Raw genomic sequence first — 47,401 nt, forward strand, 5'->3', positions numbered from 1 at the left:
GAGGTCGTAAACTTAAATCTATCAACCAGTATTGGAACAAACGCAAAACCAGACTCCAAAGCATTGCCGCCAAGCAGGGCCAGAAGACGACGAACCAGCTCTGTCAGTTAGCGAAGAAACGCAATTTCCGGATGCAGGACATCCTTCGCAAGACAGCCCGCTATATCCTCGATTTTTGCATCCGTCATCAGATAGGGATCCTTGTCTGCGGCTATAATCGCGATTTCAAACGAGGACTAAAGCTGGGCAAAGTGACGAATCAGCATTTCACTCAAATCAGCCTGAGCTATATGCGTAGTACCTTGAAACAGCTGTGTGAACGCTATGGGATAACCTATCTGGAACAGGAAGAATCCTATACCTCTCAGGCCAGCTGCCTGGATTTGGACGACATTCCCGTATACCAGCCGGATACCCCCTATACAGGAAGGTTCAGTGGACAACGAGTCCGGCGCGGCTTGTACCGCTTTGCCGATGGAAGGACGGCCAATGCCGATATCAACGGAGCCGCCAATATACTCCGTAAAAGTAAGCAGAACTTCGATTTCGAGGGACTGTGTAAAGGGCTTTTGGACAGCCCTTTGAGAATAAGGCTATCCTGATTTCAGGAGGAAACTTAAACAGCAACCTTCTCAAGAATCTCCCGATTCTATAAGCGGGAGAGGTTCAAAAAAAGAAAGTCGCCGTAGTCATGTAGGGGCTTTGCCTCCCCTGCGAAGACCCTTTTTGGCACAGCAGGAATCGACCGTAGGGAGATGCAAGCTGGTTGCCAAAACGGAGAGCTGTGTTGGAGATATTCGATAAAATTTTTTTCGATGGATAGAAGGGAAGCCGCATACTATCAGAAAAATCACTATATAAGAAGGGGAAAAATTATGTGGAAACGGTAAAAATATACGGAGCGATTCGGATGTGATACAATAGAGAAAACAATGCAGAAAAGGGGAATTTTGATGAAACATTTAGAAGTGGTAGCCGCGATTTTGGAGTATGATGGGAAAATTCTTTGTATGGAACGGGGCCAGGGAAAATTTGACTATGTCAGTTTCAAATACGAGTTTCCCGGTGGCAAGATTGAACCGGGCGAAGCCAAGCATACGGCCATTGAACGGGAACTGCGGGAAGAAATGGATGTCCATGTATCTGTCAAAGAATCAGATTTGTACATGACGGTCCATCATGATTATCCTGATTTTTCCATGACCATGTACGCCTTTTACTGCCATTTGGACAAGCCCGATTTTGTCCGCAAAGAACACGTCGATGCGAAATGGATGGCTCCTGAAGACATGCCGACGCTGGACTGGGCACCGGCAGATGTGCCTATCATGAAAAAGCTTTCTGGAAAGTAGGCGATAGCCATGGGGGAATATGGGGCTTTGGAGCAGTGTTTGCGCGAAGGTTTCATTGATTATACGGTGGAAGCGGACCAACGGTATGTTCCGAAAATTCTGACCAACAATAGGGATAAAAAGCGCAAGGTCCTCGATACGATTTTGTCACAGTTGTACGTTTGTGATTCCTTCTTGTTTTCCGTTGCCTTTTTGACGAAAAGCGGGATTGCCTGTCTGAAGGATGCGCTCATTCAGAACCGGACGGCGACGGGGAAGATTTTAGCCTCTCAGTATTTGAACTTTACGGAACCCGGTGCATTGCGGGAATTGTTGAAGTTTCCCAATGTCGAATTGCGCATGGTAACGGAAGAACGGGCTTTTCACGCCAAAGGCTATCTCTTTCATCGTTCCCAGGCAGGGCCGGAAAATTATACCATGGTCATTGGCAGCAGTAACATGACGGCCAATGCCTTGACGCACAATCAGGAATGGAATGTGTTCTTTACATCGGCAGAAAACGGCTCGCTCATCAGGCAGACCAAGGAAGAATTTGATGCCTTGTGGGATACGGCGGAAGTCGTCGATGAAGCGTGGATTCAGGCTTATGAGTCTGTGTACACGCACAATAAACCGAAACGGCAGTCCGTGTATGTTCCTTTTCATAAAATCCAGCCGAACGCCATGCAAAAAGCGGCTTTAGCGGGGATTCAAAAGTTGCGCGACGATGGTCAGGACCGGGGGCTGCTCATTTCAGCGACTGGGACGGGGAAAACCTATTTGTCGGCCTTTGATGTCTTAAAAACGCATCCCCGGCGGTTTCTCTTTGTCGTCCATCGGGAGCTCATCGTCAAAAGTGCACGGGACAGTTACGTCCGGATTGGCATTAATCCAGCCGATACGGGGCTGCTGACAGGGCACGATAAAGAAATGGATAAGCCCTATATTTTTGCGACCATTCAGACCTTGGCCCAGGATGAAATACTCCATACCTTTGCGCCCGATGCTTTTGACTATATTGTCATCGACGAAGTGCATCATGGCGGAGCCGCGACGTACCAAAAGGTCATTGGCTATTTTCGGCCCAAATTTCTGTTAGGTATGACGGCGACACCGGAACGGTCCGATGATTTCGATATTTATGCTTTGTTCCATCATCATATTGCTTATGAAATCCGCTTGCACGACGCCTTGGAAGAAAATATGCTCGTTCCTTTTCACTACCACGGCATCAGCGAGATTACCGTCAATGGCAACGTGTTGGACGATAAAAGCGATTTTGCTCTCTTGACTTGCGAAGAACGTATAAAACATATATTATATTATGCCGATTTGTATGGCAGTGATGCCGACCGCATCAAAGGCCTCGTCTTTTGCCGCAATGTAGAAGAAGCGCAGGCCTTGGCTGAAGCGTTTCGCCAGCATGGGAAACGGGCAATCGCCTTGACGGGCGCGTCGCGCGAAAGCGAACGGAGTGAAGCGATTCGTCATTTAGAGGCGAAAGCTGCCGAAGACCCGCAGTATCTCGATTACATTTTCACTTGTGATATTTTCAATGAAGGCGTCGACATTCCCCAGGTCAATCAGGTCATCATGCTGCGACCGACAACGTCGGCTATCGTCTTTGTGCAGCAGTTAGGCCGGGGGCTTCGCAAATATCCGCATAAGCGCTATTTAGAAGTGCTCGATTTCATTGGCAACTATGAAAATAACTTTTTACTTCCCATCGCCCTGTTTGGCGACCGGACGTATGATAAGGATTTTGTCCGCCGCCTCATGCAGGTCAATTTTCTGCCGGGACCGACGTCGGTTCATTTTGACGATATCGCCAAAGAACGAATTTACGCGGCTATTGATGCCAAAAGTGCTTTGGCAGACCTGCGGGATTTGAAAGAATCATATCGTAATATGGCCTATCGCCTGGGCCGCCAGCCCATGATGATGGATTTTGTCCGCTTTGGCGACAAGGATCCGGCGCTGTTCGTCGCTAAGAAAGAGTCTTTTTTTGAATTTGTTCAATACATGGAGCCTTATAACTCGACGCTGAACGCATCGCATCGGGCTGTGCTGAAGATGATGAGCCTGGAACTGGCCAATGGCAAACGGATAGAAGAATTGCTGGTCTTGCGCCATTTGCTGACAGAAGATTCCTGGTCTACGGCGGCCCTGGCTAAGGAAATGAACGAAACATACCATTTCCTGCCGTCTGCGGAAACGATGGAAAGCGTGGCCCGCCTGCTGGATTTGCAATTTTTTACTAAAACGGCCAGAAAAAAATACGGCGGACAGCCGCTCATTTCCTTTGAAAATCATGCTTATACAGCGACTCCTTATTGGAACGATTTGAAAGAAAATAAAGAATTTCAGTGCTATGTTCAAGATATCCTCGACTATGGGACCTATCGTTTTGAAAGCCTCTACGTCCACGACGAACCGGAAATCATTAAAGGCTTTGTCCGCTACGGCCGCTATTCCCGTAAAGACGTATCGCGTATTCTCAATTATGAGACGAATCGCGAAGGCACGCTCAATGGCTATCAGATTGTCGGGGCTACGTGTCCTATTTTCGTCACCTATGAGAAACGTGACGACATTTCGGCCAATACGAAGTACGAAGACCAGTTCGTCTCGCCACAGCAGTTCAGCTGGATGACGCGGGCTCGGATTCACCTGACGTCGTCGCAGATTCCGGCGATTTGCAATGAGCACACGCGGAAACTGCTGTTTGTAAAAAAGAGCGATGCCGAAGGCTCCGACTTCTATTACATGGGAGATTTGACGGTATTAGGCGATCCTGTCGAAACGACGATTGCCGATGGCAAAGGGCAGCAGCTGCCTATCGTCAATTTCCAGTTCCTTTTGGACAAGCCTGTTGAGGATAAGCTCTATCGGTATCTGTGTGAGTGAGTCATTATTTAGTAAATCGTAAATTAGTAAATCGTAACTTACTAATTTATGATTTACTAGTGCAAGGTGTTATAAACAGGCCTACACAAAAACTTTACACGCCACCTGTGGTACATTGACGGGAAATGTGGTAAACTAGTATAGTTATAGAAGTATATACAAAGGGGAGGTGTTTTTTTACTCTATGGAAGATAAATATGAATCGAATCATGATGGGCCGAAATCGAAGAAGTTCAATGGCCGCAATGTGGCCGATAACATCATAAAAGGTGTCATCGTCCTGATTATGGCCGTCATCTTCGTCATGATTGCCGACCAGGTGATTACGACGCCCTTCATCAGTGCCGAAATCGAAGGGGAATTTTTCCACGGCAGTATTTTCGGTACGACTATCATCACCATCGTAGCCTATATCGTCGGCATCATCGTCGGGGCCTGGTGGGCTATGGGATTTCGCCGTTCGTGCTGCGCCTCATCTGGGCAGCGATTCACCGCATCGAATCGGGCCTGAATGATTTCGAGAGCCAGGACATCATCGTCGGGACGCTGGGGTTGCTTTTTGGACTTATCATTGCGAATTTAATTGGCCTAGCGTTCGCACGCCTGCCGATCATCGGGGCCTACGGGCCTATCGTCTTCAGCATCGTCTTCGGCTACGCCGGCATGAGCATCGCCATCCGCAAGAAGAGCGAAATCATCGCCCTGGCAGGCAATCTGCGCCTGGGCAAGTCCGGCAAGGATCACGGCAGCAAGCATAAGGACATGGAATTTTCCGGCAAGCTCCTCGATACGAGTGCCATCATCGACGGCCGCATCGCCGAGATTTGCAGTACCGGCTTCCTGGAAGGGCCGCTGCTGGTGCCGGTCTTCGTCCTGGAAGAATTGCAGCTCATCGCTGATTCGTCGGACCTGTTGAAGCGCAATAAGGGCCGCCGCGGCCTGGATATCCTGAAACAGATGCAGGAAGATAATTACGTCGAAGTCCGCATCATCAACGACGATTTCGACGACGTCCAGGGCGTCGATTCCAAGCTCGTCCGCCTGGGCCGCAAGATCAATGCCAAAGTCGTCACTAACGACTATAACCTGAATAAAGTCGCCGCCCTCCAGGGCGTGGCCGTCCTCAACATCAACGACCTGGCCAATGCCCTGAAACCGGCCCGCATCCCTGGGGAACACATGAACGTCCTCATCGTCAAGGCCGGCAAGGAAGAGAACCAGGGCGTCGCCTATCTCGATGACGGCACGATGATCGTCGTCGAAGATGGCCAGAAATACATCGGTTCTACTGTGCCCGTTACGGTGACGTCTGTCCTGCAGACGTCGGCTGGGCGCATGATATTCGTTAAGATTGCAAATGAGTAGGTGAAATGTGTGAAAGTATCTGTCATCGTCGTAGCGGCCGGCACAGGGAGCCGCTTCAGCTACGAGCGGAACAAGCTCTTCTATCCCTTGTGCGGCGAGCCTGTCCTGACCCATACGCTGCGCCACATTTTCGCGGCCCGGTCGGTCAGTGAAGTGGTCATCGTCCATTCCCGCGTCGATGAGAAGGAAATCCGCCGCCTCGTCGATGACCTCCATCCTATCCAGCCCGTACGCTACGCCCTGGGCGGCGCCGAACGGGAAGATTCGGTCTACAACGGCCTCATGGCCGTCAGCCGCGACGTGGATGTGGTCATGGTCCACGACGGCGCCCGGCCTTTTGCCGGCCCGGACTGGTATGACCAGGGCGCGGCCATGATGGAAACGGCCCGAGCTGCCATTTACGGCATCCCTCTCAAGGATACGGTCAAGGTCCGCGGCGACGACGGCCGGCTCCATACGCTGAACCGCAGCCGCCTGGTCGCCGCCCAGACGCCGCAGATCTTTCACCGCGACCTGCTCATGGAAGCCCATGAGCACGCCCGGACCGAGGACATCCAGGCGACAGATGACGCATCCCTCGTCGAAGCCCTGGGTATACCCGTGGTCATCCTCGAAGGGAGCGAGAAGAACCGCAAGGTGACGACGCGCGACGACATTCCCATCCTGTCCCTGTACATGAAGGGGAGGGAAGTCCAGCGCATCGGTACGGGCTATGACGTCCACCGCCTGAAAGAAGGGCGGCGCCTGGTCCTGGGCGGCGTCGAGATTCCCTTTGAACGGGGCCTCGATGGCCATTCCGATGCCGACGTCGTCATCCACGCCATCATGGACGCCCTGCTGGGAGCCGCCGGGCTCCGCGATATCGGGACGTATTTTCCCGATACGGACCAGGCCTTCAAGGATATTTCCAGCCTGGTCCTCTTGGAAAAGGTCCGCCATCTGCTGCGGGAGAAATGCTGCCGCATCGTCAACCTCGACGTGACCTTATTGGCACAACGGCCTAAAATCAAGCCCTATGTGCCGCAGATGATCGCTAATATTGCCGAGGCCCTGCGTATCCCCAAGACTGCTGTCTCCGTCAAGGCGACGACGACAGAGAAACTGGGGTTCGTCGGCCGGGAAGAAGGCATGGCCGCCCAGGCGGCAGCCATGGTCCTTAGCTATCAATAATACATATATATAGTCTTTAGGAGGAATTTTTTATGTCACAGGAAGTACGCGTTCGTTTTGCTCCGAGCCCGACAGGCCCGTTCCACATCGGCGGTGCCCGTTCGGCACTGTTCAACTACCTCGTTGCCAAGCACAACCACGGTAAGTTCGTCGTCCGCATCGAAGATACGGACCGCAAGCGTTCGACGTCGGAATCGGAAGAAAACATCAAGGAAGCCCTGAAATGGCTGGGCATCACCTGGGATGAAGGCATCGACGTCGGCGGTCCCGATGGCCCGTACCGCCAGACTGAACGCCTGGGCATTTATCAGAAATATACGGAAAAGCTCTTGGCCGAAGGCAAGGCCTACTACTGCTTCTGCACGCCGGAAGAACTGGAAGCGGAAAAACAGGCTCAGCTGGCCAAAGGGGAAACGCCGGTCTACTCCGGCAAATGCGCTGACCTGCCCAAAGAAACGGTCGAACAGTACCTCAAGGAAGGCCGTCCCCACGTCATCCGCATCAAGACGCCGAAGAACGAAACGATTGAACTGGACGACCTCGTCCGCGGTCACGTATCCTTCGATTCCAACAACGTCGGCGACTTCGTCATCGTCAAATCCGACGGCATCCCGGTCTATAACTACTGCGTCGTCCTCGACGATGCCCTCATGCACATCACCCACGTCATCCGTGCGGAAGAACACTTGTCCAACACGCCGCGCCAGCTGGTCATCTACAAGGCATTGGGCTTTGAAGCCCCGCAGTTCGCTCACGTATCGCTCATCCTCCGGCGCCGACAAGAAGAAGATGAGCAAGCGCCATGGCGCTACATCGGTCCAGCAGTACCGCGATATGGGCTACCTGCCCGACGCACTGGTCAACTTCCTGGCCCTCCTCGGCTGGACGCCGGAAGGCGATCAGGAAATCTTCAGCCGCGATGAACTCATCGAACAGTTCACCCTCGACCGCGTCGCCAAGAACCCGGCCGTCTTCGACATCGAAAAGCTCAACTGGATCAACTTCCATTACATGAAGCAGCTCGATGAAGACCAGCTCTATGCCGTCTGCCTGCCGCACCTGCAGAAGGCAGGTTATGCCAGCGAAAATCCGGACGAAAAGGAAGCTGCCTGGTTGAAAGCCATCTGCGCCGCCATGCGCGAACACGTCCAGTACGGCGCTCAGATCGTCGACGCTGCCAAGGTCTTCTTCACCGACGACTATGCGCCGGAAAATGAAGAAACCGCAGCAGTCCTCAAAGAAGAAACGGCTCCGTCCGTCCTCAAGATGTTCCGGGATGAACTGGCTGCCCTCGACGACGTCACGCCCGACACGGTACAGCCCCTGTTCAAGAAAATCCAGAAGGGCCTCAAGGTCAAGGGCAAGTTCGTCTACATGCCTATCCGCGTCGCCGTCACCGGCGTCATGCACGGCCCGGACCTAAACGTCATCGTCGCCCTCATGGGCCGCGACAAAGTCCTGGCCCGTCTGGACGAAACGTTGGCATAAAGGGCTTGACATGAGCCCGATTATTGGGTACTATATACATGCGTATTAACTAATAATATGTATCAAATAAGAATCTGCGATGATCAAAATGAGTTGCAGTGGCATCCGACAGAGAAGAAGGGTCATGGCTGAGAGCCTTTCCAGGTCATAAAACTGCAATGCTGCCTTTGTGAGCAGGCCGGGTGAAAGGAGTAATCCGGTCCGGGGGCGCCCGTTACTGCGCAGTAAAGATTACGGCACTGCCGTAAAAACAGAGTGGAACCACGGGCCACCGTCTCTGTCATAGGGGATGGTGGCCTTTTTGTTCAAATTTCAGGGAGGTTACCGTATGAGAGAACTGAAAGTATATAATACATTGACCCGTAAAAAAGAAATCTTCGTGCCCGTTACGCCGGGCCAGGTCAAGATGTATGTCTGCGGCATTACGCCGTACAACCATTCCCACATGGGCAATGCCCGTCCTTTCGTCACGTGGGACGTCATCAAGCGCTATCTGGAACACTTGGGCTATGAAGTCACGCACATCCAGAACTTCACCGACGTCGACGATAAGATCATCAACGCTGCCAACGGCGAAGGCGTCACGTGGGATACCATTTCCAACCGCTATATCGCATCGTACTTCGACGTCATGGACAAGCTCCACATCCGCCGGGCCGACAAGTATCCCCGCGTATCGGAACACATGGATGAAATCATCAACATGGTCCAGAACCTCATCGACAAAGGCTATGCCTACGTCATCGACCACAACGTCTATTACAGCGTCGAAAAGTTCGCCGACTACGGCGAATTGAGCGGTCGCAGCCTCGACGACATGATGGCCGGCGCCCGTATCGAAGTCGACGACCGCAAGCACAATCCCATGGACTTCGCCCTCTGGAAAGGTGCTAAGCCCGGCGAACCGTCGTGGGACAGCCCCTGGGGCAAAGGCCGTCCGGGCTGGCACATCGAATGCTCGGCTATGAGCAATAAGTACCTTGGCGATACCTTCGACTTCCACGGCGGCGGCAGCGACCTCATCTTCCCGCACCATGAAAACGAAATCGCCCAGTCCGAAGCCTTTACGGGCAAGAAACCGATGGTCAAATACTGGCTCCACAACGGCTTCATCACCATCAACTCGGAAAAGATGAGCAAGTCCCTGAATAACTTCTTCCTGGTCAAGGACGTCCTGGAACACTACAGCCCCGATGCCCTGCGCTTCTTCCTCATTTCCAACCACTACCGCAGCCCCTTGGACTTCAGCGACGAACGGCTGGAAGAAATGACGCGCAGCCTCGAACGCCTGGGCACGGCCATCGACAACGTCCTGGAACTCCTGGCTATGCCGGCCGGTGCTAAATCGCCGGAAGCCCAGCAGCTCCTGGAAACGGCCCACAAGGACGAAGAAGACTTTGAAAATGCTATGTGCGACGACTTCAATACGGCCCTGGCCAGCGCGGCCATGTTCGATTTGGCCAAGAACGTCAACATCTTCAAGAATGCCGTCGTCAACAACGGCGTCCCCGTCGATTCGGCAGCCATGTCGGAAGTCAAGCGCGTCTTCAAGACCTTCACGGATATCCTCGGCATCCTCGAAGACCGCTGGACCGGCAAGAAGGAAGACGCCAGCAGCAAGGACTACGACGACCTCATGCAGGCCATCCTCGACATCCGTCAGGAATGCCGCGCCCAGAAACAGTACGCCCTGGCCGACGCCATCCGCGATAAACTGGCCGCTCTTGGCATCACTATCGAAGATTCGCCGCAGGGAGCGCGCTGGAAAAAGTGAAATTCAAACAACTGCAAGCACTGAAGAAACGGGCCTACCAGGCCTTTGCCGACGGCAAGCGCCTGGACGTGCCCGACCAGGATGCGGCCCATCTCGACTCGATCAACCTGGCCTTCGTCGGTGACGCCTATTACGCCCTGACCCTGCGCCGGCGCCTGGTGGAAACGGGCATCCCCCACGTCCAGGTCCTGCACACGCTGGCGGCAGAATTCGTATCCGCCAAGGCCCAGGCCTATGTCTACCGCCGCATCCACGACGGCCTGACGGACGACGAAAAGGCCGTCTGCCAGCGGGCCCGCAATGCCTATACCCTGGCGCCGAAGAGCGCCACCGTCGCCGAGTACCACGACAGCACGGCCCTGGAAGCCCTGGTGGGCTACCTGGTCATGGCTGGCCGGACGGAACGCCTGGACGCCGTCATGGCCCAGGTCTATGAAGAAACGAAAGCCTATTGTAACGAAAAACATGGAGGAATGGAATGAGTGAGGCAAATATCATCATCGGCCGCAACAGCGTCACCGAAGCCCTGAAGGCCGGCCGGTCCATCACCAAGCTGTACGTCGCTGCCGGCAATGAGTCGCAGCCGCTGCAGCGCATCCGCGACCTGGCAGGCCGGAAGGAAATCCTCGTCGAAGACGTGCCCCTGAAGGTCCTCAACCACCTGGCACCGGGGAACCGCCACCAGGGCGTCATCGCCTTTGCCAAGCCCGTGGAATACGCCGATTTGACAGACGTTCTCATCGCTGCTGATGAAAAGGGGAAGGTACCGTTCCTGGTCCTCCTCGACGGCATCGAAGACGTCCACAACATGGGGGCCATCATCCGCACGGCGGAATGTGCCGGCGTCGACGCCGTCCTCCTGCCCAAGCGGCGGACGGCGCTCATCAATGAGACTGTCGGCAAGACGTCGGCCGGCGCCGTCGAATACATGCCCCTCGTGCAGATCGGCAACATCGCCCAGACCCTGAAGCAGCTCAAGAAGCGCGGTTTCTGGGTCATCGGCGCCGATATGGACGGCGAGACGGACTATTTCCACAGCTCCCTGACGGACCCGGTCGTCCTGGTCATCGGCAGTGAAGGCCGGGGCATCTCGCACCTGGTCAAGGAGACGTGCGACGTCCTGGTCCAGATTCCCATGTTCGGCCACGTCAACTCCCTCAACGCCTCCGTCGCAGCGGCCCTGCTCATGTATGAAGTCGTGCGGCAGCGGCAGGCAGGCGAATAATTTAAAATAAGCGAGGTAACGATTATGCAGGCAGCGTCCAATGCAGAAGAAAAACATGACCGCTTTGCAGGCATGACAGATGAAGAAATCGTACGCATCGCCCAGGAAGAGCACGATGGCAAAGCGGCCGATTATATCGTCAACAAGTATCGCAACTTCGTCAAATCCAAAGCCCGCGCCTACTTCCTGGTCGGCGCCGACCGGGATGACATCATCCAGGAAGGCATGATCGGCCTCTACAAGGCGACGCGGGATTTCCGCGGCGACAAGCTGTCGTCGTTCCGGGCCTTTGCCGAGTTATGCATTACCCGGCAGATCATCACGGCCATCAAGACGGCGACGCGGCAGAAACACATACCCCTTAACTCGTATGTGTCTCTCAACAAGCCCGTCTATGAAGACGAATCGGACCGGACGCTGCAGGACATCCTGTCCGGCATCCGCGTCAGCGATCCCGAAGAGCTGGTCATCAGCCGCGAAGAATTCAATGATATCGAACTGAAGATGAATGAGATCCTCAGCGATCTGGAATGGCAGGTCCTGACAGCCTATCTCGACGGCAAATCCTACAACGAGATGTCCCGTCAGCTGCACCGGCACGTCAAGTCCATCGACAATGCCCTGCAGCGGGTCAAACGCAAGCTGGAACATTATCTGGAAACGCGCAATGCCGAAAAAGAAACGGAACCCGATGAGAAAGCCAAAGAACCTATTGATAGAAAAGCTAAATGAGTGTACAATAGTACTGTTAGCGTCATTGTGTGAGGAGGATTAACGTGATCACAGCATTAGAAATCATCGTTGTCATTTTGGCACTGCTCATCATCGGTGTCGTCGTGGCACAGAAGAGCAAGACCCAGGGCATGGGCGCCGGTTTCGGCGGCGGTGCCGAAGACTTGTTCGGGAGCCGGGCCCGCGGCATGGATGCCCTGCTTTCCAAACTGACTATCGTCCTGTCGATAGCATTTGCCATTTGTACATTGCTGTTAGGCAGACTGATGCATACTTTTTAATGAATTCTTAGGGGCTGTCGCATATGCGGCGGCTCCTTTTTTATCCTTTGCAGAACGGCGATTTGAGGAGGGGAACTATGGATTTACAGCTGGCTCATGATATAATAAGTATATGTAATGAAGACAGCGGCGGCGCAACGGTCGAAGACTGTGCCGAACAGCTCGGCATCACCGGCGCCCGGCTGGCTGACGTATTTGACACATTTGAAGAATTAGTGAGGAGTGAAAAGCTCATGAGAATCGCAGGAGACCGGTATATCTCGGCCAAACAGCCCCAGGAAATCACCGGTATTTATAAAGGTTATACGCCGACCTTCGGGTTCGTCCTCAGCCAGGACCTGACGGAGGACGTATACATTGCCGAACAGAACCGCCATACGGCCATGAATAACGATAAGGTCACGGTCCGCATCCTGCACAGCGGCGATGGCCGTCATAAACAGGAAGGGGAAATCGTATCCATCGTCGAACGGGTCAACAAGACCCTGGTCGGTACGTTCCAGCTGGAAAAACACAGCGCCTTCGTCACGCCGGACGACGAACGCATCCGCGAAGACGTCTACGTGCCCCTCGACAAGACCGGCGGCGCCCGCAGCAGTGCCCGCGTCCTGGTCAAGATCACCAAGTGGCCCGAAGAAGGGCGCAAAGCCGAAGGGGAAGTGACGGAAGTCCTCGGCTATGACGGCGACAAGGACCTGGATATCAAGGTCATCATGGCCCGCCACGGCCTGCCTTTCGACTTCCCGGACGACGTCAAGAAGGAAGCCGCCAAGATCGACACGACGGTCACCTTGGAAGAAGGGCGCCGCGATTACCGCGACTGCCAGCTCATCACCATCGACAGTGAAGATGCCAAGGACCTGGACGATGCCATCGACGTCGTCCGCCTGCCCAACGGCCATTTCCGACTGGGCGTCTACATCGCCGACGTCAGCTACTACGTCCGCCCGGGATCGGCCATCGACCAGGAAGCATATAACCGCGGCACCAGCGTCTACCTTGTCGACCGGGTCATCCCCATGCTGCCGACGGTCCTGTCCAACGGCATCTGCAGCCTCAACGCCAATGAAGACCGTTACTCCATGACCTGCGTCATGGAAATCGACGAAGAAGGCAAGGTCCTCAAGGCCGACATCGGCCCGGCCGTCATCCGCGTCAAACGGCGCTGCAACTACGTCGAAATCCGCAAGGCCCTCCTGGAAGGCATCGTGCCTGACGACTTGCAGCCCTTCATGCCCATGCTCCACGAACTGCGGGCCTTGTCGACGATCCTCAAGAACATGCGCCTCCGCCGCGGGGCCATCGACTTCGATTTCCCTGAATACAAAGTCATCCTTGATCCGGACGGCGTACCGCTGCGTCTGGAAAAACGGGAACGGACCATTGCCGAACAGATCGTCGAAGAAAGCATGCTCATTGCCAATGAAACCGTAGCCTGCTATCTCCGGGACAGCGAAAACCCGTCGGTCTACCGTATCCACGAACTGCCCGAACCGGAACGGCTGGATATGATGCGCACCGTCCTGTCGAGTTTCAACCTGCCCATGCCCGATACGGAATCGGTCAAGCCGGCAGACTTCCAGAAGCTCCTGGAAATGACCAAGGGCACCGATGAAGCCGCCGTCGTCCAGACCATCGCTCTGCGCTCTATGCAGCAGGCCCGCTATTCGACGACTAATGCCGGCCACTTCGGCCTGGCTTCGGAATGTTATACTCATTTCACGTCGCCTATCCGCCGCTACCCGGACCTCATGGTCCACCGTCTGATCCGCCAGTACCAGCGCCGGGGCAAGCTGACCGAGGAAGAATCGCAGCAGTCCCTGTCGTACCATACCATCGCCGCCGACCAGGCCAGCTCGCGCGAACGCATTGCCGTCGAAGCCGAACGGGAAACAGACGACCTCAAGAAGTGCCAGTACATGCTGCCCTTCATCGGTCAGCCTTTTGAAGCGCACATTACGGGCATTACGTCTTTCGGCCTCTTCGTGGGCCTGGAAAACGGCATCGAAGGCCTGGTCCACATTTCCCTGCTCACTGACGACGACTACGAATTCGACGAAGCGTCGTACACCCTGCGCGGCCAGCACGGCGGCAAGGTCTACCGCTTAGGCGATGCCATGGAAGTCACCCTGGCTCAGGTCAATGTGGAAAAATGCGAAATCGACTTCGTCCCGGGCCGCTACGAATCGCTGGAAGACGTGCAGCAGCTCATGGCGGCCAGTGCCGAACGGCGCCATAAACGGAAACACAGCGATAAGAAGGACACCGACACCAAGCACAACTGGTTCGCCGGAGCCATCGGCAAGAAGGGCAAGAAAGACAAGAAGGATAAGAAAGGCTGCAAGGACAAGAAATCCGGCCGCAAAGCCGCGTGCAAGGGCAAGGGCAGCAAGAGCCGCCGCGGCAAAAAGAAGAAGAAATAGGAGGAATTCGTTTTGGCAACGTCACCGACAAAGGGTGTGAAATATATTTCGGACAACCGCAAGGCCCGTCACGATTATTTTATCCATGAAACGTATGAAGCCGGCATTGCCCTGACGGGGACGGAAGTCAAGTCCCTGCGCCAGGGCAAGGTCAATCTGAAGGACAGCTTCTGCCGCATCGAGAACGGCGAAGTCTTCCTCCTGGGCATGCACATCAGTCCCTATGATCAGGGCAACCGCTTCAACCACGATCCCCTGCGGACGCGCAAGCTCTTGCTCCATAAATATGAAATCATCAAGCTCCTGGGCAAGATCCAGGAAAAAGGCTATACCCTCATCCCGCTCAACCTCTATTTCAAGAAGGGGAAGGTCAAAGTGACCGTCGCCCTGGTAACAGGGAAGAAGCTCTACGACAAGCGGCAGGCCCTGGCCGAAAAAGAAGCCAAGCGCGACATCGAACGCCGCATGAAGAGCCGTAACTACTAATCAGGAGGAGAAGTATCTATGAATTCAGAAGACCCAAAAATCCTTTCGGATCACGAACGGGATAGTTTCCGCGGCCAGACCATCGATGAAGATGGGACGGTCCAAGACCAGAAGTCCCTCTATGAAGAACGGCTGCGTCAGCAACAGGAAGCGCATCATGGCATCCACATCGTCACGTCCGGCCTTTCGTGGCGTGTCAAACTGGCCCTGGGCTTCATCGTCTTCTGCATCGTCGCCGTCATCATCGGCGCCCTGGGCTTTATCATCATGGCCATGCCCTATCTCTTGGGCATCTTCGTCATCTACTGTATCTACAGCATCGTCAGCTCCCTGTTGCATCGGTGAGTGGGCGTAGGGAGGTTCTATGAAAGAAAATATCGTCATCATCGACGGCAGCAGTCTGCTCTATCGGGCATTTTATGCCATCCCGCATCTCACCGATGCCCAGGGGCACCCGACGAATGCCGTCTATGGTTTTTTGAATATGTTATTGAAATTGTACGGAGAACTGGACCCGCAGTACGTTGCCGTCGCCTTCGACAAGAGCAAGCACACCTTCCGCAACGACTTGTTCGACGGCTACAAGGCTACGCGCAAGCCCACACCGGATGACCTGCGGCCCCAGTTCGCCCTGATCCGCGAAGTCCTGGCCTGCCTGGGCATCTGCGTCCTCGAACAGGAAGGCTACGAAGGGGACGACATCATCGGCACCCTGGCCCGCCGCACGGCAGCCGATGGCTATGCCGTCGCTGTCGTCACCGGTGACCGCGACGCCCTGCAGCTGGTCACGGACGACGTGACGGTCTATCTGACCAAGAAGGGCATCACCAACATGCTGGCCGTTACGCCGGCCGTCATGGAAGCCGAATACGGTTATACGCCGGCCCAGGTCATCGACATGAAGGCCCTCATGGGCGATACGGCCGATAATATCCCCGGCGTCCCCGGCGTCGGCGAAAAGACGGCGCTCAAGCTCATCAGCCAGTTCGGCAGCGTCCACGGCGTCTACGAACACCTGGACGAAGTGAAGGGCAAGAAGCAGCAGGAAAAACTGGCCGACAACAAGGACAAGGCCGTCTTGTCCAAGGACCTGGCCACTATCCGCTGTGACGTGCCCCTCGATTACACCATGGACATGTTCCAGCCCCAGCCGCGCCAGGAAGACGTGGCCCAGCTCTTCCGCAGCCTGGGCTTCCGCAATCTTCTGGAACGCTTTGCCGCCTTCGACCGCTTCTCTCATCTGGCAGACGCCGCGGCACCGGCAGCGGCCGTCCAGGTCATGGACGCACCGGGCGCGGCCAGCCTGAAAGGGAAGACCGTCGCCGTCGCCGCCCGCTATGACGGCAGCCAGCCCATCCCGGCTGTGACGGCCCTGGCCATGGCCGTCGATGATGGCGCCTTCGTCGTTCCCGAAAGCGATTACGACGCCTATCTCGCCGTCCTGACCGAAGCGGCAGCCGTCGTCACCGATGACGGCAAGGACCTGACCAAGGTCGTATCCCGCGTCGCTCCGGGCCGCCTGCCCTTGAAGGACATCATCCTGGCAGCCTATCTCCTCGACCCGACGCGGACGTCCTATGGCCTGACGTATATTTCCGAAACCTTCGACGTCAGCCTGGACGAAGGCACAGAAGACGACGGACAGAAGCTGGCCTGCGATGCCGCTTTTGCCCTCCAGGTCTGGCCCAAAGCGGCAGCTGAATTGGATAAGGCATCCCTGACACAGCTCTACGATACCATCGAAGAACCGCTCATCCATACGCTGGCCGTCATGGAAATGAACGGCTTCACTGTCGATACGGACCGCCTCATGACCATGAAGAGCGAATTGTCCCGCCAGGCTGATGCCCTGGAAGAAGCCATTTACGACGACGCCGGCGAGACCTTCAACATCAATTCGCCGAAACAGCTCGGCGTCATCCTCTTCGAGAAGTTGCAGCTGCCGGTCATCAAGAAGACCAAGACGGGCTATTCGACGGACAGTTCCGTCCTCGACGCCCTGCGCGACAAGCATCCCATGATCGACAAGATTCTGCACTTCCGGGCCTTGAAGAAACTCATTTCCACTTATCTCGATGGCCTGGAACCGCTCATCGTGCCGGAAACGGGGCGCATCTATACCCATTTCAACCAGATGGTCACGTCGACGGGACGTCTGAGCAGTTCCGACCCGAATCTGCAGAATATCCCCATCCGGACCGAACAGGGCCGCAAGATACGCTCCCTCTTCGTGCCCGGCGAAGGCTATGACTACATCGTCTCTGGCGACTATTCGCAGATCGAATTGCGCCTCCTGGCTCACTTGTCCCAGGACCCGACTATGATCGACGGCTTCAAGAAGGGCCAGGACATCCACCGCCGGACGGCGTCGGAAGTCTTCGGCATCCCCCTGGACGAGGTCACGCCGGAAGAACGGTCCCATGCCAAGGCCGTCAACTTCGGCATCATCTATGGCATCAGCGACTTCGGCCTGGCCCGGAATATCTCCATTTCCCGCCAAAAAGCCAAGGAATACATCGATTCGTATTTTGCCCGCTACAACACGGTCCACGACTACATGAACGGCCTCATCGCCTCGGCCAAGGAATCGGGCATGGCCGTCACCATGTTCGGCCGCCGCCGGGCGTTGCCGGAAATCAACAGCAAGAACTTCACGCGCCGGTCCTTTGCCGAACGGACGGCCATGAACACGCCTATCCAGGGCAGCGCCGCCGATATCATCAAGCTGGCCATGAACGCTGTCCAGGACGAATTGGAAAAACGCCATCTGAAGAGCCAGCTCCTGGTCCAGGTCCATGACGAACTGGTCCTGGAAGTCCCGGCCGGGGAAAAGGACGAAGTGGAACAGCTCCTCAAGGATACAATGGAACACATTGTCGATTTATCCGTGCCCCTCGTCGTCGACATCCACAGCGGCGTCAACTGGGAAGAAGCGAAGTAGGTGAGACCATGCCAGAATTACCGGAAGTAGAAACGATACGGGCCTTCCTCGACGAGCGTGTCCGGGGAAAGGCCATTACGGCCGTTGAAATAGGCCTGCCCAGGCTCATCAAGAATACGACGGCAGACCGTTTTGCAGCCGCCTTGACCGGCCAGACCCTGGAAGGCGTGGAACGCCGCGGCAAGTACCTCTTTGTCCGCTGCCGCGGTCCCTGGTCCTTTCTGGTCCATCTGCGCATGACAGGCAGCCTGCTCTATGAAGAAAAGCCCGGCCAGTATGCTGGCCGGGCCATTCATCTTATTTTTACGCTCAGCGAAGGGCGCCTCCTCTACCGCGATATCCGCACCCTGGGCTGCCTGTGGCTCGTGCCGTCAGAGGGGGCGACAGGCGTCAAAGGTTACGACAACCTGGGACCGGACGCCATCAGTCCGGACTTCACGACGGAGCGGCTCTATGACCTCCTCAAGGGCTGCCACCGGCCGGTGAAGATGCTCCTCCTGGACCAGACCAAAGTGGCCGGTTTGGGCAACATCTACGTCGACGAAGCCCTGTTCCGGGCGGGCATCCGGCCCATGCGCCACAGCGATACAGTGACCCAAAAAGAAGCGGCCCGCCTTCATGAAGCCATCGTCGCCGTCCTCCAGGAAGGCCTGGAACACGGCGGCACGACAATCCGCAACTTCATCAGCAGCAACGGCAAAGAAGGGCAGAACCAGGAAAACCTCCGCGTCTACGGCCGCGAAGGCACGCCCTGCACCGTCTGCGGCACGACCATCGAATACACCAAACTGAACGGCCGCGGCACCCACTACTGCCCGAAGTGCCAATCGTAGGGGCCGCCTAAAAGGCGGCCCGCAGGTCGCAGGTCGCCGGCCGCCCGCCAATCATAGGGGCGCCCAAGCCTCCCTTCATAGGGGAGGTGGCCCGCAGGGCCGGAGAGGTTAAGCAGGAGCCGTCCCAAAGGAGGAGTACTATGTACGGATTGAGTGTCAGACAGTGGCGGCAGATCTTTGCTATTTTGTCCCGCTATGGCAACCGGATCGATTGGGTGAAACTCTTCGGGTCGCGGGCTCGTGGCGATTATAAGCCTGTTTCCGATGTGGATTTGGCCATTGCCAGTACGGAAAATCTGGTGACGCCGCTGCAGCTCGATTTCGACCAGAGCCAGCTGCCCTTTACTTTTGATCTCATTGATTACCGGCGTCAGCCGAATCAGAAATTGAAAGATGCCATCGACAGGGAAGGGAAACTGCTCTGGGCTGTCGACGGCAAAGGAGAATGGATGATGACGAAAGAACAATTACGGCTGAAGTGGGAAGACTACCACAAAGCCCTGAACCGCCTGGAAATTGCCCTGACCAAGACTTTGGACGAAGACGACCTCTATCTCGATGCAACCATCCAGCGTTTTGAATTTACCTTTGAACTGGCCTGGAAACTGATGAAGGCCGTCCTGGACTATGAAGGCATCGAAGCGACCAGCCCACGCAGCAGTATCCGCGAAGCCTGGAAACAACATCTCATCGGCGATGCGGAAAAATGGCTGGACATGCAGGTCAAACGCAACCTTTCTTTTCATACCTATAATGAAGAAACGGCACAGGACATCTACCGCCACATCAAAGAAGACTACATCGGCCTGCTGCAGGTGCTGGATCAGGAAGTACGTTCGAGACTTGATATTTGACCTTACTAACAACGTAAAAGGGCTTATTGCACGGAGAATCGTGCATAAGCCCTTTTGCTGTATGCAAAAATATCATAGCTTTATGGTCATATTCTTTAAATTTATGGTAAAAGACGATAATTATGGGGAACTGAGATGTGGAAAATGTCAGACAGGAGATGGGCAGCTTCTTCTTTTCCAGAAATGGGAAGACGCTTTTCTACTTTGCCATTTCGATACACTTTCATTTCATCTTTTACGATAGTCAAATCGGCATCCTGGGTAAACAGGCTGATTTTCATGTATTTATTGAACCGGGAATCGGGATGTTGGTCACAATAGAAAGAGGGCATGATAAAATCGTCATCGATCTGCGGTTCATCGGTAAAACCATAGATCGGTTTCCATGATTTCCCCAGTTCTTTTTGCATGAGTACATGGCCGTAGAAAGAGTCTTCATCCATACAATAGGAAGAAATACCATCATTTTGTATTTCTCCGGTCTTGATGCGGATTGGTTGTCTGGGGGATTCACTATTGACGCCAACATCAGTGAGCCAGGGGATACTGTCTATGGTAACTATCAGGACCCGGTGACGCCGCATCTGGACAATACCGGGCTCGTCCATAAAACGGCCTGCCCGCTGTTCAACGTGATAGCCAAGTGTCGTGAGCAGTAGAAGAAACAGCCCTTGCAGTTCAAAGCAATATCCGCCCCGTCGATGAAGAATCATTTTTTTATAGAGGTCTTCTGAATCCATGGATGTTGAAATGCCATTCATAGGGTCCAGATTTTCATAAGGAATGGATAAAAGATGATGGATTTGGAGTTCCTTCAAGCCGTCTATATCGGTTACCTTCGGTGGAGATACCAGATGGATCCGTTGGAGATAGTTTGCGAGTTCTTGCGAGGATAATTTGTGATGAGTGACATCCATGACAGGTTCCTCCCTTTTTTGATTCATGGGATATGAATTTTATCCTGGATCTTCAAACATGACTTTTGTCTAAAAAATAGTATACCATACTCTGGGAAATGTGCCAATGCAATAACAATCCATACAATGTCGCCAGGTTGCATTATGGTATTTGTAGCAAGATACAAAAGATATGTAAAAAAAGTTTTGCCGAACTGGATTTTGATGCTGCAAAAAGAGATGTCGCTCCTTTTTTGGCAAACACATAGCTCTTTGAAGTACTGAGTTTTTTCAAGCGATTACAGAAAAGTTAAAGATAGATTCATCTGCTATCAAGTCAGAGTAAATTAAATAAATAACAAAACGACCCCCTAATCGTTAGAGTTTTGGTCTAACAATTGGGGGTCGGTATACTTTTCAGCTGCTTAAAGCAGTTTTGATTTTACCATTGAATCCCGTTGCCATAGTATTCGCTGGGAGCATTGCTGGTCTGGACATTCAGAATGACAGGCATGTTTACCTGACCTTTGATCCAATCATGCAGACGCAGCGCGTCATCGGCACTAAGGGGAGTTCTGACGGTAACTTCGGCCATGAAACGGTCGTAGCCAAATGTACCGTCTTTCGTATCGTTATCTCGATGCAAGGCTGTTAGCGTGCCACCCCGGACAGACTGGATTTCCGGGAATAATAAAGGAGCCTGGCTGTTTAGAATCTGGATGACCTGCTGGTCTGCTGCAGCACGTTCGTAAGCTGGGTAATATTTACTGGTCAGCATCTTGTACGAAGCTTCTTTTTCGGCTTTGCCTTGTTTTTCTATACGTGAATTGATTAATCGCTGCACTTCCTCAGTGTTCAGATTCCTGTTTCCCTGGATAATAGAAAGAGATATGCCTTGAAGACGTGGATAGTTATTTATGTTCGATTTAAGCTGGTCTATTTGTTCTTCCGTCAGGACAGCCCCGACAAGATCAATTGTCAAGGTCTTATCTTTTAGTGTGTAAGAAACGACACTAGTTTTTTCAAAATTCATGTTTGTTTCTATAAAAGATTTGACCTGGACTTCCTGGAGCGCATCTTTTACCGTTAGATGAGCCATATAGATGCTTGGAATCGTAATTAATAGGCCGAGGATAACTAAAATGAGACGCTGTTTGCGAAAATGAGCTTCAGCGACATTGCCGTGAGGCGGGACTTTCAGAATCTTAAATACCAAGAACGAAGACAAGGCAATGAAAAAGGCATTGATGAAGAACAGGTACAAGGCACCCAGGAAAAACGTGTGGTTCCCGGAGGCCAGCCCATAGCCGGCCGTACAGAGGGGCGGCATCAGTGCCGTGGCGATGGCGACGCCGGGGATGACATTGCTCTTTTCTTTCCGCGTGTTCCCGACCGCACCGGCAATCCCGCCGCATAAGGCGACGAGGACATCCCAGATTGTCGGGGTAGTCCGGGCCAGGATTTCATCTGTCGGCGAGGTAAACGGCGAAAGGAGAAAATAAATCGAAGCTGTCAGCACGGCCAGGCCGACCTGGAAGGATAATTTGATGAGGGATTTGCGGATAAAAGGGACGTCATATGCGGCCATTCCGTAGCCCGTCGCTACGATACCGCCCATCAGCGGGGAAATGAGCATGGCGCCGATGATGACGGCGACGCTGTTCAAGTTCAGGCCGATGCAGGCGATCATGATGGCCATGACTAAGACGATCAAGTTCGTGCCTTCGATGGTGGCGTCGGATAAGATGCGCTGATTGATGACTTCCATCGGGGCCGAGTCGCCTTTCAAATCGATTAAGTTATTCCAGCGGTTCATGATTTTCCTCCTTGTCCGGGATGTACTTTATCTGTCAGGTATAAGTCGTGTTTGCCGGCTGCCAGCATCTTGACATATCGTTCATATTGACGGAGGACGTCGGTGATCAATTCATCTTTCTGCATATATTTGATGCTGTATCCGCGTCGGCCGTCGGCAAAATAACAAATGGGTTCATAATTTTCCTCTTCCGTAATGGTCGGGAAGGACAGGGAGCCGACGACAGTATCGGATACGTCATTGGCCCGGTAGCGGATGCCATAAATGAAATTGCGGAGGCTCCCGCTTTCGACAATCAATTCCCGGCAGGCCGTCTGACTATCATCACTGCCCTGGATGTGGACGGAAATTCCATTCCGCAGAAATTCCTGGCGCAGTTCCTGGAAAGCCGGGTCGACGGTCTGTTTGAGGAACTGCTGGAAATCGTCCAAGGTCCCGACGGATACGATTTTTTTCAGCCGGTCCTGCCAATGGGAGCCATCCCAGTAGACGGTACTTTCTGACAATTTTCTGCTGAAATAGGCGTTATCGATCGTCAAGCCCCGGAGCAGGCAGAACACCATCAGGATCATGATGACGGCAAAGGGCAGGGCGATGATGACGGTCATCGTCTGCAGGGCTTGGAGGCCGCCGGAATAGAGCAGGGCGATGGACAGCAGGGCAAGCAGGGTTCCCCATAAGACAGTCTGCCACTTGGGAAACGTATTCTTCCCTTGCGAGGCGATGCTGTTGATGACGAAAATCCCCGAGTCAGCCGAAGTGATAAAGAAAATGACGATGACCAGCAGGGCAATCAGTGAGGTGACCAGGGCCAGGGGGAATTGGTCCAGGAACAGGAATAAGAGCTTTTCCGTTTCCGCGGCGGCCTGGGTCAGGATGCCACCGGTCTGGCCGTCGACCCAGATGGCCCCGTTGCCGAACACGGTCATCCAGAAGATATTGAACAGGGTAGGGACCAGGAGGACGCAGACGACAAATTCGCGTATCGTGCGGCCTTTGGAAATCTTAGCGATGAAGAGACCGACGAAGGGCGCCCAGGAAATCCACCAGGCCCAATAGGTGATGGTCCAGTTCGTGAACCATTCTTCTTTGGTGCTTTCGTAGGCGAAAGTGCGGAAAGACAGTTCGATGATGTGTGTCAGATAGTAGCCTACGTTTTCTGTGAAGGCCGACAAGAGATATACCGTCGGGCCGGCGAAGAGGATGAACAGGAGCAGGGCGATGGCCAGGATCAGATTTCCCTGGCTCATGTAACGGATCCCCTTACTTACGCCGGAAATGGCCGACAAGATGGCCAGGCCGACGGTGATGACAATCAAGAGGACGATGTGGGAAAAAGAGGCTGTCGAAAAAATGCCGACAGCACTCAGGCCGGCGTTGAGCTGCATGGCTCCGAAGCCCAGCGTCGTCGTCAGACCGAAAATCGTCGCACAGAGGGCGACGATATCGATCAGGTTGCCCCAGAAACCGTTCAGTCTATGCTTCAGGAGGGGATAAAAACCGGAACGCAGGGTTACGGGAAGCTGATAGCGGAATCCGAAATAGGCCAGGGCCAGGCCGATGATACCGTAAATCGCCCAGGCATGGATTCCCCAATGGAACAGGGTGTTCAGCATGGCTTCCTTCGTTTGGACCAGTGATGAAGCCGACCCGTGCAAGGGGGCCGATAAGTGGGAAATCGGTTCGGCTACACCAAAGAACATCAGGCCAATGCCCATACCGGCTGAAAACAGCATGCACAGCCAGGAAAAAAAGGAAAATTCTGGTTTTTCATCTTCGTTTCCCAAGCGGATGTCACCGAGTTTTCCCAGGCATAAGATGACCAGGAAGAGGAAAAAGAAGGCGACACAAAGAATGTATACCCAGCTGAATGAACTGAATATATATTCTTTTACAATACTTAAAATTGTATCTGTCCGGTCGGGAAAGAAGATACAGCTTATGATGACGATCCCAATGAATAAGATACTGGGCAGGACAATACTTGCCTGCAAGTTGTTTTTTGGAATTTTCAAAGAAAAACCACCTTTCCAAAATAAAAATGAAAGATATGAACAAATTAATTGTATTATATAAATTGTATCATATCGAAAAGTACGTGACAAATGGAAGGAATCATTGACTTTTTCCATGGCTTATGTCATTCTTAGTAAGTCAGACTATGTATTGATTGGGGGAAAACTATGATTTTGAATGGATTGATGGCGGTCTCCGATGCTTTGTGGGGGACGCCGATGATTGTCGTGCTGGTCAGTATGGGCTTGTATTTGAGTATCCGTTTTCATTTTTACTATAATTTCCGGCACATCGGGTTTCATTTCCGCAATACTTTTGGCAAGATGTTCCAGCACCATGGCAGCGGCCAGGGGTCGGTATCGGGGTTCGCCGCAGCTTGTACGGCCATGGCCAATACGATAGGCGTCGGCAATATCGGCGGCGTGGCGACGGCCATCGTTTCCGGCGGCCCCGGCGCCGTCTTCTGGATGTGGGTCTCGGGCTGTCTCGGCATGTCGACGAAGGCCTGCGAAATCATTTTGGGCCAGCGCTTCCGCGTCAAGTATTCTGAATCCATGGATGAATACATGTGCGACCGGTCCTTTGTCATGCGCAACGCCCTGGGCTGGCGGAAAGGGGCTTTCCTGTTGGCCATTGCCTGTTTTACCCTGGGTCCCTGGACGTGCAGCGTCCAGACGGAATCCGTCGTAGGCGCCCTGCGGGAAGCCTTCGGCATCGACCCGCTCTGGTCAGCCGCTTTTCTGGGCCTCACCTGTTTCGTCACCATCTTCGGCGGCTTGCGGCGCATTTCGGCCGTCATGGAACGGGTCGTGCCCATCATGGCCCTGCTCTACATCCTCGCGGCCTGGCCATCCTCGTCCAGCATCTGCCGCAGGTACCGGAGACGCTGGAATTGATCGTCCGCAGCGCCTTTACACCCATGGCTGGTGTCGGCGGTTTCGCCGGGGCCACCGTCAAGGACGCCATGCGCTATGGCATTGCCCGCGGCCTCTATTCCAATGACGCCGGTACGGGCTATGGCATCATCGCCCATGCGACGGCCCGGACGGACCATCCTGTCCGCCAGGCTTCCTGGGGCTGGGGCGAAGTGTTCCTCGATACGATCGTCGTCTGCTCAGTCACGGCCTTGTCGCTGCTCCTGACAAATTCCTACATCGATTATCCCGGTGTCGACAGTGCCAGTTTGACGACGGTCGCCTTCCGCATTTCCTTTGGTGACTGGGGCGCCTGGTTCATGGCCATCGCCATTACGGTCTTTGCCTGGACGACGATCATCGGCATGTATTACAGCTGCGAAAAATCGGTCAACTACGCTTTCGGTGATACCCGGCGCAACCGCAGGGCGACCAAGGTCTATATGATCTATTACATGATTCCCTGTGTCGTCCTCTACAATGCCAAAGCCGATGCCCTGTGGGCCATGACCGATATTTTGTCGGCTATTTACGTCATGATCACGATTTTATTCATCGTCACGCAGCGGAAAGAAATTTTCCGCTTGTTCAATGATTTCTGGTTCCGTTTCCTGCCGGCGCAGGAACGAGGGGAAAATCCGCCTGTCGTCGCTTATGGGACGGTGCCTGTGAAAGGGGAAAGAAAATGAAAAGTACATTGAAACAGATTTTGGACCGCGAGGGCATCCTGGTCCTCGACGGCTCCATGGGGACAGCTTTGGAAAATCTCGGGGCCGATTTGAACAACAAACTGTGGACGGCCCGCGTCCTGGCCGACCGGCCGGAACTGGTCAAGGAAGTCCACATCCAGTATTTTCGGGCCGGTGCCGATGCGGGCATTACCTGCAGTTACCAGGCCTCTTTGCCGGGCCTGATGGAAACGGGGTACAGCCGCGAACAGGCAGAAGCCTCATCACCCGGGCAGTCCAGGTCTTTTTGGACGCCCGCCAGGAATGGTGGGACGCCGAAGGGAAGCAGGCCGGCCGGTCCTGGCCGCTCTGTCTGGCCAGTGCCGGCCCGTACGGGGCTTATTTGGCCGATGGGTCCGAATATAAGGGCCATTACGGCGTCAGTGCCGATACGCTGCGGGACTTCCATCGCCGCCGGGCGGAACTCCTGTGGCAGGCCGGTGCCGACGTCCTGCTCTTTGAAACGGAACCGTCCCTGATGGAAGCGGAAGTCGAAGCGCAGATCGCCGAAGAACTGGGCGCCCCCTATTGGATCAGCTTTTCCTGCTGCGACGGCCGCCACAACTGCGAAGGCCAGCTCCTGGCCGATTGTGCCCGCCAGCTGGCCCGTAACTATCCGCACCTGCAGGCCATCGGTGTCAACTGCACGAAGCCGGAATACATTGCCAGCCTCATCGGCGAATTGAAAAGGGCATCGGACCTTCCGATCATCGTCTACCCGAACAGTGGCGAAGAATACGACCCGCAGACCAAGACCTGGCACGGCGTCGGGACGGACCGCCGTTTCGGCGATTATGCCCTGGATTACATGAAAGCAGGTGCCGTCGCCGTCGGCGGCTGCTGTACGACCGTAGCCGACCACATCCGCCAAGTCGTCGCTGCTCGCAAGACGTATACGGGAAAATGATGGTTTATCGTACAGTGTTTGTAGTTTTCAGCAGATAGTACATACTCTTTGGAAAGGGATTGTCGCACGAGGGCAGACGCCTTCATGTGGCAGTCCTTCTTTTTGAACCTATCATATTGACAATCATCTATATCACTTGTATAATCTATGACATAGACAAAAATCTATGTGATGGAGGCGGAGGATATGTGGCTTTTTATCCAGAACCAGGTTTTAGGGATGCAGTGGCTGAATGAGGTCGTTGCGGCAATTTTACAATATGCCGGTGTCGATGTACAGAGCCGGGTCGGCGGCAGTTTGCAGTTTTTCTTTTATGATGTCGTGAAGATTACCGTACTGTTATGCGTATTGATCTTTCTTATTTCTTATATCCAGAGTTACTTCCCACCGGAACGGAGCCGGAAAATCATGGGACGGTTCCGCGGTATCTGGGCGAATATCATGGGGGCTTTGCTGGGGACGGTGACGCCGTTCTGCTCTTGTTCGTCCATTCCGCTGTTCATGGGATTTACCAGTGCCGGCCTCCCCCTGGGCGTTACTTTTTCTTTTTTGATTTCGTCACCTATGGTCGATTTAGGCAGCCTGGTATTGCTCATCAGTATCTTTGGCTATCGCATTGCCGTGGCCTATGTGGTTTTTGGCCTGATCATCGCCGTTATCGGCGGTTCCGTCATAGAACGCCTGCACATGGAGGCGGAAATTGAAGATTTCATCCGTCAGGCTCCGGCTGTCAGTGAAGCGGAGATTCCACAATTGACAAGGCGCGACCGTTTGGACTATGCGAAAGAACAGATGACCAGTACGTTCCGCAAGGTCTTTCCCTATATCCTGATTGGCGTTGGAATCGGTGCGTTGATCCATAATTGGATTCCTGAGCAGTGGGTCGAAGACGTTCTGGGGCGCCAGAATCCGCTTGGCGTAATCCTGGCCACCCTGGTAGGGGCACCGATGTATGCCGATATCTTTGGCTCTATCCCCATTGCCGAAGCCTTGCTGGGGAAGGGGGCGCAGTTAGGCGCCGTATTGAGCTTCATGATGGCCGTGACGACGCTGAGTCTGCCTTCGCTTATCTTGCTGCGAAAAGCCATCAAGCCGAAATTGTTAGGCGTCTTTATCCTGACTTGCGTCATCGGAATCATCTTGGTCGGCTACAGTTTCAACGCCCTTCAGGGATTTCTATTGTGAGGTGATTCAATGAATGCCGTAGATGTATCCTTATTATGTAAAGCCTTGGGGGATGCGAACCGCCTGCAGATTGTCCAATTGTTGACGCAGGGGGAAATGTGTGCCTGCAAGCTGCTGGAGTATTTTCAAATCACCCAGCCTACCTTATCTCATCATATGAAGGTGTTGACTGAATGCGGTCTGGTGACTAGCCGGAAAGAATGGAAGAATACCTATTACTCCCTGAATTGCCAGACCTTGACGGCTTTCCGCACCTTTATAGATACTTTAAAGTGTACGCACACTGGCTGCGTACCGGGCAAAGCCTGCCAGCCATCAGCGCAGGCCGACAAAGAATAGGAGTTGATCATATGGTAATCAAAGTATTAGGCAGTGGCTGTAGCAAATGTGAATCCCTCCTGGCTGCTGCGAAAGAAGCCGTACAGCATTTGGGGATTGACGCCGAAGTCCAATATGTCACGGACTTTGCCCAGATCGCCCGCTATGGCATCATGAGTACGCCGGCACTGGTCGTCGATGATAAAGTCGTTTCGACAGGCCGGGCCCTCAAAGCGGACCAGGTCGAAGCATACCTGAAGTAAGGGGATTATACTGCAAAAAAAGGCGCTGTCTTCATGCGACAGCACCTTTTTCTGCACTTCCTAGAACCACGTGCGCACGATGAACCAGGACAGGGCCAGGATGACGAAGGAGCAGGTGATGGCGCTGACCATGGGGCGGACGCCTTCTTTGGCGATGACTGAGAAGTTGACGTTCAGGCCCAGGGCGGCCATGGCCATGCCCAGGATGAGGTAAGCTATCTTGACCAGCATGGGGACGGCCAATCCGATGGCGGGGATATAGGAGCCGATGGCACTGGCTGCGATGAAGCCGCCCATGAACCAGGGGATGGGGACTTTGAATTTCTGATCCCTATCCTGGGACTGACGGCGCTGGCGCCAGGCTTCGACGATGCCCAGGATGATGGCAACCGGAGCCAGGAGCAGGACGCGGGATAATTTGGCGATGATGGCGCTGTCTGTCCCGACCGGGCCGGCACTGCCGCCGGCGGCGACGGCGTGGGCGATTTCATGGAGACTCAGGCCGGCCATGACGCCGAACTGGCTGTCCGTAAAGCCCAGGATGGGCTGGGCGAAGACTTCGATGAGTGTAAAGACCGTGCCCAGGATGGCTACGATGGCGACGGCCAGGACGGACTGGTCGGCCTTGGCCTTGAGGGCGCCGGACACGCCCATGACGGCGGCGGCGCCGCAGATGCTGCAGCCACAGGCCGTGAGCAGGGCCAGGGTGTGATCGACGCGCAGGAAACGGGCGGCGGCGTAATTGAGGGGAATCATGATGGCGACGACAAAGACTGCCGCTTCCAGACTTTGCAGACCGGCGCTGACCAGGACGATGAGATTCAGCTTGAACCCCAGGAAGATGATGCCGGCCCGGAGGAATTTGTTGGCAATGAAGCCCGTACTTTCCCGGGCTGCCAGGGTGACGGGACGGCAGACCTGGATGACCATGCCCAATAGCAGGGCCAGGACGAGATGGCCGATGAGGGAAAAGCCCGGCAGGGCTGCCAGGGATTGGCCGGCCAGGGAACAGGCCAGGGTCAGGACGACACCGAGCAGGGCGTGGCGCCAGTCGATCATAGTGGATAAATGCATGATGAAGTCACTCCTATACTGATATTTGAGATGACTCCAGTATAATCTGTCTCTTTCAATAAGTAAAATACTAGGATATAATATAAATCATAAGTATTTACCTATGAAATGAGGAGGAGAAGTCCATGACCTTGCGCCACTTCCGCATTTTCCTGGCTGTCTGCGAGCGGCTGAGCATGACCGAAGCGGCCCGCCAGCTCCACATCAGCCAGCCGTCAGTCACCCAGGCCATCCATGAAATGGAAAACCATTACGGCATATTGTTATTCGAACGCCTGGGTCGTCATATTTACCTGACCGCTGCCGGCGAGAACTTGAAACAGTATGCCTATCAGATTTTATCGCTCTGCCAGCAGGCTGAAGACAGCCTGACGGCCATGCAGCATCAGCTGCCAATCCGCCTGGGCGTCAGCATCACCATTGGCGACATCTTCCTGGTCGAACTCCTGACGCATTGCCGTCAGATACATCCTGAATGGGACATCCTGTCGGCTATCCACAATACGGAGGAACTGGAACAGCTCCTGATGGAAGATAAACTGGACCTGGCCCTTGTCGAAGGACGAGTCCATTCGCCATACCTCGTATCCCGGCCCATCCTTACGGATTATCTGACCCTCATCGCTTCGCCGAACAGCGAATGGAGCCGTAAGGCCATTACAGCGCCGCAGGACCTGGACGACCTGCCCGTCTTCGTCCGCGAACAGGGAAGCGGCACGCGGGACCTCTTTGAGCGCGTCCTGGAAGACCACCACCTGACCTGCCGCATCATCGGCGTCTACAATAACTCCGAAGCCATCAAGAAAGCCGTCATGGCCAACTTAGGCGTATCCGTCCTGTCCCGCCGCCTGGTTCAAAACGAAATCGAAACGGGCCGCCTCGTCGAACTCCCTTTGCCGGGCCTCGAATTCAAGCGCCATTTCCGCCTAGTACATCACAAAAACAAATACCTGATACAGCCCATGCAGGACCTCATATCCATCTGCTGCCACAGTGATGAATGGCTGTGATGGAACCTAAAAATGACCGCCATCTGTCTGCCGACGGAGCGGTCATTTTTGATTGATTTATTTCTTTTCCCGTGTGCTTTCGCCGACGATGTACGGCGGGCGGCCTTTGCTTTCGTTATAGATGCGGCCGACGTATTCGCCGAGGATGCCCATGAAGGTGAACTGGACGCCGCCGATGAAGAGGATGAGGGAGATGAGGGACGGATAGCCTGGGACGTCTTCGCCGAAGAGTAGGGTGCGCAGGACGATGAAGACGAGATAGATGGCGGCGACGATGGCCAGGAAACAGCCGGTAAAGGCGGCGATGCGCAAAGGCGCCGTCGTGAAGCTGGTAATGCCGTCGATGGCCAGGTTGAAGAGCTTCCAGTAGTTCCACTTGGTCTTGCCCGCAGCCCGGGGCGGCCGGTCAAAGAGGATTTCTTTCTTCTCGAAGCCAATCCAGCTGAACAGGCCCTTGGTATAGCGCTGACATTCGCGCAGGCTGCGCAGGGCCTTGACGCAGCGCCTGTCGAGCAGGCGGAAGTCGCCGACGTCTTCCTGGACCGGGACGGGGGACAATTTCTTGAGCAGGCGGTAATAGACATGGCTCGACCACTTCTTGAAAAACGTTTCCCCTTCGCGGCGCCGGCGGCGGGCCGAGACGTCGCGGTAGCCTTTTTCCCACCAGGCGATCATGTCCGGCAGGAGTTCCGGCGGGTCCTGGAGGTCGGCGTCCATGATGACCAGGGCGTCGCCTTCGGCGTAGTCCATGCCGGCCAGCATGGCTGCTTCCTTGCCGAAGTTGCGCGACAGGGATACGTAGGCCACGCGCTTATCTTTTTCGTGGAGCTGGCGCAGGATGGGCAGGGTCTGGTCGCGGCTGCCGTCGTTGACGAAGATGAAGGTAAAGGCGTAGTCTGGCAGGGCGTCGATGACGGCGCACGTCCGCTGATAGAACTGGGGCAGGACGGCTTCTTCGTTATAACAGGGGACGAGGATGTCGATTTGCTTCATCGTTTGTCACCTCCGGCGGCGGCCCGGTTCAGGAGGACCGTATAGTCTTCGACGTCGAGGCGCTGGGCCGGAACCGTTCCCAAAACGCGCAGGGCTTCGTCGCGGTATTTCGGCTGGACGACGACGATAGCCGGCTGGTCGCTGTTCCAGAGGTCATACAAGTCCTGGCTGCCGTAGTACATGTTCGTCTGGTCCGTATGATGGATGCCGAATTCCAGCTCGCCCATGAAGTTGCCGGCGGCGATGGGACGATCCAGATAGTAGACCAGGCCTGGCATGAACGAGCCATACATGATGATCGGCGTGCTGTCCGGGACGTTCAGGGACCGGATGTCCTGGCTGACTGTATAGGCCGTCTGATGGTCGTGAATCTGGCCCTGGATCTGATGGGCGCCGAGGCCGAAGCCATAGGCCATGCAGCTGAGGATGACCAGGACCGAGAGGAAGTCCTTCTTGCGATGCCAGACCCAGGCCGCTGCCAGGGTGCCGACGAAGAGCGAGGCGATGAGCAGGCCGCCGTGGGTCAGGAAGTCGGCGACGGTCAGGAAATCGGTGTGCATGAGGTAGGCGATGCCCGCTGCCGTGAACAGCAGGCAGAGGATGGCATTTATGAGAAAACTGTGGCCGAGCCAGCGCCCTTCCTGACGGCACCGTTCGATGGACGCGGCCAGGAGGACCGACAAGGGCAGCCAGCAGGGCAGGATGTACGTCGGCAGTTTCGAGTCGGAAATACTGTAGAAGACGTAAATCAGGCCGGCCCAGAGGGCGAGCAGCAGCAGGTCCCTCTTATGCCGCAGGGAACCGGGCTTGCGGAAAATCCCGTCTTTGCTGAATAACGTCGCCACGAAGCCCGTCCAGGGCATGAGGCCGGCGATGAGGACCGGGACGAAGTAGTACCAGGGATGGAAGCGTTCGTGCATCTTGGTGGCGAAGCGCAGAAAGTGTTCGCGGATGAAGAAGAAATAGAAGAAGTCCGGATTCTTCTGGCAGACCAGGTAGTACCAGGGCACGGCGATGACCAGGAAGAGGATGATGCCCGGCAGGTAGAAGAGTTTGAGGAAGAGGCGCGGCCGCTTGCTCAGCAGGGCATACCAGAAGAGGATGCCAAAGGGGAAGACGATGGCGATGAGGCCTTTCGTGAGCATGCCGAAACCCATGGCAGCGTAGAAGACGAGCAGGTATTTCTTGTTTTCCGTCCGTTCAAAGACGTAGAACGAGACCAGGCAGGCATCGATGAAAAAGGTCAGGGCCATGTCCATGACGCCGATAGAGGCGACGATGAGCTGCAGTGCCGACGTAGCCACGATGACGGCAGCCAGGAGCCCTGTGCGCTGGTTGTACATGGTCTTGGCCAGCCAGAAGGCCAGGAAGACGTTACCAAGGCCCGTCAGGGCCGGCAGGATGCGGCCCGTGAATTCACGGATGCCAAAGAGCTCCATGGACAGGGCCGTGACCCAGTATTGGAAAATAGGCTTCTCGAAATAGGGCATGTAATCGAAGTGGGGCGTGATGTAGTCGCCGGACAGGACCATTTCCATGGCGACCCGGTGATAGCGTCCTTCGTCGAGGTCGATGAGATGATACGACCCGATGTGGGCCAGGTACAAAAAGGCCGCAGCGGCGATGAACAGGCCCATCAGAAAGCGCCGGTGGCGGCGAAGTGCGTCAGTCATAAAATACCTCCTATATATGTGCGTTACTATATAGTATACAGGAAGATTATAAATAAATCATAAAAGAAATGACAATTTCCTGTGTTTTCATATTTCTGTGACATATGTCATTTTTACCTTAATGCGTCAGGGACAGGCGCGGCCGTCTGGGTTTGACGATGAGCAGGACGCCGCCCAGGACCAGGAGAATGCCCAGGGCTGTATGCCAGGTGAAGGCTTCGCCCAGGACGAGGATACCGCTGACGACGCCGACGACGGGGACGACCAGTATGGCGACGCCGGCCTTGCCGGCTTCCATGTGGGCGAGGATATAATTCCATAAGAAGAAGCCGACAGCTGCAGCCAGGATACCGTTATAGAGCAGACAGGCGGCAGCTGTTGTTGTCCAGTGGATGGAAGGCTGTGGGACAATCAGGGCGACGATGAAGAGCAGGAGCGAGCCGACGACCATCTGCCAGGCCGAGTACTGCAGGGGCGGACTGTCCTGGAGGTGCCGTTTCAGGATGATGCCCGATGCGGCCCCGGCGGCGGCCCCGGCGAGGACGATGGAGACGGCTGTCATATTGCCCAGGTCATGGATGTCCATGAGGACGAAGAGGCCGGCGATGCAGATGGCTATGCCGGCTATTTTCCGGAGCGTCAGCCTTTCTTTGAGGAAGAGCTGGGCCAGAATGGCCATCCACACGGGCATGGTGTAGTTCAACACGGAGACGACGCCGGCTGTCAGCGAATACATGCCGATCTGCATGCAGACATTGTTGACGGCAATCTGCAAGATGCCCGTAGCGGCGATCCACTTCCAGTACTTCCGTTCCGGGACGGGAATACGGCGCCAGGCGCAGACCGAGAGCATGACGGCGGCGCCGATGAGGAAGCGGAAGGCCACGAACAGGACGGGCGGGAAATAAGCATTGGCCGTCTTCATGACGACCCAGTTGAAACCCCAGATGGCATATAATAGAAATAGAGCGCGCATCATAGGAAAACACCTTCTTTTTTAGAAATTGGTTAGCAACCTTATTTTATCGGACGGGAGAGGAGAAATCAAGGCAGCGGCCCGTCCGGCAGGGCATGGACAGACAGGCCGGGAACGGCTATAATGGAAGAAAAGATTTACAGGAGGAGCGATTCTTATGTTACATATTGGCCTGACCGGCGGCATTGCCTCCGGCAAAAGTACTGTCGTCACCATGCTGCGCGAATTGGGGGCAGGTATCGTCGACTGCGACGTCATTGCCCACGACGTCGTCGAACCCGGTTCAGAAGGACTTGCGGCCGTCGCTGCGGCTTTTGGGCCGAAGACGCTCTTAGCCGACGAATCCATGGACCGGGCCTACATCGGCAGCGTCGTCTTTGGCGATAAGGCGAAGAAAGCGCAGCTCGAAGCCATTTTATTCCCCCTCATCCATGCCGGCATCGACGGGGAAATCAAAAAAATCGAAGAAAATAAAAAAAAATCCTGTCATTTTCCTTGACATGCCCCTGCTTTATGAGGTAAAATACGATTCGTACGTTGACGAAACGTGGCTGGTGTACGTCGATCCGGTAACGCAGCTTACGCGGCTGATGAAGCGGAACGGCTATCCCGAAAGTGAAGCACTGGCACGGATTCATGCACAGCTTCCTATCGACGACAAACGGTCTTTGGCACAGGTCATCATCGACAATACCGGCTCTCCGGAAGAGACGCAGAAACAGGTACTCGTCGCATGGCAGGCCTTGATGGACCGCATCAAAGGGTAGGGAGAAGACGTTGAGAAAAAGAGCAAGCACCAAAGGGAAAATCATCATAGCGGCATTATTGATATGTCTGTCCGCATCGTACTTTTATTCTTGGAAAGATGATGTCATGCGGAAGTTCGTATACCCTCTCCAGTACGATTACCTGGTTCGGCAGTATGCCTACGAAGACAAAGTCGACCCCGCCCTGGTGGCGTCCGTCATCTTAGTGGAAAGCAAGTTTGACGAACGAGCTGCTTCCCAGCCCGGTGCCCATGGCCTCATGCAGGTCATGCCCGACACGGCACAATGGATTGCCGATGAGATGGGGATGACCGACTACACGCCTGAAAAACTCAATGACGTCCGTACAAACATCAGGTTGGGAACCTGGTATCTGGCCTACTTATTGAAGGAATACGACGGGAATCAAGTACTGGCCTTGGCTGCGTATAATGCCGGCCGGGGACATGTCGACTCGTGGATCCAGAAATATGGCTGGACGAAAAATTTTCAAGAAATTGAAAAAATCCCCTTTTCAGAAACGCGAGAATATGTTAGAATAGTCTTGCTGAACGAAAAGCATTACAAACAGCTTTACGATTTCTGAGTTATGCGGTTGTGGCGGAATGGCAGACGCGCTGTCTTCAGGCGGCAGTGATCTTCGATCGTGCGGGTTCAACTCCCGCCAACCGCACCATTTTTACTATGGATGCTACATTGATTGAAACACTCAAACAATGGAATATCACAACTGTTCTCCCACTTTCAGTGGGAGATTTTCAGTTATTGGAAGAATATCGCATGATCGAGAAAGACGGCAAGCCCGTCGAGTACCGCTTGTTCACCTATGAGAATCACGTCAACGGCTGGACCGTGCGGGCTATCTTGAATCCCGAATCGGAAGAATTCTCTATCCGGACGGATATCGGCATGCTGGAATTCGCCCTCATCGAATTCATCACCGATTCCTTCGACCTCTTCCGGTCCATGGTCGAAGAGCGCCTGGCCCGTATCATCCACGACGATTACGTCGAACGGAGCCGCAATTTCAGCGTCATCCTCAAGAACAAGGGCGTCCCTGACGTCGCATGGGATGAGTTCCTGCCCGACAGCTATCAGGGCTTCCGGCGCCTGGTCAAGCCCAACGATGCCGTGCGCATCATCAACGGGTCCTACATGATCCTGGCTTATTACGACGCAGCCACGCGCAGCGGCCTGTCCCTGATGTACAACGTCCTGCGCGACGATTTCTTTGCTGAACGGCGGGTGCAGAACTTCCCGCACCTGGTCCACGACTTCGATACGTCGTCTTTGAAGGAGCTGGAGAAAGCCTTGCGGAAACGCCTCCTGCCCGTCCTCGACGAAATCGCGGCTGACCGGGACAAATCATTGTCAGAATGAGCAGACAGTGGTATACTAAAAGTAATTTAGATGTTTAGATGCGAAGAGTGGGTGAAAGCCCACTCTTAACTTTTACCTGTAGGAAATTTTGAAGATAAGCTGGTGAATACGATGAGACGTGAACACATTGAAGATTTGATTGCCAAGGAAGTAGAACAGATTATCGAAGGGACTGACCTGGAACTGGTCGACGTCGAATACGTGCGCGAACGGAACTGGTACCTGCGCGTATTCATTGATAAAGAAGGTGGTGTCGACCTGGAAGACTGCCAGGCCGTCAGCGAGAAGCTGAGCAAGGTCCTCGACGAAAAGGACCCGATCAGCGACAACTATCTCCTGGAAGTATCGTCGCCGGGACTGGACCGCATCCTCAAGAAGGACAAGGACTTCGTCCGCTATGCTGGCCGGTCCGTAGACATCCATTTCTTTAAGGCCCGCGACGGCGTCAAGGACCTGACGGCAGATCTCGTCGAAAAGACAGCTGACGGGCATCTCATCGTCCAGGTCGATGGCCGTGAAGATAAGATTGACATGAAAGAAATATCGCAAGTCCGTTTGCATATTGATTTTTAGTGGAGGTTATTAACGTGAATAAAGAATTGCTCAATGCTATTGCTTACTTATCCAAAGAGAAAGGCGTATCTCCGGATGTCATCTGTGACTCCCTGGAAGCCGTCCTGATCACGGCTTACAAGAAGGAACCCGATGCCAATCCGACGGCGGAAGTCGAACTGAACCGCTCGACGGGCGACTATGCCATCAAGGCTGCCAAGACCGTCGTCGACGAAGTCGAAGACCCGCATACGGAAATCTCTCTCGATAAGGCCCGCCTCATTGATGTCAATTACGAAGTCGGCGACGTCGTCAACGTCGATGTCACGCCGGACAATTTCGGCCGCATCGCCGCCCAGGCTGCCAAACAGGTCATGATTCAGCGCCTGCGCGAAGCGGAACGCAACATCGTCTATGATGAATTCTCGGACCGCACGGACGACATCATCACGGGCATCATCCAGCGCATCGAGAACCGCAACGTCTACGTCGACCTGGGCAAGGCTGAAGCCATCCTGCCGGCATCGGAACAGATCCCGTCGGAAACGTACAGCGTCGGCCAGCGCATCAAGTGCTATGTCGTCGAAGTCCGCAAGACGACGAAAGGCGCCCAGATCCTCGTATCCCGGACCCATCCGGGCCTCTTGAAGCGCCTCTTTGAACTGGAAGTACCGGAAATCTACGAAGGCGTCGTCGAACTGAAATCCGTCGCCCGCGAACCGGGCCGCCGTTCTAAGATTGCCGTCTATTCCCGCGATGCCAATGTCGATTCCGTCGGTGCCTGCGTCGGCCCGAAAGGCTCGCGCGTCCAGAACATCGTCTCGGAATTGCAGAACGAAAAGATCGACATCGTCAAATGGGATGAAGACCCGGCGGTCTACATCGCCAACGCCCTCAGCCCGGCTCAGGTCATTTCGGTCACGGTCGATGAAGACGAAAAATCGTCGAGCGTCGTCGTACCGGATTACCAGCTGTCCCTGGCCATCGGCAAGGCCGGCCAGAACGCCCGCCTGGCTGCGAAACTGACCAACTGGAAGATCGACATCAAGAGCGAAAGCCAGGCTGCCGAACTGGCTGCCCAGGCAGAAGCTCCGCAGGACAGTGAACCGGCCGATGACATCGACATCCTCAGCGACCTGGCCATGCCGGCAGCTGACGATGTTGCAGCCGATACGGAAGGAGAATAAGCCATGAAGACCCGAAAGACTCCCATGCGCGTCTGTGCCGGCTGTCAGGAACAGAAGAGCAAGAAGGAAATGATCCGCGTCGTCCGCACGCCGGAAGGCGCTGTCGAGATCGACAAGACCGGCAAGAAGTCCGGCCGCGGCGTCTATCTCTGTCTGAACAGCGAATGCCTGGAAAAAGCCTACAAGGAACATCGCCTGGAACGGTCCCTGAAGACCAAAGTGTCCAGCGAAATCTATGAACAGCTGAGGAAGGAACTGCTGTGAGCGACAAGGTCCTGAATCTCCTCGGCCTTGCCTGCCGGGCTGGCAAGACCGTCTGCGGTGATGGAGCCGCACAGAAAACATTGAAGCGCCGGCGCGTCCCGCTCTTATTCCTGGCCTCCGACGGCGGCAGCGATAACGTCGAGAAATATCGCCGCCTGGCGGAGCGGAAAGGGATCACCGTCGTTGATACATATACGAAAAATGAATTAGGCAGTGCCGTCGGCAAAGCCCAGAGCGTCATCATCCTCATTGATGACAAAGGCTTCGCCGGGGCCATAGAGAAAGTGAAGCGTGATGAATAGAAGGGGGTAACTAGATGACGAAACGAGTATACGAAGCCGCAAAAGAATACGGCGTTCCCGCAAAGACAGTAATCAAGACGCTGGCAGATCATCACATCAAAGCCGGTAATTTCACCGGTATTGACGCCAATATGAAGTCCATCCTCGATGCATCCTTCAAAAAGGGTGCCAAAGGGGAAGCACAGCGTGGACATAAACAGGAAAATAAACAGACAGGGGAAGGAACTAGCCGAAAAGTGAACGAAACGAGCCGACAGAACAAAAACAAAAAACAGGGCAATACGCCGAAACAGAATAACCAAAATCAGGACAAGAAACGCCAGAACCAGGGCAATACGCCGAAACAGAATAACCAGAATCAGGACAAGAAACGCCAGAACCAGGGCAATGGGCAGAACCAGCCGAACCGCGGTGCCAAAGCCGCTCAGGGCCAGAACCAGGGCAGCCGTCCGCAGAACCATAAAGGCGGCAATAACGGCGGCCAGAGCAGCCAGGGCCAGCAGGGCGACAACAAGCGCACCAAGTATTTTGGTCATTCCCAGGGCGGCAATGACAACCGCAGTGGCAACAAGAACAAGCGCGGCGGCCAGAATAACCGCAATAACAACAAGAATAACGGCGGCAACCGTCCCCATACGCTGTTGTCCAACGTCCTGAACAAAGGCAAGCACAACAAGAACAAGCGCAACCAGAAGCATCAGGCACCGGTAGCGCAGGAAGCTCCGAAGAAGAAGAATTATCCGACGGCTATCGAACTGCCGGAAACAATCATCGTCAAGGACTTTGCCGAACGCCTGGGCCGCGATGTCGGCGAAGTCATGAAGAAGCTCCTCATGGGCGGCATCATGGCGACGATCAACCAGGAACTGGATTTCGATACGGCCTCCCTCGTTGCCGATGAATTCGGCGTCACCGTTACCAAGGAAGCACCGCCGGAAGACCCGACGGAAATCGAAGAAATCATCGACCCGCCGGAAACCCTCAAGACCCGTCCGCCTGTCGTCACCATCATGGGCCACGTCGACCACGGCAAGACGAGCCTCCTCGACGCCATCCGTCAGACCAATGTCACCAGCCACGAAGCCGGCGGCATTACTCAGCACATCGGGGCTTATCAGGTCCGCTACCAGGGCAAGAAAATCACCTTCATGGATACGCCGGGCCACGAAGCTTTCACGGCTATGCGTGCCCGCGGTGCCCAGGTCACGGATATCGCCGTCCTCGTCGTCGCAGCTGATGACGGTGTCATGCCGCAGACTGTCGAATCCATCAACCATGCCAAATCGGCTGGCGTCCCCATCATCGTCGCTATCAACAAGATCGATAAGGAAAGCGCCAATCCGGAACACGTCATGCAGCAGCTGACGGAATACGGCCTGGTCAGTGAAGACTGGGGCGGCGACACCATCATGGTCCCCGTTTCGGCACATAAGAAAATCGGCCTCGACGATCTCTTGGAAAATATCCTCGTCCTGGCAGAAGTACAGGATCTCAAGGCCAACCCGAACCGTCCGGCTCAGGGTGTCGTCATCGAAGCCAAGCTGGATAAAGGCCGCGGCCCGGTCGCTTCCGTCCTCATCCAGAAAGGGACCCTCCGCGTCGGCGATACGATCATCGTCGGCACCTGCTTCGGCAAGGTCCGCGCCATGAACAACGAACGGGGCGAACGCGTCAAGAAAGCGGAACCGTCCATCCCAGTCGAAATCCTCGGCCTCAACGACGTACCGGAAGCCGGCGACATCCTCAACGTCACCGACGAAAAGACGGCCCGTTCCGTTGCCGAAAAACGCCTGGAAAAGAAACGTTCGTCCGCACTCCACGTCAATGCCAAAGTCACCCTGGATGACCTGTTCAACCAGATCCAGCAGGGCGAACTGAAGGAACTGCCCCTCATCATCAAAGGCGACGTCCAGGGTTCCGTCGAAGCCGTGAGCCAGTCCCTCATGGGCATCAAGAGCGACGAAGTCCGCATCTCCATCGTCCATGCCGGCGTCGGCGCCATTAACGAATCGGATATCATGCTGGCTTCGGCATCGAACGCCCTGATCATCGGCTTCAACGTCCGCCCCGATGCGGCAGCCCGCAAGATGGCAGAACATGAAAAAGTCGACATGCGCATGTACCGCGTCATTTACGACGCCATCAACGACGTCGAAGCGGCTATCAAAGGGATGCTGGAAAAGAAATACGAAGAAAAGATCGTCGGACCGTGMKDCTGAAGTCCGTAAAGTCATTACGACGCCGAAAGTCATCGTCGGCGGTTCCTATGTCAAGGAAGGCAAGATCACCAGCACGTCCAAGATACGCCTCATCCGCAACGGCATCGTCATCCACGAAGGCGAAATCGACGGCCTGCGCCGTTTCAAAGATGATGTCAAGGAAGTCGCAGCCGGCTACGAATGCGGCATTACCCTGGAAAAATACCGCGACATCAAGGAAGGCGACGAAATCGAAGCCTACGAAATGGTCGAAGTCGAACCCGAATAAAGGGAGGTACGTACTATGGGAGAATTACGAGTACGCAAGATACAGGAATTTATCAAACAGGAAGTATCGAAGATGCTCCTGAATGAACTGAAAGATCCGCGCATCGGTTTCGTCACCGTCACCGATGCCCGCATCACCGGCGACCTGCGCGATGCGACAGTCTACGTCAGCCTTTTCGGCAGCGACGAAGCCAAGCAGGAAATGCTGAAAGCCCTGAAGAGCGCGACCGGCTATATCCGCACGGAAGTCGGCAAGCGCCTGGGTATCCGCTATTCGCCGACCATTGTGTTTAAAGAAGATACATCCTCGATTACGGGATGAAGATCGATAAGATTCTTCGCGACATTGAAAAGAAGGACTGATACCCATGAATTGTTCGGCTCAGGAAATCTATACCTTACTGCGCCATTACGATAAGATCCTGCTGACAGCCCATGTCAGTCCCGATGGCGACGCCATCGGCAGCCTCCTGGCCTTGTGGCACTGGCTGCAGCTGCAGGGGAAGAAGGCCGTCATGGTCGTCGACGACGATATCGACGACCGCTATGACTTCCTCGACGGCCTGCAGTACATCAACAAGCCGGAGCAGGTCGAAACGGATGATTCCTGGCTGACCGTCGTCCTCGATGCGACGGGCCTCGGCCGCATCGGCCAGGCTGAAAAGCTGGTCCGCGGCAAGGTCCTCAACATCGACCACCATATTTCCAACGAGCATTTCGCCCAGTGGGAATACGTCCGGCCCGACTGCGCGGCGACAGGCGAAATCCTGACCTATCTCTTCGACCTCTGGCAGCGGGACTGGAACACGGCCATGGCCGATGCCCTCTATACGGCTATCGCCACGGACTGCGGCTTCTTCAAGTTCAACAACACGACAGGCCATACGCTGCGCATGGCAGCCCTCCTCGTCGACCACGGCGCCCGGCCCGATTTCATTTCGGAACACCTCGACGCCCGGTCCCTGGAAAAACTGAAGGCCCTGTCCAAGGTGCTGGAACACCTGGAGCTCTTTGATGACGGCCGCATTTCCTGCCTGTCCTACACGCCGGAAGTCCTCAAGATCACTGGCGAACACACGGGGATGTACATGGATTACGCCCGCAACGTCAAAGGGTCGGAAGTGGCTTTTACCGTCAAATACGTCAGCGATAAGGAAACGCGGGTCAGCCTGCGCTCGAAGGGCATAGACGTCAATGCCGTAGCCGCTGTCTTCGGCGGCGGCGGCCACGTCCGCGCAGCCGGCTGCACCTTGGATAAGCCTTTGGATGAAGCGAAGAAACTCCTCGTAAAGGAAATCGAAAAGCGCCTATGATACACGGAATCATCAATGTACTGAAACCGACGGGCATGTCCAGTCACGACGTCATCGGCTGCCTGCGCCGTATCTATGGCATGAAGAAGATGGGCCACGCCGGCACCCTGGACCCTTTGGCGGCCGGTGTCCTGCCGGTCTATGCCGGTCAGGCGACGCGCCTCATCGAATACGGTGACAGCGACGTCAAATCATACCATGCCGAATTCGCCTTAGGGTTGGCGACGGATACGGAAGACAGTACGGGGACCGTCGTCGAAACGGCGGCCGTACCGGATCTGTCGGCTGACGACGTGCGCCGCGCCCTGGCGTCCTTCGTGGGCGACATCGAACAGGCACCGTCCAAATATTCCGCCATCAACGTCAACGGCGTCAAGGCCTATAAACTGGCCCGACAGGACGTCGATTTCACCCTGCCCGTGCGCCACGTGACCATCCACGACCTGCGCCTGCTGTCCTTTGACGGCCGGCGCGGCACCTTTGCCGTGACCTGTTCCAAAGGGACCTACGTGCGCTCCCTCATCCGCGACCTGGGTCAGGTCCTGGGGACCTGCGCCTGCATGACCTATCTGGTCCGCACCCGGGCCGGGCTGTTCACCATCGACGACGCGGCGACGCTGGAAGAGCTGGAACGGGACCCCATGACCTATGTCCGGCCGGCCGATATGGCTATCCAGGACCTTAAAAAGGCGAATTGTTCCGCCAAACAGTGTGCCTTCCTGCTCCAGGGCCGTCCCGTGCCCTTCGCCGGGCCGCACCTGGCCGATGGCGACGTCATCCGCGTGTACGGGCCGGACCAGCGGCTCATGGGCATTGCCCGCTACGACGGGGAACACCATATCCTGCGGCCTCATAAGATGTTCGCAGAGGGATTGTGAGGTAACTAACGATGGAAATATTCCACTCCTTTCAGGAAATAACCGGCTTTACCGGAGCCGTCGTGGCCCTTGGGACCTTTGACGGCGTCCACCGGGGCCACCAGATGGTCATGAAGACGGCCATCAAACGGGCCGCTGCCGGCGGTGTGAAAACCATGGTCGTCACCTTTACGGCCCATCCGCTGTCCGTGTTGTGTCCGGAAAAAGAACCGCTGCGCCTGGCCACGATTGGCCAGAAAGCGGAATATATCGAAGCCGTCGGCATCGACGGCCTGGTCCTCCTGCCCATGAGCCAGACCCTCTTGCAGGAATCGCCGGAAGAGTTCTGCCAGAACCTCCTGACCTACATCCATCCGTCGGCCATCGTCGTCGGCTCGAACTTTACCTATGGTGCCAAGGCGGCAGGCAATACGGAGACCATGAAATTCTTCATGAGCCAGTACGGCATCCCCGTCGTCGCCCTGACCCTCCTCGAACGGCCGGGCCGGACGACACCCATCAGCAGTACCGTCATCCGCCGTCTCATCCAGATGGGCCACATGGAAACGGCAGAGAATCTCCTGGGCCGTCCCTTTGCCCTGACCGGCACCATCGTGCCCGGTGACCGGCGGGGGAGGACCATCGGTTTCGCTACGGCCAACATGCTCATCCCCATCAACATGGCCATCCCGCCAGACGGCGTCTACATCACCGAACTGTGGTGGGACGGCAAGGGCCATCCGGCCATGACCAACATCGGCGACAACCCGACCTTCGAGAACCAGTACCGCCGCATCGAGACCCACGTCCTCGACTGGGACGCTGACCTCTACGGCAAAGAAGTGAGCCTGCGCTTCCGCAAGCGCCTCCGCGGCGAAGAAACCTTCGCCACTGCCGACGACCTCGTCGCCCAGATGAAAAAAGACGAAGCCGCAGCGCGCCAGTTCTTTCAAAGATAATTTGTAGTACGGAGTTTGTAGCCGTATACTGTAGGGGCTCGCACGTGGCGAGCCCGTCAGAATATGTGCGGTTTTCTAGCCAGTTTGCCAGGAAATTATCCACAACGTAAAAATAAGCCGTCACAGGAAATGATTTTTGCTTCCTGTGACGGCTTATTTTTTTGCGGTCTAATTATAAAATTTTCGTACTAAAATGTATACTTTTCATTATACATTGTATTATATATGTACTAAATTATTACATAATTACTATTAATCAAATATAAATTATACGGAAATATATAAAACGATACGATATTAAATGTAATAAATATTTTATAATTGCATGATATAATAAGCCTATCTCAATTTACGGTATAAGATATACTCATAAGGAAAAAGAACGGCATTTAAAATATTAAGAATAGGCTATGAATACAATAAAAAATAGGGGGGTACAGGAAATTTTTAAGATTTCTGTTGTTGCTCCGTCAACCCAGTTATATAAGAAAATTGAACAATATCTTCATACGACGCCGAAACGGAAGCTGGCCCAGATTGATTTGATTGATGGCAGCATGACTGATGCAGTGGCCCGAATCCGGAAGAGTATACAGGCCGGTCAGGATGCCGTCATTTTGTGGGAACCCATGGCTTCGGCAATTGCTGCAGCCTATCCACAGCAACGGATTTTTGTCGTCCAGCCCAGCGTCCTCGATTTGCTGAATTGTATCCGGAAGGTTCCCGATGGGAAATCAGGCGGCGTCATCATTCCTCTTTCGCTGCGCGATTATTATGATGATTTAGAACTGCAGCTCAAAGCCATGAAGATTCCTTTCTACTGTTTAGTATCCGATACGGATGAACGGGCTTTGCGGTCTGCTGTCCATCAGGCGGCGCTTTCGGGTATCCAATGTTTAGTTGGCAGTGTAGGCATTGAGCACTATGTCCGTGCCGAAGGCATGGAATGTATCCCCTTGCAGCCCGAGTGGGGCGGTCTGGTACGGGCTTTTTTTAAAGTATTGCGGAGCTTGCGCCAGTCCCGGTTATCGCAAAGGAAGGGACTTTCTTCCTCAAAGGGGCTGACGGCTTATTATCATTTAGATGACATCATCGGCCGTTCACCGATGATGAAACAGGTCAAAAGATTGGCCCGGATTTATGCGGCCAGTGAATCGACCATCCTCATTACCGGGGAATCGGGCACGGGAAAAGAGATGCTGGCTCAGGCTATCCACAACATGAGCAGCCGGCGTCAGGGGCCGTTCATTGCCATCAACTGCAGTGCAGTCTCCGAAAGCCTCTTGGAAAGTGAACTCTTTGGCTATACGGGCGGATCCTTTACAGGGGCCCGTCGTGAAGGACGCGAAGGCCTTTTTGAAGCGGCCAATGGCGGGACCTTGTTCCTCGATGAAATCGGGGATATGCCCTATGACTTGCAGAACTATTTGCTGCGGGTCCTGCAGGAACGCTGTATCCGCCGCCTCGGCTCTCATCAGTCGATTCCCATTGACGTCCGCATCATTGCTGCGACCAACAGGAATTTGGAACAAGCCGTCCAGGACCATCGCTTCCGGTTGGACCTCTATTACCGGCTGGCCGTCCTGCTCATCCACGTGCCGCCCTTGCGCCAGCGCAAGGCAGATATTGCCGTCGTAGCCCAGGCACTGCTCCAGCGCTTCAATGTGCAGTATGGACGGCACCATGAGCTGGGCCAAGACGTCATCGATTATTTCCAGACCCTTCCCTGGCCGGGCAATGTCCGCCAGCTGGCCAACACCCTTGAACGATTGTCCTTAGTCGTCAGCAGGAAAAAAATAACCTTGTCGGACCTGGCCTGGGTTATGCCCAATCCGCCAGTCATACCGGATAAAAGTATCCGTGACCGGAACTTAAAGGACCTGACCTATGAATACATTGAAAAAATGTACCAAGAAGGCAAGAGCGTATCGGAAATCGCCAAAGAACTAAATATCAGCCGCTCGACGATTTACCGCATGCGGCAAAAATATCAAAATAAAAAAGGGCATCTTTAAATTTAAAACCATCTGCTAACAACTAACCACTAGCCACTAACCACTAACCACTTAAAAAGCTTGTCGCACATGCGGCAAGCTTTTTTACTATATCCTGTCTCAATTCACAAATTTTTGTCATAAAACTGTTGCATTTCGCAACAACGAGATACTCCCTTTGTGAAAAATAAAGTACGTTGTATGGCGTTATATACACATCTGCTCCTCTTTTCTTAAAACTGGCGGGTGTGTCAAGAGTTTTGTGTAAATCGATTCAATAAGCAACATCGTATTGCTGCATAAGCTGAGACATCCTGTCGTCCATGAGCAGCTGGTTCCGGACCATCGCCCAGTTTGCGACGTGACGACCCTTCCATTTTTTATAGAGCTCTTGGATGCGTAGGTAGAAAATCTTGAAGACTGCATCCTCGTTGGGGAAAGCGCCTTTCTTGGTCACCTTGCGGAAGCTAGAGTTGACGCTCTCGATGGCATTGGTCGTGTACATGATCTTGCGCACGGCACTGCCATAGTTATAGAGCTGCTCGACGTGTGAGAAATTGTTTTCCCATACGCTGACCGCGCCTGGATAAGCCTGCCAGTCGGTCTTGAACTTCTCGAATTCCTGACGGGCCTGCTTGACGTTGATGGCACCATAGATGAGCTTCAGCTGCTTCGTGAATGCACTCCACTGCTTGCGTGGGATGTAGCGGATGGAATTGCGGATGAGGTGTACGATGCAGCGCTGAACCGTGGCATGAGGA

Annotated in this window: 39 protein-coding genes, 1 tRNA gene and 6 pseudogenes; 38 read left to right on the forward strand and 8 right to left on the reverse strand. The window is 54.6% G+C overall.

The features are described from left to right. The 17 genes and pseudogenes from NM10_RS02675 to NM10_RS02760 form a co-directional block, all read left to right on the forward strand. Positions 1-602: transposase (locus NM10_RS02675; protein ID WP_020310069.1), on the forward strand; the 602-nt coding region annotated here is incomplete at its 5' end. Between the two features lie 351 nt (positions 603-953). Next, positions 954-1,352 (forward strand): (deoxy)nucleoside triphosphate pyrophosphohydrolase, encoded by a 399-nt coding sequence (locus tag NM10_RS02680; protein ID WP_022497332.1) that lies wholly within the window; start codon positions 954-956, stop codon positions 1,350-1,352. A 27-nt stretch (positions 1,353-1,379) separates the two neighbouring features. Further along, a complete protein-coding gene (locus NM10_RS02685) occupies positions 1,380-4,238 on the forward strand; it encodes a DUF3427 domain-containing protein (RefSeq protein ID WP_239639569.1) in 2,859 nt (952 codons plus the stop codon). A gap of 184 nt (positions 4,239-4,422) precedes the next feature. Next, positions 4,423-5,603 (forward strand): annotated as a pseudogene (locus NM10_RS02695) (PIN/TRAM domain-containing protein). Positions 5,604-5,612: 9 nt separating this feature from the next. Then, the gene (gene ispD / locus NM10_RS02700; RefSeq protein WP_020310074.1) at positions 5,613-6,773 is read left to right on the forward strand and encodes a 2-C-methyl-D-erythritol 4-phosphate cytidylyltransferase; all 1,161 of its coding nucleotides are present in this window, start codon (positions 5,613-5,615) and stop codon (positions 6,771-6,773) included. A 32-nt stretch (positions 6,774-6,805) separates the two neighbouring features. Next, positions 6,806-8,261 (forward strand): annotated as a pseudogene (gene gltX / locus NM10_RS02705) (glutamate--tRNA ligase). Between the two features lie 328 nt (positions 8,262-8,589). Continuing rightward, the gene (gene cysS / locus NM10_RS02710) at positions 8,590-10,035 is read left to right on the forward strand and encodes a cysteine--tRNA ligase (RefSeq protein WP_020310075.1); all 1,446 of its coding nucleotides are present in this window, start codon (positions 8,590-8,592) and stop codon (positions 10,033-10,035) included. Next, on the forward strand, positions 10,032-10,517 hold the full coding sequence (locus NM10_RS02715) for a Mini-ribonuclease 3 (protein WP_020310076.1): 486 nt from the start codon (positions 10,032-10,034) through the stop codon (positions 10,515-10,517). The genes cysS and NM10_RS02715 overlap by 4 nt, the downstream gene beginning before the upstream one ends. Next, a complete protein-coding gene (rlmB, locus tag NM10_RS02720; protein WP_020310077.1) occupies positions 10,514-11,260 on the forward strand; it encodes a 23S rRNA (guanosine(2251)-2'-O)-methyltransferase RlmB in 747 nt (248 codons plus the stop codon). The genes NM10_RS02715 and rlmB overlap by 4 nt, the downstream gene beginning before the upstream one ends. 24 nt (positions 11,261-11,284) lie before the next feature. Further along, entirely contained in the window at positions 11,285-11,992 is a 708-nt protein-coding gene (gene sigH / locus NM10_RS02725; protein ID WP_020310078.1) for an RNA polymerase sporulation sigma factor SigH, read from the forward strand. A 44-nt stretch (positions 11,993-12,036) separates the two neighbouring features. Continuing rightward, positions 12,037-12,273, forward strand: a complete 237-nt coding sequence (secG, locus tag NM10_RS02730) for a preprotein translocase subunit SecG (RefSeq protein WP_014016332.1) — start codon at positions 12,037-12,039, stop codon at positions 12,271-12,273. Between the two features lie 77 nt (positions 12,274-12,350). Beyond that, positions 12,351-14,696, forward strand: coding sequence for a ribonuclease R (gene rnr / locus NM10_RS02735; protein WP_020310079.1), 2,346 nt, complete (start codon positions 12,351-12,353; stop codon positions 14,694-14,696). A 12-nt stretch (positions 14,697-14,708) separates the two neighbouring features. Next, on the forward strand, positions 14,709-15,182 hold the full coding sequence (smpB, locus tag NM10_RS02740) for an SsrA-binding protein SmpB (RefSeq protein ID WP_014016334.1): 474 nt from the start codon (positions 14,709-14,711) through the stop codon (positions 15,180-15,182). Between the two features lie 18 nt (positions 15,183-15,200). Beyond that, on the forward strand, positions 15,201-15,527 hold the full coding sequence (locus NM10_RS02745; RefSeq protein ID WP_020310080.1) for a hypothetical protein: 327 nt from the start codon (positions 15,201-15,203) through the stop codon (positions 15,525-15,527). Positions 15,528-15,546: 19 nt separating this feature from the next. Next, a complete protein-coding gene (gene polA / locus NM10_RS02750; RefSeq protein WP_020310081.1) occupies positions 15,547-18,123 on the forward strand; it encodes a DNA polymerase I in 2,577 nt (858 codons plus the stop codon). A gap of 8 nt (positions 18,124-18,131) precedes the next feature. After that, on the forward strand, positions 18,132-18,956 hold the full coding sequence (gene mutM / locus NM10_RS02755) for a bifunctional DNA-formamidopyrimidine glycosylase/DNA-(apurinic or apyrimidinic site) lyase (RefSeq protein WP_020310082.1): 825 nt from the start codon (positions 18,132-18,134) through the stop codon (positions 18,954-18,956). 140 nt (positions 18,957-19,096) lie between these two features. Further along, positions 19,097-19,810, forward strand: coding sequence for an HI0074 family nucleotidyltransferase substrate-binding subunit (locus NM10_RS02760; protein ID WP_020310083.1), 714 nt, complete (start codon positions 19,097-19,099; stop codon positions 19,808-19,810). Positions 19,811-19,911: 101 nt separating this feature from the next. On the opposite strand, the gene NM10_RS02765 is transcribed toward NM10_RS02760, so the two are convergent. The 3 genes from NM10_RS02765 to NM10_RS02775 all read right to left on the reverse strand — a co-directional run bounded on the left by NM10_RS02765 (position 19,912) and on the right by NM10_RS02775 (position 24,537). Then, positions 19,912-20,727: an arylamine N-acetyltransferase family protein gene (locus NM10_RS02765; protein ID WP_020310084.1), complete on the reverse strand. Its 816-nt coding sequence runs from the start codon at positions 20,725-20,727 to the stop codon at positions 19,912-19,914. Positions 20,728-21,148: 421 nt separating this feature from the next. After that, positions 21,149-22,522 (reverse strand): DUF389 domain-containing protein, encoded by a 1,374-nt coding sequence (locus NM10_RS02770; RefSeq protein WP_020310085.1) that lies wholly within the window; start codon positions 22,520-22,522, stop codon positions 21,149-21,151. Beyond that, positions 22,519-24,537 carry a BCCT family transporter gene (locus NM10_RS02775; RefSeq protein ID WP_020310086.1) on the reverse strand — a complete coding sequence of 673 codons (2,019 nt, stop codon included), beginning with the start codon at positions 24,535-24,537 and terminating at the stop codon, positions 22,519-22,521. Before NM10_RS02775 ends, NM10_RS02770 begins: the two co-directional genes overlap by 4 nt. A 387-nt stretch (positions 24,538-24,924) precedes the next feature. On the opposite strand from NM10_RS02775, the pseudogene NM10_RS14345 reads away from it, so the two are divergent. From NM10_RS14345 to NM10_RS02800, 5 genes and pseudogenes are all read left to right on the forward strand, one after another. Further along, positions 24,925-26,141: pseudogene (locus NM10_RS14345) on the forward strand (alanine/glycine:cation symporter family protein). 56 nt (positions 26,142-26,197) lie between these two features. After that, a pseudogene (gene mmuM / locus NM10_RS02785) lies at positions 26,198-27,087 on the forward strand (homocysteine S-methyltransferase). 186 nt (positions 27,088-27,273) lie between these two features. Continuing rightward, positions 27,274-28,272, forward strand: a complete 999-nt coding sequence (locus NM10_RS02790; RefSeq protein ID WP_020310088.1) for a permease — start codon at positions 27,274-27,276, stop codon at positions 28,270-28,272. Between the two features lie 9 nt (positions 28,273-28,281). Next, complete coding sequence (locus NM10_RS02795; RefSeq protein WP_020310089.1) at positions 28,282-28,611, forward strand: ArsR/SmtB family transcription factor; 330 nt, start codon at positions 28,282-28,284, stop codon at positions 28,609-28,611. Between the two features lie 11 nt (positions 28,612-28,622). Next, positions 28,623-28,853, forward strand: coding sequence for a thioredoxin family protein (locus NM10_RS02800; RefSeq protein WP_020310090.1), 231 nt, complete (start codon positions 28,623-28,625; stop codon positions 28,851-28,853). Between the two features lie 60 nt (positions 28,854-28,913). On the opposite strand, the gene NM10_RS02805 is transcribed toward NM10_RS02800, so the two are convergent. Then, on the reverse strand, positions 28,914-29,927 hold the full coding sequence (locus NM10_RS02805; RefSeq protein ID WP_020310091.1) for a YeiH family protein: 1,014 nt from the start codon (positions 29,925-29,927) through the stop codon (positions 28,914-28,916). Positions 29,928-30,052: 125 nt separating this feature from the next. Between NM10_RS02805 and NM10_RS02810 the strand changes: the two genes are divergently transcribed. After that, positions 30,053-30,937, forward strand: a complete 885-nt coding sequence (locus tag NM10_RS02810) for a LysR family transcriptional regulator (protein ID WP_020310092.1) — start codon at positions 30,053-30,055, stop codon at positions 30,935-30,937. Positions 30,938-30,994: 57 nt separating this feature from the next. Here NM10_RS02810 and NM10_RS02815 read toward each other — a convergent pair whose 3' ends face one another. The 3 genes from NM10_RS02815 to NM10_RS02825 form a co-directional block, all read right to left on the reverse strand. Next, on the reverse strand, positions 30,995-31,930 hold the full coding sequence (locus tag NM10_RS02815) for a glycosyltransferase family 2 protein (protein WP_020310093.1): 936 nt from the start codon (positions 31,928-31,930) through the stop codon (positions 30,995-30,997). Continuing rightward, positions 31,927-33,603 carry a glycosyltransferase family 39 protein gene (locus NM10_RS02820; RefSeq protein WP_020310094.1) on the reverse strand — a complete coding sequence of 559 codons (1,677 nt, stop codon included), beginning with the start codon at positions 33,601-33,603 and terminating at the stop codon, positions 31,927-31,929. The genes NM10_RS02815 and NM10_RS02820 overlap by 4 nt, the downstream gene beginning before the upstream one ends. A gap of 118 nt (positions 33,604-33,721) precedes the next feature. Further along, the gene (locus NM10_RS02825) at positions 33,722-34,582 is read right to left on the reverse strand and encodes a DMT family transporter (protein WP_020310095.1); all 861 of its coding nucleotides are present in this window, start codon (positions 34,580-34,582) and stop codon (positions 33,722-33,724) included. A gap of 154 nt (positions 34,583-34,736) precedes the next feature. On the opposite strand from NM10_RS02825, the gene coaE reads away from it, so the two are divergent. The 15 genes and pseudogenes from coaE to NM10_RS02895 all read left to right on the forward strand — a co-directional run bounded on the left by coaE (position 34,737) and on the right by NM10_RS02895 (position 46,661). Next, positions 34,737-35,078 carry a dephospho-CoA kinase gene (gene coaE / locus NM10_RS14900; protein ID WP_020310096.1) on the forward strand — a complete coding sequence of 114 codons (342 nt, stop codon included), beginning with the start codon at positions 34,737-34,739 and terminating at the stop codon, positions 35,076-35,078. A 1-nt stretch (position 35,079) separates the two neighbouring features. Next, a complete protein-coding gene (locus tag NM10_RS14905) occupies positions 35,080-35,346 on the forward strand; it encodes a dephospho-CoA kinase (protein ID WP_020723955.1) in 267 nt (88 codons plus the stop codon). A gap of 10 nt (positions 35,347-35,356) precedes the next feature. After that, positions 35,357-35,932: a lytic transglycosylase domain-containing protein gene (locus tag NM10_RS02835; RefSeq protein ID WP_020310098.1), complete on the forward strand. Its 576-nt coding sequence runs from the start codon at positions 35,357-35,359 to the stop codon at positions 35,930-35,932. A 5-nt stretch (positions 35,933-35,937) separates the two neighbouring features. Then, positions 35,938-36,022, forward strand: a tRNA-Leu gene (locus NM10_RS02840). An 89-nt stretch (positions 36,023-36,111) separates the two neighbouring features. Further along, complete coding sequence (locus NM10_RS02845) at positions 36,112-36,726, forward strand: hypothetical protein (RefSeq protein ID WP_020310099.1); 615 nt, start codon at positions 36,112-36,114, stop codon at positions 36,724-36,726. Between the two features lie 111 nt (positions 36,727-36,837). Further along, positions 36,838-37,299, forward strand: a complete 462-nt coding sequence (rimP, locus tag NM10_RS02850) for a ribosome maturation factor RimP (protein ID WP_020310100.1) — start codon at positions 36,838-36,840, stop codon at positions 37,297-37,299. A 14-nt stretch (positions 37,300-37,313) separates the two neighbouring features. Continuing rightward, a complete protein-coding gene (nusA, locus tag NM10_RS02855; protein ID WP_020310101.1) occupies positions 37,314-38,465 on the forward strand; it encodes a transcription termination factor NusA in 1,152 nt (383 codons plus the stop codon). Positions 38,466-38,468: 3 nt separating this feature from the next. Then, the gene (rnpM, locus tag NM10_RS02860) at positions 38,469-38,729 is read left to right on the forward strand and encodes an RNase P modulator RnpM (protein ID WP_020310102.1); all 261 of its coding nucleotides are present in this window, start codon (positions 38,469-38,471) and stop codon (positions 38,727-38,729) included. After that, positions 38,726-39,031 (forward strand): L7Ae/L30e/S12e/Gadd45 family ribosomal protein, encoded by a 306-nt coding sequence (locus NM10_RS02865; protein ID WP_020310103.1) that lies wholly within the window; start codon positions 38,726-38,728, stop codon positions 39,029-39,031. The genes rnpM and NM10_RS02865 overlap by 4 nt, the downstream gene beginning before the upstream one ends. Positions 39,032-39,045: 14 nt before the next feature. Then, positions 39,046-41,518 (forward strand): annotated as a pseudogene (infB, locus tag NM10_RS02870) (translation initiation factor IF-2). A 15-nt stretch (positions 41,519-41,533) separates the two neighbouring features. Next, positions 41,534-41,880 (forward strand): annotated as a pseudogene (rbfA, locus tag NM10_RS02875) (30S ribosome-binding factor RbfA). A gap of 5 nt (positions 41,881-41,885) precedes the next feature. Next, positions 41,886-42,830, forward strand: a complete 945-nt coding sequence (locus NM10_RS02880; RefSeq protein WP_020310105.1) for a DHH family phosphoesterase — start codon at positions 41,886-41,888, stop codon at positions 42,828-42,830. Then, a complete protein-coding gene (gene truB, locus NM10_RS02885; RefSeq protein ID WP_020310106.1) occupies positions 42,827-43,708 on the forward strand; it encodes a tRNA pseudouridine(55) synthase TruB in 882 nt (293 codons plus the stop codon). The genes NM10_RS02880 and truB overlap by 4 nt, the downstream gene beginning before the upstream one ends. An 11-nt stretch (positions 43,709-43,719) precedes the next feature. Next, positions 43,720-44,646, forward strand: coding sequence for a bifunctional riboflavin kinase/FAD synthetase (locus NM10_RS02890; protein ID WP_020310107.1), 927 nt, complete (start codon positions 43,720-43,722; stop codon positions 44,644-44,646). Positions 44,647-45,056: 410 nt separating this feature from the next. After that, positions 45,057-46,661 carry a sigma 54-interacting transcriptional regulator gene (locus NM10_RS02895; protein WP_071601822.1) on the forward strand — a complete coding sequence of 535 codons (1,605 nt, stop codon included), beginning with the start codon at positions 45,057-45,059 and terminating at the stop codon, positions 46,659-46,661. Positions 46,662-46,914: 253 nt separating this feature from the next. Here NM10_RS02895 and NM10_RS02900 read toward each other — a convergent pair. Continuing rightward, a partial coding sequence (locus NM10_RS02900; protein WP_020310109.1) for an IS256 family transposase occupies positions 46,915-47,401 on the reverse strand: 487 nt, incomplete at its 5' end.

Source organism: Megasphaera sp. NM10 (assembly GCF_000417505.1).
GTDB lineage: Bacteria > Bacillota > Negativicutes > Veillonellales > Megasphaeraceae > Megasphaera > Megasphaera intestinihominis.

Excerpts from the sequence above, each read along its gene's own strand:
- NM10_RS02800 (WP_020310090.1), top strand. The coding sequence starts at position 28,623 with ATGGTAATCAAAGTATTAGGCAGTGGCTGTAGCAAATGTGAATCCCTC.
- coaE (WP_020310096.1), top strand. The coding sequence starts at position 34,737 with ATGTTACATATTGGCCTGACCGGCGGCATTGCCTCCGGCAAAAGTACT.
- sigH (WP_020310078.1), top strand. The coding sequence starts at position 11,285 with ATGCAGGCAGCGTCCAATGCAGAAGAAAAACATGACCGCTTTGCAGGC.
- rnpM (WP_020310102.1), top strand. The coding sequence starts at position 38,469 with ATGAAGACCCGAAAGACTCCCATGCGCGTCTGTGCCGGCTGTCAGGAA.
- NM10_RS02805 (WP_020310091.1), bottom strand. The coding sequence starts at position 29,927 with ATGCATTTATCCACTATGATCGACTGGCGCCACGCCCTGCTCGGTGTC.
- NM10_RS02765 (WP_020310084.1), bottom strand. The coding sequence starts at position 20,727 with ATGGATGTCACTCATCACAAATTATCCTCGCAAGAACTCGCAAACTAT.
- mutM (WP_020310082.1), top strand. The coding sequence starts at position 18,132 with ATGCCAGAATTACCGGAAGTAGAAACGATACGGGCCTTCCTCGACGAG.
- NM10_RS02895 (WP_071601822.1), top strand. The coding sequence starts at position 45,057 with ATGAATACAATAAAAAATAGGGGGGTACAGGAAATTTTTAAGATTTCT.
- NM10_RS02745 (WP_020310080.1), top strand. The coding sequence starts at position 15,201 with ATGAATTCAGAAGACCCAAAAATCCTTTCGGATCACGAACGGGATAGT.
- NM10_RS02680 (WP_022497332.1), top strand. The coding sequence starts at position 954 with ATGAAACATTTAGAAGTGGTAGCCGCGATTTTGGAGTATGATGGGAAA.
- NM10_RS02820 (WP_020310094.1), bottom strand. The coding sequence starts at position 33,603 with ATGACTGACGCACTTCGCCGCCACCGGCGCTTTCTGATGGGCCTGTTC.
- NM10_RS02890 (WP_020310107.1), top strand. The coding sequence starts at position 43,720 with ATGGAAATATTCCACTCCTTTCAGGAAATAACCGGCTTTACCGGAGCC.
- polA (WP_020310081.1), top strand. The coding sequence starts at position 15,547 with ATGAAAGAAAATATCGTCATCATCGACGGCAGCAGTCTGCTCTATCGG.
- NM10_RS14905 (WP_020723955.1), top strand. The coding sequence starts at position 35,080 with ATGCCCCTGCTTTATGAGGTAAAATACGATTCGTACGTTGACGAAACG.
- cysS (WP_020310075.1), top strand. The coding sequence starts at position 8,590 with ATGAGAGAACTGAAAGTATATAATACATTGACCCGTAAAAAAGAAATC.
- NM10_RS02770 (WP_020310085.1), bottom strand. The coding sequence starts at position 22,522 with ATGAACCGCTGGAATAACTTAATCGATTTGAAAGGCGACTCGGCCCCG.
- NM10_RS02880 (WP_020310105.1), top strand. The coding sequence starts at position 41,886 with ATGAATTGTTCGGCTCAGGAAATCTATACCTTACTGCGCCATTACGAT.
- NM10_RS02815 (WP_020310093.1), bottom strand. The coding sequence starts at position 31,930 with ATGAAGCAAATCGACATCCTCGTCCCCTGTTATAACGAAGAAGCCGTC.
- rimP (WP_020310100.1), top strand. The coding sequence starts at position 36,838 with ATGAGACGTGAACACATTGAAGATTTGATTGCCAAGGAAGTAGAACAG.
- rlmB (WP_020310077.1), top strand. The coding sequence starts at position 10,514 with ATGAGTGAGGCAAATATCATCATCGGCCGCAACAGCGTCACCGAAGCC.
- NM10_RS02825 (WP_020310095.1), bottom strand. The coding sequence starts at position 34,582 with ATGATGCGCGCTCTATTTCTATTATATGCCATCTGGGGTTTCAACTGG.
- truB (WP_020310106.1), top strand. The coding sequence starts at position 42,827 with ATGATACACGGAATCATCAATGTACTGAAACCGACGGGCATGTCCAGT.
- NM10_RS02790 (WP_020310088.1), top strand. The coding sequence starts at position 27,274 with ATGTGGCTTTTTATCCAGAACCAGGTTTTAGGGATGCAGTGGCTGAAT.
- NM10_RS02760 (WP_020310083.1), top strand. The coding sequence starts at position 19,097 with ATGTACGGATTGAGTGTCAGACAGTGGCGGCAGATCTTTGCTATTTTG.
- NM10_RS02810 (WP_020310092.1), top strand. The coding sequence starts at position 30,053 with ATGACCTTGCGCCACTTCCGCATTTTCCTGGCTGTCTGCGAGCGGCTG.
- NM10_RS02795 (WP_020310089.1), top strand. The coding sequence starts at position 28,282 with ATGAATGCCGTAGATGTATCCTTATTATGTAAAGCCTTGGGGGATGCG.
- rnr (WP_020310079.1), top strand. The coding sequence starts at position 12,351 with ATGGATTTACAGCTGGCTCATGATATAATAAGTATATGTAATGAAGAC.